The sequence below is a fragment of the Kitasatospora sp. NPDC029312 genome (assembly GCF_055569215.1).
The window spans coordinates 184332-241366 of the sequence record NZ_JBVHXY010000005.1; the positions used below are offsets into that span (position 1 = coordinate 184332).

General features: G+C 72.1%; 49 protein-coding genes and 1 tRNA gene (1 of these 50 only partly in view). 31 read left to right on the forward strand and 19 right to left on the reverse strand.

What is annotated here, in order from left to right; translation table 11 throughout:
• The 20 genes from ACZ4WV_RS06935 to ACZ4WV_RS07030 all read left to right on the forward strand — a co-directional run.
• On the forward strand, positions 1-528 hold the 3' end of the coding sequence (locus tag ACZ4WV_RS06935) for a sensor histidine kinase (RefSeq protein ID WP_465743568.1). It extends 693 nt beyond the left edge of the window; 528 of the gene's 1221 nt are visible here — the last part of the coding sequence; its start codon lies off the left edge, out of view; its stop codon occupies positions 526-528.
• Positions 525-1232, forward strand: a complete 708-nt coding sequence (locus ACZ4WV_RS06940) for a response regulator transcription factor (protein ID WP_465743570.1) — start codon at positions 525-527, stop codon at positions 1230-1232. Before ACZ4WV_RS06935 ends, ACZ4WV_RS06940 begins: the two co-directional genes overlap by 4 nt.
• 563 nt (positions 1233-1795) lie before the next feature.
• Positions 1796-2155, forward strand: coding sequence for an NADH-quinone oxidoreductase subunit A (locus ACZ4WV_RS06945; RefSeq protein ID WP_030060100.1), 360 nt, complete (start codon positions 1796-1798; stop codon positions 2153-2155).
• A gap of 116 nt (positions 2156-2271) precedes the next feature.
• Positions 2272-2826, forward strand: coding sequence for a NuoB/complex I 20 kDa subunit family protein (locus ACZ4WV_RS06950; RefSeq protein WP_465743572.1), 555 nt, complete (start codon positions 2272-2274; stop codon positions 2824-2826).
• Positions 2823-3596 carry an NADH-quinone oxidoreductase subunit C gene (locus ACZ4WV_RS06955; protein ID WP_465743574.1) on the forward strand — a complete coding sequence of 258 codons (774 nt, stop codon included), beginning with the start codon at positions 2823-2825 and terminating at the stop codon, positions 3594-3596. The genes ACZ4WV_RS06950 and ACZ4WV_RS06955 overlap by 4 nt, the downstream gene beginning before the upstream one ends.
• Positions 3596-4948: an NADH-quinone oxidoreductase subunit D gene (locus tag ACZ4WV_RS06960; protein WP_465743576.1), complete on the forward strand. Its 1353-nt coding sequence runs from the start codon at positions 3596-3598 to the stop codon at positions 4946-4948. The genes ACZ4WV_RS06955 and ACZ4WV_RS06960 overlap by 1 nt, the downstream gene beginning before the upstream one ends.
• Positions 4945-5700: an NADH-quinone oxidoreductase subunit NuoE gene (gene nuoE, locus ACZ4WV_RS06965; RefSeq protein WP_465743578.1), complete on the forward strand. Its 756-nt coding sequence runs from the start codon at positions 4945-4947 to the stop codon at positions 5698-5700. The genes ACZ4WV_RS06960 and nuoE overlap by 4 nt, the downstream gene beginning before the upstream one ends.
• A complete protein-coding gene (gene nuoF / locus ACZ4WV_RS06970; protein ID WP_465743580.1) occupies positions 5700-7061 on the forward strand; it encodes an NADH-quinone oxidoreductase subunit NuoF in 1362 nt (453 codons plus the stop codon). Before nuoE ends, nuoF begins: the two co-directional genes overlap by 1 nt.
• Entirely contained in the window at positions 7058-9571 is a 2514-nt protein-coding gene (locus ACZ4WV_RS06975) for an NADH-quinone oxidoreductase subunit G (protein ID WP_465743582.1), read from the forward strand. Before nuoF ends, ACZ4WV_RS06975 begins: the two co-directional genes overlap by 4 nt.
• Complete coding sequence (nuoH, locus tag ACZ4WV_RS06980; protein WP_465743584.1) at positions 9568-10911, forward strand: NADH-quinone oxidoreductase subunit NuoH; 1344 nt, start codon at positions 9568-9570, stop codon at positions 10909-10911. The genes ACZ4WV_RS06975 and nuoH overlap by 4 nt, the downstream gene beginning before the upstream one ends.
• A gap of 6 nt (positions 10912-10917) precedes the next feature.
• Positions 10918-11520, forward strand: coding sequence for an NADH-quinone oxidoreductase subunit NuoI (nuoI, locus tag ACZ4WV_RS06985; RefSeq protein ID WP_465743586.1), 603 nt, complete (start codon positions 10918-10920; stop codon positions 11518-11520).
• Positions 11517-12476 carry an NADH-quinone oxidoreductase subunit J gene (locus tag ACZ4WV_RS06990; RefSeq protein ID WP_465743588.1) on the forward strand — a complete coding sequence of 320 codons (960 nt, stop codon included), beginning with the start codon at positions 11517-11519 and terminating at the stop codon, positions 12474-12476. The genes nuoI and ACZ4WV_RS06990 overlap by 4 nt, the downstream gene beginning before the upstream one ends.
• A complete protein-coding gene (nuoK, locus tag ACZ4WV_RS06995) occupies positions 12473-12772 on the forward strand; it encodes an NADH-quinone oxidoreductase subunit NuoK (protein ID WP_188309222.1) in 300 nt (99 codons plus the stop codon). Before ACZ4WV_RS06990 ends, nuoK begins: the two co-directional genes overlap by 4 nt.
• A gap of 13 nt (positions 12773-12785) precedes the next feature.
• On the forward strand, positions 12786-14681 hold the full coding sequence (gene nuoL / locus ACZ4WV_RS07000) for an NADH-quinone oxidoreductase subunit L (protein WP_465743590.1): 1896 nt from the start codon (positions 12786-12788) through the stop codon (positions 14679-14681).
• Positions 14682-14715: 34 nt separating this feature from the next.
• A complete protein-coding gene (locus ACZ4WV_RS07005; protein ID WP_465743592.1) occupies positions 14716-16350 on the forward strand; it encodes an NADH-quinone oxidoreductase subunit M in 1635 nt (544 codons plus the stop codon).
• Entirely contained in the window at positions 16347-17981 is a 1635-nt protein-coding gene (gene nuoN / locus ACZ4WV_RS07010; RefSeq protein WP_465743594.1) for an NADH-quinone oxidoreductase subunit NuoN, read from the forward strand. The genes ACZ4WV_RS07005 and nuoN overlap by 4 nt, the downstream gene beginning before the upstream one ends.
• A gap of 253 nt (positions 17982-18234) precedes the next feature.
• Positions 18235-19245, forward strand: a complete 1011-nt coding sequence (locus tag ACZ4WV_RS07015) for a polyprenyl synthetase family protein (protein WP_465743596.1) — start codon at positions 18235-18237, stop codon at positions 19243-19245.
• A gap of 103 nt (positions 19246-19348) precedes the next feature.
• Positions 19349-20011 (forward strand): response regulator, encoded by a 663-nt coding sequence (locus ACZ4WV_RS07020; protein ID WP_465743598.1) that lies wholly within the window; start codon positions 19349-19351, stop codon positions 20009-20011.
• A gap of 273 nt (positions 20012-20284) precedes the next feature.
• Positions 20285-22282 carry a 2-oxoacid:acceptor oxidoreductase subunit alpha gene (locus tag ACZ4WV_RS07025; protein WP_465743600.1) on the forward strand — a complete coding sequence of 666 codons (1998 nt, stop codon included), beginning with the start codon at positions 20285-20287 and terminating at the stop codon, positions 22280-22282.
• Positions 22279-23334 carry a 2-oxoacid:ferredoxin oxidoreductase subunit beta gene (locus ACZ4WV_RS07030; protein WP_465743602.1) on the forward strand — a complete coding sequence of 352 codons (1056 nt, stop codon included), beginning with the start codon at positions 22279-22281 and terminating at the stop codon, positions 23332-23334. The genes ACZ4WV_RS07025 and ACZ4WV_RS07030 overlap by 4 nt, the downstream gene beginning before the upstream one ends.
• Before the next feature lie 105 nt (positions 23335-23439).
• On the opposite strand, the gene ACZ4WV_RS07035 is transcribed toward ACZ4WV_RS07030, so the two are convergent.
• The 3 genes from ACZ4WV_RS07035 to ACZ4WV_RS07045 all read right to left on the reverse strand — a co-directional run bounded on the left by ACZ4WV_RS07035 (position 23440) and on the right by ACZ4WV_RS07045 (position 25950).
• A complete protein-coding gene (locus ACZ4WV_RS07035) occupies positions 23440-23820 on the reverse strand; it encodes a VOC family protein (RefSeq protein ID WP_465743604.1) in 381 nt (126 codons plus the stop codon).
• Between the two features lie 140 nt (positions 23821-23960).
• Positions 23961-25607: an LCP family protein gene (locus ACZ4WV_RS07040; protein ID WP_465743606.1), complete on the reverse strand. Its 1647-nt coding sequence runs from the start codon at positions 25605-25607 to the stop codon at positions 23961-23963.
• Positions 25600-25950, reverse strand: coding sequence for a DUF6542 domain-containing protein (locus tag ACZ4WV_RS07045; protein WP_465743608.1), 351 nt, complete (start codon positions 25948-25950; stop codon positions 25600-25602). Before ACZ4WV_RS07045 ends, ACZ4WV_RS07040 begins: the two co-directional genes overlap by 8 nt.
• Positions 25951-26367: 417 nt before the next feature.
• Here ACZ4WV_RS07045 and ACZ4WV_RS07050 point away from each other — a divergent pair, with 417 nt between their 5' ends.
• Positions 26368-26997: a TetR/AcrR family transcriptional regulator gene (locus ACZ4WV_RS07050; protein WP_465743610.1), complete on the forward strand. Its 630-nt coding sequence runs from the start codon at positions 26368-26370 to the stop codon at positions 26995-26997.
• A gap of 88 nt (positions 26998-27085) precedes the next feature.
• On the opposite strand, the gene ACZ4WV_RS07055 is transcribed toward ACZ4WV_RS07050, so the two are convergent.
• The gene (locus tag ACZ4WV_RS07055; RefSeq protein WP_465743612.1) at positions 27086-27784 is read right to left on the reverse strand and encodes a hypothetical protein; all 699 of its coding nucleotides are present in this window, start codon (positions 27782-27784) and stop codon (positions 27086-27088) included.
• Positions 27785-28043: 259 nt separating this feature from the next.
• Positions 28044-28742: a DsbA family oxidoreductase gene (locus ACZ4WV_RS07060; RefSeq protein WP_465743614.1), complete on the reverse strand. Its 699-nt coding sequence runs from the start codon at positions 28740-28742 to the stop codon at positions 28044-28046.
• Positions 28743-28928: 186 nt separating this feature from the next.
• Here ACZ4WV_RS07060 and ACZ4WV_RS07065 point away from each other — a divergent pair, with 186 nt between their 5' ends.
• The gene (locus tag ACZ4WV_RS07065; RefSeq protein WP_465743615.1) at positions 28929-29237 is read left to right on the forward strand and encodes a hypothetical protein; all 309 of its coding nucleotides are present in this window, start codon (positions 28929-28931) and stop codon (positions 29235-29237) included.
• Positions 29238-29375: 138 nt separating this feature from the next.
• Here the strand turns inward: ACZ4WV_RS07065 and ACZ4WV_RS07070 are convergent, their stop codons facing one another.
• Positions 29376-30095: a chitinase gene (locus ACZ4WV_RS07070; RefSeq protein ID WP_465743617.1), complete on the reverse strand. Its 720-nt coding sequence runs from the start codon at positions 30093-30095 to the stop codon at positions 29376-29378.
• 249 nt (positions 30096-30344) lie between these two features.
• Here ACZ4WV_RS07070 and ACZ4WV_RS07075 point away from each other — a divergent pair, with 249 nt between their 5' ends.
• Positions 30345-32282 carry a hypothetical protein gene (locus ACZ4WV_RS07075; protein WP_465743619.1) on the forward strand — a complete coding sequence of 646 codons (1938 nt, stop codon included), beginning with the start codon at positions 30345-30347 and terminating at the stop codon, positions 32280-32282.
• A 25-nt stretch (positions 32283-32307) separates the two neighbouring features.
• Here the strand turns inward: ACZ4WV_RS07075 and ACZ4WV_RS07080 are convergent, their stop codons facing one another.
• Positions 32308-32499 (reverse strand): DUF6011 domain-containing protein, encoded by a 192-nt coding sequence (locus tag ACZ4WV_RS07080; RefSeq protein ID WP_465743621.1) that lies wholly within the window; start codon positions 32497-32499, stop codon positions 32308-32310.
• 130 nt (positions 32500-32629) lie between these two features.
• Between ACZ4WV_RS07080 and ACZ4WV_RS07085 the strand changes: the two genes are divergently transcribed.
• A complete protein-coding gene (locus tag ACZ4WV_RS07085) occupies positions 32630-33397 on the forward strand; it encodes a TetR/AcrR family transcriptional regulator (RefSeq protein ID WP_465743623.1) in 768 nt (255 codons plus the stop codon).
• A 357-nt stretch (positions 33398-33754) separates the two neighbouring features.
• Positions 33755-34726, forward strand: coding sequence for an EamA family transporter RarD (gene rarD, locus ACZ4WV_RS07090; protein ID WP_465743625.1), 972 nt, complete (start codon positions 33755-33757; stop codon positions 34724-34726).
• A gap of 41 nt (positions 34727-34767) precedes the next feature.
• On the opposite strand, the gene ACZ4WV_RS07095 is transcribed toward rarD, so the two are convergent.
• From ACZ4WV_RS07095 to ACZ4WV_RS07105, 3 genes are read right to left on the reverse strand one after another with little or no spacing between them, the layout of a single operon-like run.
• Complete coding sequence (locus ACZ4WV_RS07095) at positions 34768-35640, reverse strand: ABC transporter permease (RefSeq protein ID WP_465743627.1); 873 nt, start codon at positions 35638-35640, stop codon at positions 34768-34770.
• A complete protein-coding gene (locus ACZ4WV_RS07100; RefSeq protein ID WP_465743629.1) occupies positions 35627-36736 on the reverse strand; it encodes an ABC transporter ATP-binding protein in 1110 nt (369 codons plus the stop codon). The genes ACZ4WV_RS07095 and ACZ4WV_RS07100 overlap by 14 nt, the downstream gene beginning before the upstream one ends.
• A 3-nt stretch (positions 36737-36739) precedes the next feature.
• Entirely contained in the window at positions 36740-37999 is a 1260-nt protein-coding gene (locus ACZ4WV_RS07105) for a LolA family protein (protein ID WP_465743631.1), read from the reverse strand.
• A 179-nt stretch (positions 38000-38178) separates the two neighbouring features.
• Here ACZ4WV_RS07105 and ACZ4WV_RS07110 point away from each other — a divergent pair, with 179 nt between their 5' ends.
• The gene (locus tag ACZ4WV_RS07110; protein ID WP_465743633.1) at positions 38179-40815 is read left to right on the forward strand and encodes a bifunctional FO biosynthesis protein CofGH; all 2637 of its coding nucleotides are present in this window, start codon (positions 38179-38181) and stop codon (positions 40813-40815) included.
• Positions 40816-40988: 173 nt separating this feature from the next.
• Positions 40989-42104 (forward strand): ADP-ribosylglycohydrolase family protein, encoded by a 1116-nt coding sequence (locus ACZ4WV_RS07115; RefSeq protein ID WP_465743635.1) that lies wholly within the window; start codon positions 40989-40991, stop codon positions 42102-42104.
• A gap of 95 nt (positions 42105-42199) precedes the next feature.
• On the opposite strand, the gene ACZ4WV_RS07120 is transcribed toward ACZ4WV_RS07115, so the two are convergent.
• The 3 genes from ACZ4WV_RS07120 to ACZ4WV_RS07130 form a co-directional block, all read right to left on the reverse strand.
• Positions 42200-42409, reverse strand: coding sequence for a DUF397 domain-containing protein (locus tag ACZ4WV_RS07120; RefSeq protein ID WP_465743637.1), 210 nt, complete (start codon positions 42407-42409; stop codon positions 42200-42202).
• A complete protein-coding gene (locus tag ACZ4WV_RS07125) occupies positions 42406-43269 on the reverse strand; it encodes a helix-turn-helix domain-containing protein (RefSeq protein WP_465743638.1) in 864 nt (287 codons plus the stop codon). Before ACZ4WV_RS07125 ends, ACZ4WV_RS07120 begins: the two co-directional genes overlap by 4 nt.
• A gap of 531 nt (positions 43270-43800) precedes the next feature.
• Positions 43801-44541, reverse strand: a complete 741-nt coding sequence (locus tag ACZ4WV_RS07130) for a GOLPH3/VPS74 family protein (RefSeq protein WP_465743640.1) — start codon at positions 44539-44541, stop codon at positions 43801-43803.
• A gap of 297 nt (positions 44542-44838) precedes the next feature.
• Between ACZ4WV_RS07130 and ACZ4WV_RS07135 the strand changes: the two genes are divergently transcribed.
• Complete coding sequence (locus tag ACZ4WV_RS07135) at positions 44839-47382, forward strand: serine hydrolase (RefSeq protein WP_465743642.1); 2544 nt, start codon at positions 44839-44841, stop codon at positions 47380-47382.
• A 72-nt stretch (positions 47383-47454) separates the two neighbouring features.
• Here ACZ4WV_RS07135 and ACZ4WV_RS07140 read toward each other — a convergent pair whose 3' ends face one another.
• Positions 47455-49014 (reverse strand): glycosyltransferase family 39 protein, encoded by a 1560-nt coding sequence (locus ACZ4WV_RS07140; RefSeq protein ID WP_465743644.1) that lies wholly within the window; start codon positions 49012-49014, stop codon positions 47455-47457.
• 172 nt (positions 49015-49186) lie between these two features.
• Between ACZ4WV_RS07140 and ACZ4WV_RS07145 the strand changes: the two genes are divergently transcribed.
• Positions 49187-49259, forward strand: a tRNA-Arg gene (locus ACZ4WV_RS07145).
• Positions 49260-49347: 88 nt separating this feature from the next.
• On the opposite strand, the gene ACZ4WV_RS07150 is transcribed toward ACZ4WV_RS07145, so the two are convergent.
• Positions 49348-50190: a phosphatase PAP2 family protein gene (locus ACZ4WV_RS07150; protein WP_465743646.1), complete on the reverse strand. Its 843-nt coding sequence runs from the start codon at positions 50188-50190 to the stop codon at positions 49348-49350.
• A gap of 434 nt (positions 50191-50624) precedes the next feature.
• Here ACZ4WV_RS07150 and ACZ4WV_RS07155 point away from each other — a divergent pair, with 434 nt between their 5' ends.
• A complete protein-coding gene (locus ACZ4WV_RS07155; RefSeq protein ID WP_465743648.1) occupies positions 50625-51596 on the forward strand; it encodes a sigma-70 family RNA polymerase sigma factor in 972 nt (323 codons plus the stop codon).
• A gap of 93 nt (positions 51597-51689) precedes the next feature.
• Positions 51690-52049: a hypothetical protein gene (locus ACZ4WV_RS07160; protein WP_465743650.1), complete on the forward strand. Its 360-nt coding sequence runs from the start codon at positions 51690-51692 to the stop codon at positions 52047-52049.
• Between the two features lie 43 nt (positions 52050-52092).
• Here the strand turns inward: ACZ4WV_RS07160 and mscL are convergent, their stop codons facing one another.
• From mscL to ACZ4WV_RS07180, 4 genes are all read right to left on the reverse strand, one after another.
• Entirely contained in the window at positions 52093-52509 is a 417-nt protein-coding gene (mscL, locus tag ACZ4WV_RS07165) for a large conductance mechanosensitive channel protein MscL (RefSeq protein ID WP_465743652.1), read from the reverse strand.
• A gap of 597 nt (positions 52510-53106) precedes the next feature.
• Positions 53107-53427 (reverse strand): FmdB family zinc ribbon protein, encoded by a 321-nt coding sequence (locus ACZ4WV_RS07170; protein ID WP_465743654.1) that lies wholly within the window; start codon positions 53425-53427, stop codon positions 53107-53109.
• Between the two features lie 125 nt (positions 53428-53552).
• On the reverse strand, positions 53553-54857 hold the full coding sequence (locus ACZ4WV_RS07175; RefSeq protein ID WP_465743700.1) for an MFS transporter: 1305 nt from the start codon (positions 54855-54857) through the stop codon (positions 53553-53555).
• Between the two features lie 467 nt (positions 54858-55324).
• Positions 55325-56809 (reverse strand): potassium/proton antiporter, encoded by a 1485-nt coding sequence (locus ACZ4WV_RS07180; protein WP_465743656.1) that lies wholly within the window; start codon positions 56807-56809, stop codon positions 55325-55327.
• Positions 56810-57035 lie beyond the last annotated feature (226 nt).

Below are 57035 nucleotides of genomic sequence, written 5' to 3' on the forward strand. Positions count from 1 at the left end.
GCCGAGCAGTTCACCGCTACCGGCGGCGCCGAGGTGCGGGTGGAGCTGCCCGAGGGGCCGGTGCCGCGCGAGGTGGAGAGCACTGTCCACCGGATCGTGGTCGAGTCTCTGACCAACGTCCGGCGGCACGCGCCGACCGCGCGGACGGTCGAGGTCCGGGCCCGCCGCAACGGCGGACGGCTGGAGTTGACCGTGACCAACGACGGCGGGGCACCGGTCCCGGGCGGGCGTCCGCGTCGGAGCGGAGGGAGCGGGCTTTCAGGGTTGGCGGCCCGGGCGGAGGCTCTCGGCGGCTCGCTGGAAGCCGGTCCGTACCGGCGCGAGGGCTGGCGGGTCACGACGATGCTGCCGTTGAACGCGGCTGCCGGCGCGCCGGCTCGATCGCAGAAGCCGATGCCGGTCACCGCAGGCGCAGGCGCAGGCGCAGCCACAGGCACAGGAGCGGGAGCGGGAGCAGGAACACGGGCGGGCGCAGGCGTGGGCCCAGCGGCAGGTGACGGCACAGGGGCAGGGGAGACACAGGAATGAGCAGCAGTACGGGGCCGGTCCGGGTCTTGATCGCGGACGACCAGGCAGACGTGCGTAGCGCATTCCGGATGATCCTGGACGCCCAGCCGGACATCACGGTGGTGGCCGAGGTGGCGGACGGCGATGCGGCGGTGGCCGAGGCCAGGAGGCTGCGGCCGGACGTGGTGCTCGCGGACATCCGGATGCCGAAGCTCGACGGTCTGGAGGTCACCCGGCAGCTGGCCGGCCAGCATAAGGTGGTCGTGGTGACCACCTTCAACCTGGATGAGTACGTGCACGCGGCGCTGCGGTACGGGGCGGCGGGATTCCTGCTGAAGCGCTCGGGGCCGGTGCTGCTGATCGAGGCGGTCCGGGCGGCGATGGCCGGGGACGCGTTGATCAGCCCGCAGGTCACCGTGCGGCTGCTGCGGCACATGGCGCTTCCGGGAGCGGAGCAGAACGTGGTGCCGAAGCAGGGGGCGGGCTCCGGTGCGGGTGCCACGGGCCCGCTGATAGCCGGGCCGGTGGAGGAATTGACCGCGAGGGAGCGGGAGATCGCCGAGCAGGTGGCGGACGGTGCGACCAACGCCGAGATCGGCGCCGGGCTGTTCATCTCACCGGGGACGGTGAAGAACCACCTCGCCAGCATCCAGCGCAAGCTCGGCGCCCGTAACCGGGTGGGCATCGCGGCCTGGGTATGGGAGCAGGCGGCCGGCAACCGGTAAGCGGCAACCAGCAACCCGCGCCGACCCCCGGGAGGCCACGGGCGGCGCCCCCGAGGGACGGGGCGGTGGAGCGGCAGCGCGAAGAGAGGAGGGGCAGGGGGCGGGCCACCCCCGCAGCAGCAACCTCCGCCCTCCCACCCCCTTGTGAACGAAGGGTCAAGCGCACGTTCCGCCCCCCGCCACCCCTGCGGGTGAGCCGCCATAACACGTCAACATGGCGCCCGGAAATTTGCCTTCCGTCGCGCGTAGTTGATATAGGAACGCGCCGCTGACCAGCCACTTCACTGGTGATTGGGACTGCTTGTGACCATTTGACTCCTTTGCGTTGACAACTCTGGGCATGTTCACATTCGCCACCAATCGCAGAGTGTCGTAGATCACAAAGTTCCCGTTGAACTGCGTGTCGCAGATCACAAGCCGACGGGCATAGGATGCGCTCACTCCAGGGTTTGTGAACTGCCTCACATGGGGCGGATCCCGGGAACTGGAGGGCGGGTTCACCGGAGCGTGACCCGTCGGTTCCGATCTGCAGTCAAGCACGACTGGACGGAGGGAGCGGGGCAATGAATGCCTACGCGCCGATCCTCGTACTCGGTGCCATCGCGGCGGCGTTCGCGGTCGGCTCCGTCGTGATGGCCTCACTCACCGGCCCCAAGCGCTACAACCGGGCCAAGCTGGAGGCGTACGAGTGCGGCATCGAGCCGACCCCGCAGCCCGTGGGCGGCGGTCGGTTCCCGATCAAGTACTACCTGACGGCGATGCTCTTCATCGTCTTCGACATCGAGATCGTCTTCCTCTACCCCTGGGCGGTGACCTTCGACGCCCTGGGGATCTTCGGGTTGGTCGAGATGCTCCTGTTCATCGCCACCGTCTTCGTCGCGTACGCCTACGTGTGGCGCCGCGGCGGCCTGGAGTGGGACTGAGCGCGGGGTGGTCGTTCCGTTCCACCCGTCGACCGGCGCGCGACCGCTTGTGAACGAGCGGACAAGCCGGAACCGGTCGACGTACCAGAGCACTTGAGGGCATTGAGAGGGATCTGATGGGAATCGAGGAGAAGCTGCCGAGCGGCTTTCTGCTCACGACCGTGGAGACGGCCGCCGGCTGGGTGCGCAAGTCGTCACTCTTCCCGGCCACCTTCGGTCTGGCCTGCTGCGCGATCGAGATGATGACCACCGGCGCCAGCCGCTACGACCTGGCCCGGTTCGGCATGGAGGTCTTCCGGGGCTCCCCCCGGCAGGCCGATCTGATGATCGTCGCGGGTCGGGTGAGTCAGAAGATGGCCCCGGTGTTGCGCCAGGTGTACGACCAGATGGCCAACCCCAAGTGGGTCATCTCGATGGGCGTCTGCGCCTCCTCCGGCGGGATGTTCAACAACTACGCGATCGTCCAGGGCGTCGACCACATCGTCCCGGTGGACATCTACCTGCCCGGCTGCCCGCCCCGCCCGGAGATGCTGATGGACGCCATCCTGAAGCTGCACGACAAGATCCAGCACGAGCCGCTGGGCGTGAACAGGCGCCGGGCCGAGGAACTCGGCGAGGCCCTCGCCCTCAAGGCCACCCCGCTCAGCGAGATGAGGGGGCAGCTGCGATGAACGAGCAGGCACCCGAGTCCCGCCCCCAGCAGCCGGACCCCCAGCAGCCGGAGCGCGAGCAGCCGGTCCCCGAGCTGCCCGTCCCCGGGCAGCCCGTCCGCGAGATCCCGGTCGAGGTGGTCGGCCGCCGCCAGGGCATGTTCGGCAGCCAGGACAGCGGCGACACCTCCGGCTTCGGCGGCCTGATTGCCCCGATCGCCCTGCCCGGGCCCAGCGAACGCCCGTACGGCGGTTGGTTCGACGAGGTCGCCGACGAGCTGGAGGGCGCCCTGGAGGAACAGGGCCTGGACCCGGCCGAGGTGATCGAGAAGACCGTCGTCGACCGCGGCGAGCTCACCTTCCACATCGAGCGCGAGCACCTGCTGAAGACCGTCCGCACCCTGCGCGACGACCCGGCGCTGCGCTTCGAACTGTGCCTCGGTGTCAGCGGCGTGCACTACCCCGGTGACCAGGGCCGCGAGCTGCACGCGGTCTACCACCTGCGCTCGATCACCCACGGCCGGCTGATCCGGCTGGAGGTCACCGCCCCGGACGCGGACCCGCGGATCCCCTCCGTGGTGAGCGTCTACCCCACCAACGACTGGCACGAGCGCGAGACCTACGACTTCTTCGGGCTGGTCTTCGAGGGCCACCCGGCGCTCACCCGGATCATGATGCCGGACGACTGGCTGGGCCACCCGCAGCGCAAGGACTACCCGCTCGGCGGCATCCCCGTCGAGTACAAGGGCGCCCAGATCCCGGCACCCGACCAGCGGAGGTCGTACAGCTGATGAGCACCCGGCACTACGAACAGACTCCCGGCGGGGCCGAGGAGGCGCAGGCCCGCGACACCACCGAAGGCCGGGTCTTCACCGTCACCGGTGGCGACTGGGGCGAGGTGGTCGAGGCGGTCGGCCGGGCCGACGACGAACGCATCATCGTCAACATGGGCCCCCAGCACCCGTCCACCCACGGCGTGCTCCGGCTGATCCTGGAGATCGACGGCGAGACGGTGAAGGAGGCCCGCTGCGGCATCGGCTACCTCCACACCGGCATCGAGAAGAACCTGGAGTTCCGCAACTGGGTCCAGGGCACCACCTTCGTGACCCGCATGGACTACCTGACCCCGCTGTTCAACGAGACCGCCTACTGCCTGGGCGTCGAGAAGCTGCTCGGCATCACCGGCGACATCCCGGAGCGGGCCAACGTCATCCGCGTGATGATGATGGAGCTCAACCGGATCTCCTCGCACCTGGTCTGCCTGGCCACCGGTGGCATGGAGATCGGCTCCACCACGCTGATGACCTACGGCTTCCGGGACCGCGAACTGTTCCTGGACGTCTTCGAGCTGGTCACCGGCCTGCGCATGAACCACGCGTACGTGCGCCCCGGCGGCCTCGCCCAGGACCTGCCACCCGGCGCCGTCGACCAGATCCGCGAGGCGGTCAAGGTCTTCCGCTCCCGGATGCACGAGTACGACAAGCTCGCCACCGACAACCCGGTGTTCAAGGCCCGGCTGGTCGACGTCGGCCACCTGGACCTGGCCGGCTGCCTGGCCCTCGGCGCCACCGGCCCGGTCCTGCGCGCCACCGGCCTGCCGCACGACCTGCGCAAGAGCGACCCGTACTGCGGCTACCAGGACTACGAGTTCGAGGTCGCCACGGCGGACAGCGCCGACTCCTACGGCCGCTTCCTGATCCGGCTGGCGGAGATGAGGCAGTCGCTGCGGATCGTCGAGCAGTGCCTCGACCGGCTGCGCCCGGGCCCGGTCATGGTGGGCGACAAGAAGATCGCCTGGCCCGCCCAACTAGCCGTCGGCCCTGACGGCATCGGCAACTCGCTCGACCACATCCGCAAGATCATGGGCACCTCGATGGAGGCCCTGATCCACCACTTCAAGCTGGTCACCGAGGGCTTCCGGGTCCCGGTCGGCCAGGCGTACGCGGCGGTCGAGTCGTCCAAGGGCGAGCTGGGCGTGCACGTGGTCAGCGACGGCGGGACGCGCCCGTACCGGGTCCACTTCCGGGATCCGTCGTTCACCAATCTGCAGTCGATGGCGGCGATGTGCGAGGGCGGCCAGGTGGCCGACGTGATCGTCGCGGTGGCCGGGATCGACCCGGTGATGGGAGGCGTGGACCGGTGACCAACGTCGAACTCGGCCTGCCGGCGCTGCCGGCCCCGCCGTACCCCGAGGAGGTGCACGCCCGGCTGGCCGCCGACGCCGCCGAGCTGATCGGCCGCTACCCGCAGTCCCGCTCGGCACTGCTGCCGCTGCTGCACCTGGTGCAGGCCGAGGAGGGCTTCGTCAGCCCGACCGGGATCCGGTTCTGCGCCGAGCAGTTGGAGCTCACCACCGCCGAGGTCACCGCCGTCGCCACCTTCTACACCATGTACCGGCGGCGCCCGGCCGGGACGTACCACGTCGGGGTCTGCACCAACACCCTGTGCGCGGTGCTCGGCGGCGACCAGATCTTCGCCGAGCTCCAGCAGCACCTGGGGATCGGGAACAACGAGACCACCGAGGACGGCAAGGTCTCGATCGAGCACATCGAGTGCAACGCCGCCTGCGACTACGCGCCCGTGGTGATGGTCAACTGGGAGTTCTTCGACGACCAGACCCCGGAGAGCGCCAAGAAGCTGGTCGACGACCTGCGGGCCGGCCGCGAGGTGCGGCCCACCCGGGGCGCCCGGCTGTGCGGCTTCAAGGAGACCGCCCGGATCCTGGCCGGCTTCCCCGACGAGCGCCCCGGCGCCAACGACGAGTCCGGCGCCGGCGGCGCCCCCTCGCTGGCCGGCCTGCGGCTCTCCCGGGGCGAGGCGCTGCCCGGCACCGGCGGCACCAAGGTCGTCTCCCCCCGCCACGAGGAGCCCGGACAGGAAGGGACCGAAGCGTGATGACCTCTGCCGAGCCGGCCGAGAAGCTGCTCACCCCCGTCCTGTCGGCCTGCTGGGACGACAGCCGGCCCTGGACGCTCGCCACCTACCGGCGCCACCAGGGCTACGAGGGGCTCAAGGCCGCCCTGGCCATGCCACCGGACGACGTGATCGCCCTGGTCAAGGACGCCGGGCTGCGCGGCCGCGGCGGCGCCGGCTTCCCCACCGGGATGAAGTGGCAGTTCATCCCGCAGAACGACGGCAAGCCGCACTACCTGGTGGTGAACGCGGACGAGTCCGAGCCGGGCACCTGCAAGGACATCCCGCTGCTGTTCGCCAACCCGCACGCGCTGATCGAGGGCATGATCATCGCGTCCTACGCGATCCGCTGCGACCACGCCTTCATCTACCTGCGCGGCGAGGTCGTCCCGGTGCTGCGCCGGCTGCACGCGGCCGTCGCCGAGGCGTACGAGGCCGGGCTGCTGGGCCGGAACATCCTCGGCTCCGGCGTGGACCTCGACATCACCGTGCACGCCGGCGCCGGCGCCTACATCTGCGGTGAGGAGACGGCCCTGCTGGACTCGCTGGAGGGCCGGCGCGGCCAGCCGAGGCTGCGGCCGCCGTTCCCGGCGATCGCCGGCCTGTACGCCTGCCCGACGGTGGTGAACAACGTCGAGTCGATCGCCTCCGTGCCGCCGATCCTGGCCCGGGGCAAGGAGTGGTTCAGGAGCCTGGGCACCGAGAAGTCCCCCGGCTTCACCCTCTACTCGCTCTCCGGCCACGTCACCAACCCCGGCCAGTACGAGGCCCCGCTCGGCGTGACCCTGCGCCAGCTGCTGGAGCTCAGCGGCGGCGTCCGCTCGGGGCACCGGCTGAAGTTCTGGACGCCGGGCGGCTCCTCCACCCCGATGTTCACCGACGAGCACCTCGACGTCCCGCTGGACTACGAGGGCGTCGGCGCGGCGGGCTCAATGCTCGGCACCAAGGCGCTGCAGGTCTTCGACGAGACCACCTGCGTGGTGCGGGCGGTCACCCGCTGGACGGAGTTCTACGCCCACGAGTCCTGCGGCAAGTGCACCCCCTGCCGCGAGGGCACCTACTGGCTGGTCCAGCTGCTCAAGCGGATCGAGGCGGGCGAGGGCGTCGAGGGGGATCTGGAGAAGCTCCTCGACATCGCCGACAACATCAACGGCAAGTCCTTCTGCGCGCTGGGCGACGGCGCGGCCAGTCCGATCGTCTCCTCGCTCCAGCACTTCCGCGCCGAGTACGAGCAGCACCTCGCCGAGCGCCGCTGCCCGTTCGACCCGGCCGCCTCCACCGTCTGGGCCGACGGCCCCCGCCCCGGCCACCAGTCCGCCACCGAAAGGGAGGTGCACGCGTGACGATCACAGAGCCAACCGCCTCCACGGCAGAGAAGCCCGCGGTCGAACTGGTCACGCTCACCATCGACGGCGTCGAAGTGCAGGTGCCCAAGGGCACCCTGGTGATCCGGGCCGCCGAGACCATCGGCACCCAGATCCCGCGCTTCTGCGACCACCCGTTGCTGGATCCGGCCGGCGCCTGCCGGCAGTGCATCGTCGAGATCGAGGGCCAGCGCAAACCCGTCGCCTCCTGCACCATCCCGGTTGCCGAGGGCATGGTGGTGCGCACCCAGCTCAGCTCGCCGGTGGCCGAGAAGGCCCAGCGCGGCGTGATGGAGCTGCTGCTGATCAACCACCCACTGGACTGCCCGGTCTGCGACAAGGGCGGCGAGTGCCCGCTGCAGAACCAGGCGATGTCCACCGGCGGCGCGGACTCCCGCTTCGAGGGCATGAAGCGTACCTTCGAGAAGCCGGTGCCGATCAGCAGCCAGGTGCTGCTGGACCGGGAGCGCTGCGTGCTGTGCGCGCGCTGCACCCGCTTCTCCCAGCAGATCGCCGGGGACCCGTTCATCGACCTGGTGGAGCGCGGCGCGCTGCAGCAGGTCGGCACCGGGGAGGGGGACGACTTCGAGTCGTACTTCTCCGGGAACACCATCCAGATCTGTCCGGTCGGTGCGCTGACCTCGGCGGCTTATCGTTTCCGCTCCCGCCCCTTCGACCTGGTCTCCTCGCCGAGCGTGTGCGAGCACTGCTCGTCCGGCTGCGCCCAGCGCACCGACCACCGGCGCGGCAAGGTGCTGCGCCGGCTGGCCGGCGAGGACCCGGCGGTCAACGAGGAGTGGAACTGCGACAAGGGCCGGTTCGCCTTCCGCTACGCCCAGCAGCGGGACCGGCTGACCACCCCGCTGGTGCGGGTGGACGGCGAACTGGTGCCCGCCTCCTGGCCGGAGGCGCTGGCCCGGGCGGCCGAAGGGCTGCGCGGAGCCCGTACCGGCGTGCTGGCCGGCGGCCGGGTGACGGTCGAGGACGCGTACGCCTACGCCAAGTTCGCCCGGGTGGTGCTCGGCACCAACGACGTGGACTTCCGGGCCCGCCCGCACAGCGGCGAGGAGGCGGACTTCCTGGCCGCCGCCGTCGCCGGGCGCGGAGTGGACGTGTCCGGCGACGGCGTCACGTACGAGCGGCTGGAGCAGGCCCCGGCCGTGCTGCTGGCGGGTCTCGAGCCGGAGGAGGAGTCGCCGATCGTCTTCCTGCGGCTGCGCAAGGCCGCCCGCGCCCGCGGGCTGAAGGTCTACTCGGTGGCGGCCTTCGCCTCCCGGGGCCTGGCCAAGCTGCGCGGCGTGCTGCTGCCGGCCGCCCCCGGCACCGAGCCGGAGTGGTTCGCGGCGCTGGCCGCGGACGAGCCGCTGGACGACGAGACCGGGCAGGCGGCCGAACTGCTGCGCCGCCCCGGCGCGGTGATCCTCGCGGGCGAGCGGCTGGCGGCCGTGCCGGGCGCGCTGACGGCGCTGCTGCGGCTGGCGCACACGACCGGGGCCGCACTGGCCTGGGTGCCGCGCCGGGCGGGTGAGCGCGGCGCGGTGGAGGCCGGCGCGCTGCCGTGCCTGCTGCCCGGCGGCCGTCCGGTGGCCGCCCCGGCGGCCCGGGCGGAGGCGGCCGCGGTCTGGGGGGTGGCGGAGCTGCCCTCCCGGCCCGGCCGGGACACCGGTCAGATCCTGGCCTCGGCCGCCCAGGGCGACCTGGACGCGCTGCTGGTCGGCGGGGTGGACCCGGACGACCTGCCCGATCCGGCGCTGGCCGACGAGGCGCTGGCGGCGGTGCGGTTCGTGGTGTCGCTGGAACTGCGGCCCTCCGCGGTGACGGCGCGGGCGGACGTGGTGCTGCCGGTGGCGGCCGTGGCGGAGAAGGCGGGCACCTTCCTGGACTGGGAGGGCCGGGTGCGGATGTTCGAGGCCGCGCTCAAGCCCGACCAGCAGATGGGCCGGCACCTCCCGTCCGACCTGCGGGCACTGACCATGCTCGCGGACGCGCTGGGCCACCGGCTGGGCCTGCCGGACGTCCGCGCGGCCCGGCTGGAGCTCGACCGCTTCGAGCCCTGGCGGGGCGACCGCGCGGCCGACCCGGCGGCGCACCCGGGCGTGCTGCCCCGCCCGGCCACCGGCCAGGCGGTGCTGGCGGGTTGGCGCCAGCTGCTGGACAACGGGGTGCTGCAGCAGGGCGATCCGCACCTGGCGGGCACCCGGCACCGGGCGGTGGCCCGGATCTCGACGGCCACCGCGAAGGAGATCGACGCCGAGGCGTCGCCCGCGCTGCGGGTGACCGGTCCGGCCGGCTCGGTGATCCTCCCGCTGGAGGTCACCGACTCGCTCCCGGACCGCACGGTCTGGATCCCGCTCAACTCCACACCGGGCGGAGCCCACCGCACGCTCGGCACCACCGTCGGCCACCTGGTCACGATCGCCGCGGCCACGCCGGAACCGGCCGCCGTCGAGGACAAGGACCGGGCCGGCCGCGAAGGGGAGGACCGATGACTCCGCAGCCGTACGAGACGCTCCACTTCTTCGGCCAGGACCCGTGGTGGCTGGTCCTGCTGAAGGCGGTGTTCTGCTTCGCCTTCCTGGTCGTGACGGTGCTGATCACGATCGTCTGGGAGCGCAAGGTGGTGGCCTGGATGCAGCTGCGCATCGGGCCGAACCGGCACGGCCCGTGGGGCCTGCTGCAGTCGCTGGCGGACGGCGTGAAGCTGGCGCTGAAGGAAGACCTGGTGGTCAAGGGCTCGGACAAGGTGGTCTACATCCTGGCCCCGATCGTCTGCGCCATCCCCGCGTTCATGGCCTTCGCGGTGATCCCGTTCGGCCCGGCCGGCAACGAGGTGTCGATCTTCGGCACCCGGACGCCGCTGCAGCTGACCGACTTCCCGGTGGCGCTGCTGTACATCCTGGCGACGGCCTCGGTCGGCATCTACGGGATCGTGCTGGCCGGTTGGTCCTCCGGCTCGACGTACCCGCTGCTCGGCGGGCTGCGCTCCTCCGCGCAGATGATCAGCTACGAGATCGCGATGGGCCTGTCCTTCGCGGCGGTGTTCGTCTACTCGGGTTCGATGTCGACCTCCGAGATCGTGGCGCACCAGCAGCCGACCTGGTTCGCGGCGCTGCTGCCGGTCTCGTTCATCGTCTACGTCATCGCGATGGTCGGTGAGACCAACCGGGCGCCGTTCGACCTCCCGGAGGCCGAGGGCGAGCTGGTCGGCGGCTTCAACACCGAGTACTCGTCGCTGAAGTTCGCGATGTTCATGCTGGCCGAGTACATCAACATGGTGACCGTCTCGGCGGTGGCTTCGACGCTGTTCCTGGGCGGCTGGCGGGCCCCCTGGCCGGTGTCGACCTTCTGGGCGGGCGCCAACCACGGCTGGTGGCCGATGCTGTGGATCACGTTGAAGATCCAGCTGCTGGTCTTCTTCTTCATCTGGCTGCGCGGCACGCTGCCCCGGTTCCGCTACGACCAGTTCATGAAGCTGGGCTGGAAGGTGCTGATCCCGGTCTCGCTGGTCTGGCTGGTGCTGATCGCGAGCGTGCGGGCGCTGCGCAACGAGGGCTACGGCTTCGGCGAGGTGGTGCTCTACGTGGGTGCGCCGGTCGGCGTGATCCTGCTGCTGGCGCTGGCACGGGACTTCCTGAGGAAGCCGCCGCAGGCCGCCGGGACGTCCGAGGACGAGGCCGCGCCGAAGGGTGAGTTCGACCCGATGGCGGGCGGGTACCCGGTGCCGCCGCTGCCCGGCCAGGAGCTCCCGCCGGTGCCGCGCAGGCCCAAGCGCACCCCGAAGCAACTGCAGGACGCCCTCAACGGGGCCGACCATTCCGAAGGGAGCTGATCCGCGATGTCGTCCGACCAGACGGGCAGGGACGAGCGGGCCGACCGGCCGTCGGTCCTCGGCCCGGCCGCAGGCTTCGGCGTGACCTTCAAGGCCATGTTCAGGAAGCGGCTCACCGAGCAGTACCCGGAGCAGAAGAAGCCCACCGCTCCGCGCTTCCACGGCCGTCACCAGCTGAACCGGCACCCGGACGGGCTGGAGAAGTGCGTCGGCTGCGAGCTGTGCGCGTGGGCCTGCCCGGCCGACGCGATCTACGTGGAGGGCGCGGACAACCGGGACGAGGAGCGCTACTCGCCCGGCGAGCGCTACGGCGCGGTATACCAGATCAACTACGCCCGCTGCATCCTGTGCGGGCTGTGCATCGAGGCCTGCCCGACCCGCGCGCTGACCATGACCAACGAGTACGAGCTGGCCGACTCCTCCCGCCGGGACCTGATCTTCACCAAGGAGCAGCTGCTGGTCGGCCTGTCCGAGGGCATGGTCGACACCCCGCACGCGATCTTCCCGGGCGCCGACGAGGGCGCGTACTACCGGGGCGAGGTCACCGCGGCGGCGCCCGGGACGGTCCAGCAGGAGCGCACCGGCCGGGAGAAGGAGGTGCAGCAATGACGACGCACCTCGCGGCCGCGGCCGGGACGACCTCCACCGGCGAGGCCGTCCAGTTCTGGGTGCTCGCGGTGATCGCCGTCGGCGGCGCGCTCGGCATGCTGCTGATGCGCAAGGCCGTGCACAGCGCGCTCTGCCTGGCGGCCACCATGATGGCGCTGGCGGTCTGTTACATGGCCCAGGGCGCGGTGTTCCTGGGCGTGGTGCAGATCGTCGTGTACACCGGCGCGATCATGATGCTGTTCCTGTTCGTGGTGATGCTGGTCGGCGTGACCAGCGAGGACTCGCTGAAGGAGCACTTGAAGGGCCAGCGGTTCGCCGCGGTGCTCTGCGGGCTGGGCTTCGGCGTGCTGCTGATCGCCGCGATCGCCAACGCGAAGCTGAACCACTTCACCGGCCTGGCCGAGGCGAACGCCGAGGGCAACGTGCCGGGCCTGGCCCGGCTGATCTTCACCCGCTACGTCTGGGCCTTCGAGGTCACCGGCGCGCTGTTGATCACCGCGGCGATCGGCGCGATGGTGCTGACCCACCGGGAGCACGTGAAGCCCCCGAAGACCCAGCGCGAGCTGGCGGAGCAGCGGGTCAGGGACAACATCCAGCTGCCGCCGCTGCCGGCTCCGGGCGTGTACGCCCGGCACAACGCGGTGGACGTTCCGGCGCTGCTGCCGGACGGCACCGTCGCCGAGGACTCGGTGATGTCGACGCTGCGCGAGCGCGGGCAGATCCGGGACGTCAGCCAGGACATGCTGAAGCGGATGGCGGAGCTGGAGAACGCCACCTCGGACTGGTTGGGCCGGCCGTCCTCGGAGCGGCCGGCGGTGACCGGACCGCGCAGGTCGCTGGAGCCCGCGGCCGCCAACCACGGCACCAAGGCCGCCAACGGAACCAAGCCCGCCAACGGCACCGGGCCCGCCAACGGCACGCAGACCGGCGGCGGCGAAGAGGAGGGCGCGCAGTGAACCCGGTCAACTACCTGTATCTGTCGGCCCTGTTGTTCACCATCGGCGCGTCCGGGGTGCTGATCCGGCGCAACGCGATCGTGCTGTTTATGTGCGTCGAGCTGATGCTGAACGCCTCGAACCTCGCGCTGGTGACGTTCTCCCGGCTGCACGGGACCCTGGACGGCCAGATCATCGCGTTCTTCACGATGGTGGTCGCGGCGGCCGAGGTCGTGGTCGGCCTCGCCATCATCGTCTCCATCTTCCGGACCAGGCACTCCGCTTCGGTCGACGACAGCAATCTGATGAAGCTGTAGGCGGAGGGCCTCGGTGAACTCTCTCATTCCGCTGCTGGTGGCGGCTCCACTGGCCGGCGCCGCCCTGCTGCTGCTCGGCGGCCGGGCGCTGGACCGGTTCGGCCACTGGCTGGCCACCGCACTCGCCGCACTCTCGTTCGGCTTCGGCCTGGCCCTGTTCTCGGACATGCTCGGCCGGGACACCGAACACCGGGCGGTGACCCGGCACCTGTTCAGCTGGATCCCGGTGAACGGCTTCCAGGCCGACATCTCCTTCCGGCTCGACCAGTTGTCGATGACCTTCGTCCTGCTGATCACCGGTGTCGGCACCCTGATCCACCTGTACTCGGTGGGCTACATGGCGCACGACGAGCGCCGGCGCCGCTTCTTCGCGTACCTGAACCTGTTCCTCGCCGCCATGCTGCTGCTGGTGGTGGCCGACAACTACCTGCTGCTGTACTTCGGTTGGGAGGGCGTGGGCCTGGCCTCGTACCTGCTGATCGGCTTCTGGCAGCACAAGCCGAGCGCGGCGACGGCGGCGAAGAAGGCCTTCATCGTCAACCGGGTCGGCGACATGGGCCTGTCGATCGCGATCATGCTGATGTTCGCCGAGTTCGGCTCCTTCGCCTTCGACCCGGTCTTCGGCGGGGTGCAGCAGGCGAGCGAGGGCAAGCTCACCGCGATCGGCCTGATGCTGCTGCTCGCGGCCTGCGGCAAGTCGGCCCAGGTGCCACTGCAGTCCTGGCTCGGGGACGCCATGGAGGGCCCGACCCCGGTCTCGGCCCTGATCCACGCGGCCACCATGGTGACCGCCGGCGTCTACCTGATCACCCGCTCCTCGGCGATCTTCGACCTGGCGCCGGACGCGCGGACCGCCGTGGTGGTGGTCGGCGCGGTCACGCTGCTGTTCGGTGCGATCGTCGGTTGCGCAAAGGACGACATCAAGAAGGCGCTGGCCGGCTCGACCATGTCGCAGATCGGCTACATGGTGCTGGCGGCCGGGCTCGGGCCGATCGGCTACGCCTTCGCGATCATGCACCTGGTGACCCACGGCTTCTTCAAGGCCGGGCTGTTCCTCGGCGCCGGATCGGTCATGCACGGCATGGACGACGAGGTGAACATGCGCCACTACGGCGGCCTGCGCAAGTACATGCCGGTCACCTTCGTCACCTTCGGCCTGGGCTACCTCGCGATCATCGGCTTCCCGGGCCTGTCCGGCTTCTTCTCCAAGGACCGGATCATCGAGGCCGCCTTCGCCAAGGGCGGCACCGAGGGCTGGGTCCTCGGCCTGTGCGCGCTGGTCGGCGCGGCGGTCACCGCGTTCTACATGACCCGGGTGATGCTGCTGACCTTCTTCGGGGAGAAGCGCTGGCAGCCGGACGACAAGGGCGACCTCCCGCACCCGCACGAGTCGCCGAAGACCATGACGATCCCGATGATCCTGCTGGCCGTCGGCTCGGTGTTCGCCGGCGCGCTCTTCGATATCAACGACTCCTTCCTGAAGTGGCTGGAGCCGGTCACCGGGCACAGCGAGGGCAACTCGCCGCTCACCGCGTGGACCGTCACCGGGCTGACCACCGTCTGCATGCTGGCCGGCGTCGGTCTGTCGTACCTGATGTACGGTCGCTCGCCCGTCCCGGTCGTCCCGCCGGTCGGCTCCCCGCTCACCCGGGCCGCCCGCCGGGACCTGCTGCAGGACGACTTCAACCACGCCGTGCTGGTGCGGCCGGGCTCGGCGCTGACCGCCACGCTGGTCTACTTCGACAGCCGCGGCCTGGACGGCGTCGTCAACGGCCTGGCCGCCGTCATCGGGGGTCTGTCCAGCAGGCTGCGGAGGGTCCAGACCGGTTTCGTCCGCTCGTACGCGCTCTCCATGTTCGGCGGCACGCTGGTGCTGGTCGCCTCGACTCTCCTGATGAGGTCCATGTGATGACTCGTCCTGAAACGCACGGGGAGGTCCGGCCATGAGCGCCCTGCTGACCGTCACCTGTGCCGTCCCGGCGGCCGGTGCGGTGCTGACCGCCGCCCTGCCCGCCGGGTCGACCGAGGCCCGGCGCAAGACCACCAAGGCCGTCGCCCTGGGCGTGTCGGCCGTCACCCTGGCACTGGCCGCCGTGGTGGCGACCCGCTTCGATCCGCACGGCGCCCGCTTCCAGCTGACCGAGTCGTACAGCTGGATCCGCTCGTTCGGGATCGGGTTCTCGCTCGGCGTGGACGGCATCGGCGCCGTACTCGCCCTGCTGACCGCCGTCCTGGTGCCGGTGGTGATGCTGGCCTCCTGGCACGACGCCGATCCCGGCCCGGCGGCCCCCGGCGGCACGGTCGACCCCGACACCTTCGAGGGGCGCCGCCGGACCCAGGGCTTCTTCGCCCTGGTCCTGGCGGTGGAGGCGATGGTGATCGTCTCCTTCTACGCCACCGACGTCTTCCTGTTCTACGTGTTCTTCGAAGCCATGCTGATCCCGATGTACTTCCTGATCGGCGGCTTCGGCGACCGGGCCGGCGGCCCCGAGTCGGCGCGCCAGCGCTCCTACGCGGCCGTCAAGTTCCTGCTGTACAACCTCCTCGGCGGCCTGGTGATGCTGGCCGCGGTGATCGGCCTGTACGTGCTCGCGCAGGACCAGGGGTTCGGCACCTTCGACCTGCCGACGCTCACCCGGGCGGTCGCCGACGGCAGGCTGCAGCTGACCGGCACCGCCGAGAAGGCGCTGTTCCTCGGCTTCTTCTTCGCCTTCGCCGTGAAGGCCCCGCTGTGGCCGCTGCACACCTGGCTGCCGAACGCGATGGGCGAGGCCACCGCCGGCACGGCCGTACTGATCACCGCCGTGGTGGACAAGGTCGGCACCTTCGCGATGCTGCGGTTCTGCCTGGGGCTGTTCCCGGACGCCTCGAAGACCTTCGCCCCGGCGATCGTGGTCCTCTCGCTGATCGGGATCATCTACGGCGCGCTGCTGGCGGTCGGCCAGAAGGACATCAAGCGGCTGATCGCCTACGCCTCGATCTCGCACTTCGGCTTCATCATCATGGGCATCTTCGCCCTGACCAGCCAGGGCCAGAGCGGCGCGACCCTCTACATGGTCAACCACGGCCTCTCCACCGCCGCGTGGCTGCTGGTGGCCGGCTTCCTGATCTCCCGCCGCGGCTCCCGGCTGATCGCCGACTACGGCGGGGTGCAGAAGATCGCCCCGGTGCTCGCCGGGACGTTCCTGATCGGCAGCCTGGCCACCCTGTCGCTGCCGGGGCTGGCCCCCTTCGTCAGCGAATTCCTGGTGCTGGTGGGCACCTTCACCCGCTACCCGGCGATCGGCGTCATCGCGACCCTCGGCATCGTGCTGGCCGCGCTGTACGCCCTGCTGCTGTACCAGCGCACCATGACCGGCCCGGTGAAGGACGGGGTGCGGACCATGCCGGACCTCAAGGTCCGGGAACTCGCCGTGGTGGCGCCGCTGGTGGCGCTGACGATCCTGCTCGGCGTCTACCCCAAGCCGCTCACCGACCTGGTCAACCCCTCGGTGAACGCGACGCTCTCGCAGGTCCACCGGACCGACCCGGCGCCGGCCCACCCGGTCGCCGCCACCTCAGGAGGTGAGCAGAAGTGAGCTCCACCGCAGTGCTCGCCGCCGCCGGCAACACCCCCGGCATCCCGGCGCCGCACATCGAGTACGGCCAACTCTCCCCGATGCTGGTGGTGTTCGGCGCCGCCGTGGCCGGCATCCTGGTCGAGGCCTTCGTGCCCCGGCGGCTGCGGCACTGGACCCAGGTCTCGCTCGCCCTGGTCGCCCTGATCGGCGCGTTCGTCGCCGTGGTGGTGCTGGCCGCGCAGGGCCACGGCGCGCCCCGGATCGACCTGCTGGCCATGGAGTCGGTCGCCCTGGACGGCCCGGCGCTGTTCCTCCAGGGCGTGATCCTGCTGGTCGCCGTGGTCGCGGTGCTCACCTACGCCGAGCGCAAGCTGGAGCCCAAGGCCGGCGGCCTGCCCGCCGACGCCTTCGCCGCCCAGGCCGCCGCCACCCCCGGCGGCGAGCAGGAGCGCTCCGCGATCCGGGCCGGCTTCACCACCAGCGAGGTCTTCCCGCTCACCATGTTCGCCGTCGGCGGCATGCTGCTCTTCCCCGCCGCCAACGACCTGCTGACGATGTTCGTGGCGCTGGAGGTCTTCTCCCTCCCGCTCTACCTGCTGTGCGCCCTGGCCCGCCGCCGCCGGCTGCTCTCCCAGGAGGCGGCGGTCAAGTACTTCCTGCTGGGCGCCTTCGCCTCGGCCTTCTTCCTGTTCGGCACCGCGCTGCTGTACGGCTACGCGGGCAGCGTGAAGCTCGGCGACATCGCGGACGTCATCTCCGGCAAGGCGATGACCACCCCGGCGCAGCTGAGCACCACCCAGAGCGACGCGCTGCTGCTGACGGGCCTGGCGATGCTGGCGGTCGGCCTGCTGTTCAAGGTCGGCGCGGTGCCCTTCCACTCCTGGATCCCGGACGTCTACCAGGGCGCGCCGACCCCGGTGACCGGCTTCATGGCGGCGGCCACCAAGGTCGCGGCCTTCGGAGCGTTCCTGCGGCTGTTCTACGTGGCCTTCCCCGGGCTGCGGCTCGACTGGCGGCCGGTGCTGTGGGGGGTGGCGATCCTCACCATGGTGGTGGGCGCGGTGCTGGCGGTGACCCAGCAGGACGTCAAGCGGCTGCTGGCGTACTCCTCTATCGCGCACGCCGGGTTCATCCTGACCGGCGTGATCGCCGTCAACAAGCAGGGCCTGTCCTCGGTGCTGTTCTACCTGGCGGCGTACTCCTTCGTGACCCTCGGCGCCTTCGCCGTGGTCACCCTGGTGCGCGACTCCAAGGGCGAGGCGACCCACCTGTCCAGCTGGGCCGGGCTGGGGCGGCGCTCGCCGCTGGTGGCGGCGGTGTTCGCGCTGTTCCTGCTGGCGTTCGCCGGGATCCCGCTGACCTCCGGCTTCACCGGGAAGTTCGCGGTGTTCCAGGCGGCGGCGGCCGGCGGGGCGACTCCGCTGGTGGTCGTCGGTGTGCTGAGCTCGGCGGTGGCCGCGTTCTTCTACATCCGGGTGATCGTGCTGATGTTCTTCTCCGACCCGAAGCCGGGCGGCCCGACGGTGGCCATCCCGAGCGCCTTCACGGCGACCGCGATCGGGGCGGGGGTGCTGGTGACGCTGGTTCTCGGGGTGCTGCCGCAGTACTTCCTGGACCTCGCGTCCAAGGCCTCGCTGTTTGCGTACTGACCGTCACCGGTCGGTTGGCTGGAGATCGGTCCGGAAGTCCGGGCCGGTCTCCAGCCCTTTATTTCCGGACGAATTCGCCCCCACCGCCGCAATGCCCGGACAGCCCTCCTGACCAGGGCTTCCGGCCCGATCATGACAGGATCCGCACGCCCGTGCAGTGATCCACTCACGACCGGATACCCTGCCTGTATGGCCAGCGGCGGCACTCAGGGACCAGGCCGCTAGATCGACCAGGGACAGAGGAGTGGTCTTCGTGACCGTCGTGGAACCCTTCGGGCTCAGCGTGCAGGACCGCGACCTGACCCGGGACGTCCAGGCCGGACTGGACGCGGTGGAAGCGGCCCTCGGCGAGGCCGTCAAGAGCGACGTCCCCTTCATCACCGTCACCGCCAGTCACCTCCTGGAGGCCGGCGGCAAGCGCTTCCGCCCCCTGCTCCTCCTGCTGGCCGCCCAGTTCGGCGACCCGGGCGCGCCCGGCGTGGTGCCCGCCGCGGTGGTCGTCGAGCTGACCCACCTGGCCACGCTCTACCACGACGACGTCATGGACGAGGCCCCGGTGCGCCGCGGTGCCGAGAGCGCCAACTCCCGCTGGGACAACTCGGTCGCCATCCTCACCGGCGACTTCCTCTTCTCCCGCGCCTCCCAGGTCCTGGCCGACCTCGGCCCGGAGGCGGTGCGGATGCAGGCCGAGGCCTTCGAACGGCTGGTCACCGGCCAGATCCTGGAGACCCGCGGCCCCGGCCCGGAGGCCGACCCGCTGCTGCACTACCTGGACGTGCTGGAGGGCAAGACCGGTTCGCTGATCGCCGTCGCCTGCCGGATAGGAGCGCAGATGGCCGGCGCCGAGCCCTGGCTGGTGGAGACCCTCGGCGAGTTCGGCGAGCGGATCGGCATCGCCTTCCAGCTGGCCGACGACGTGCTCGACATCGCCAGCGACGGCGACGAGTCCGGCAAGACCCCCGGCACCGACCTGCGCGAGGGCGTGCCCACCCTGCCGACCCTGCTGCTCGAGCAGATGCCCGCCGACCCGGCCGACCCGGACGACGTCCGGCTGCGCGAGCTGCTCACCCAGGACCTCGCCGACGACGAGCTGCACGCCGAGGCGCTGCGCCTGCTGCGCCGCCACCCCGCGCTGGAGCGCGCCCGCCGGGAGACCCTGCGGCACGCCGAGCAGGCCCGGGCGCTGCTCGCCCCGCTGCCGGACTGCGCGGCCAAGGCGGCCCTGGAGGGACTCTGCGACGCGGTGGCGATCCGCACCATGTGACCGGGCCCCGGCCCGGGCGGGCGATCCGGCCCTTGGTCGCCGGCTGCGTGCGCCGATGGGGGAGACTGACTGCCGTCAGCTCACGCCTGCCCGGAAGGTCACCATGCGTCGCGTCGTCATCGCCGAGGACTCCGTACTGCTGCGGGAGGGCCTGACCCGGCTGCTCACCGACCGGGGCCTGGAGGTCGTGGCGGGCGTGGGCGACGGCGAGGCCCTGGTCAGGGCCGTCCACGAGCTGGCGGCGGCCGACGCCCTGCCGGACGTGGTGGTCTCCGACGTGCGGATGCCCCCGAACCACACCGACGAGGGCCTGCGCGCCTGCGTGGAGCTGCGCGGCCGCTATCCGCAGCTGGGGGTGCTGGTGCTGTCGCAGTTCGTGGAGGAGCGGTACGCCTCCGAGCTGCTCGCCGGATCCACCCGGGGCGTCGGTTACCTGCTGAAGGACCGGGTCGCCGAGGTGCGCGAGTTCGCCGACGCGGTGGTCCGGGTCGCCGAGGGCGGCACGGTGCTGGACCCGGAGGTGGTGCAGCAGCTGCTCAGCCGCAGCCGCAAGGGCGACGTTCTGGCCAAACTCACCCCGCGCGAGCGCGAGGTGCTCGCCCTGATGGCGGAGGGCCGCACCAACGCGGCGGTGGCCAAGCAGCTGGTGGTCTCCGACGGCGCCGTGGAGAAGCACGTCAGCAACATCTTCCTCAAGCTGGGCCTGGCCCAGAGCCCCGAGGACCACCGCCGGGTGCTCGCGGTGCTGACCTACCTGAACTCCTAGCGCGGGCCTCGACCCGTTCCGCCAGTCCCGTCCAGTCCCGTCCAGTCCCGTCCAGTCCCGGCCGGTGTCGGCCGGTGTCGGCCGCCGGTGGGCGGAATGATCTCCGGCGGCCGTGCGTTGTCCAGGTGAGCGGCACGGAGGCGGGAGGCTGCAACTTCCTGCCGGAGTTCCGGCCGCGCTCGAGGCCGCACGCATAGGATGCGAGCGGTGCACCAGGCGGACGGGGCACGGGGCCGCGCCCGCGGTGGTGCGCCCACGAGGAGGTCCGCGGCAGTGACCAGTCAGGTCGATCAGTCAGAGGCAATGGGCGGATCGGGCGGCGACGAGGGTCGTACCGGTGAGGGTGTCGGACGCCCCGACGCAAACGGGCCGAACGGTCCGCGCGTCCCGGGTGGCCCGCCGTCCAGGCGCACCAAGCCCATTCGCAGACTCGACCGGGTGATCATCCGTTTCGCGGGCGACTCCGGTGACGGCATGCAGCTCACCGGGGACCGGTTCACCTCGGAGACGGCGAGCTTCGGCAACGACCTCTCCACCTTGCCGAACTTCCCGGCCGAGATCCGGGCCCCCGCCGGGACGCTGCCCGGCGTCTCGTCCTTCCAGCTGCACTTCGCCGACCATGACATCCTCACCCCGGGCGACGCCCCGAACGTACTGGTGGCGATGAACCCGGCGGCCCTGAAGGCGAACCTGCCGGACCTGCCGCGCGGCGCGGAGATCATCGTCAACACCGACGAGTTCACCAAGCGGGCGCTGGCCAAGGTCGGCTACGCGGCGGACCCGCTCGGCGACGGCTCGCTGGAGGGCTTCCACCTGCACAAGGTGCCGCTCACCACGCTGACCCTGGAGGCGCTCAAGGACAGCGGACTGGCCCGCAAGGACGCCGAGCGGGCGAAGAACATGTTCGCCCTCGGCCTGCTGTCCTGGATGTATCACCGGCCCACCCACGGCACCGAGACCTTCCTGCGCAGCAAGTTCGCCAAGAAGCCGGAGATCGCCGAGGCCAACATCAGCGCCTTCCGGGCGGGCTGGAACTTCGGTGAGACCACCGAGTCCTTCGCGGTCTCCTACGAGGTGCCGCCGGCCAAGCTCCCGGCCGGGCGCTACCGGAACATCTCCGGCAACCTCGCCCTCTCCTACGGGCTGATCGCCGCCGCCCAGCGCTCCGGACTGCCGCTCTACCTGGGCTCGTATCCGATCACCCCGGCCTCGGACATCCTGCACGAGCTGTCCAAGCACAAGAACTTCGGCGTGCGCACCTTCCAGGCCGAGGACGAGATCGCCGGCATCGGCGCGGCGCTCGGCGCCGCCTTCGGCGGTGCGCTCGGCGTGACCACCACCTCCGGGCCCGGCGTCGCGCTCAAGTCGGAGACCATCGGCCTGGCCGTCTCGCTCGAACTCCCACTGCTGGTCGTGGACATCCAGCGCGGCGGCCCGTCCACCGGGTTGCCGACCAAGACCGAGCAGGCCGACCTGATGCAGGCCATGTTCGGCCGCAACGGCGAGGCCCCGGTGCCGATCGTCGCCCCGGCCACGCCCGCCGAGTGCTTCGAGGCGGCGCTGGAGGCGGCCCGGATCGCGGTGACCTACCGGACCCCGGTGTTCCTGCTCTCCGACGGCTACCTGGCCAACGGCTCGGAGCCCTGGCGGATCCCCGCCGTCGACGAACTGCCGCAGATCGACCCGCGGTTCGCCACCGGCCCGAACCGTGAGGACGGCGCCTTCTGGCCGTACCTGCGGGACCCGCACACCCTCGCCCGGCCCTGGGCGGTGCCCGGCACCGCCGGTCTGGAGCACCGGATCGGCGGCATCGAGAAGCAGGACGGCACCGGCAACATCTCCTACGACCCGGCCAACCACGACTTCATGGTCCGCACCCGGCAGGCGAAGGTCGACGGCATCTCGGTCAAGCCGGTGGAGGTCGACGACCCGACCGGCGACGCCCGGGTCCTGGTCCTGGGCTGGGGCTCGACCTACGGCCCGATCACCGCGGCGGTGCGCCGGGTGCGCGCGGACGGCGGTGAGATCGCCCAGGCGCACCTGCGCAACCTCAACCCCTTCCCGGCCAACCTCGGCTCGGTGCTGCGCAGTTACGAGAAGGTCATCGTGCCGGAGATGAACCTCGGACAGCTCGCGCTGCTGCTGCGGGCGAAGTACCTGGTGGACGCCGAGTCCTACAACCAGGTGCGCGGACTGCCGTTCAAGGCGGCGCAGTTGGCGGACGTGCTGTGGGCGGCGATCGGCACCCTGGACGAGGAGGACCACCGATGAGCGAGAACGGCTTCCCGTCCCTGGAGCTGGTGCCCAAGGCCGAAGGGCCGCAGAGCGCCCGGGACTTCAAGACCGATCAGGAGGTGCGCTGGTGCCCCGGCTGCGGGGACTACGCGATCCTGGCGGCGGTGCAGTCCTTCATGCCGGAGCTCGGCATCAAGCGCGAGAACACCGTGTTCGTCTCCGGCATCGGCTGCTCCTCCCGCTTCCCGTACTACATGAACACCTACGGCGTGCACTCGATCCACGGCCGGGCGCCGGCGATCGCGACCGGGCTGGCCTCCGCCCGGCGGGACCTGAGCGTGTGGGTGGTCACCGGTGACGGCGACGCGCTGTCGATCGGCGGCAACCACCTGATCCACGCGCTGCGCCGGAACGTCAACCTGAAGATCCTGCTCTTCAACAACCGGATCTACGGCCTCACCAAGGGCCAGTACTCGCCCACCAGCGAGGTCGGCAAGATCACCAAGTCCACGCCGATGGGCTCGCTGGACGCTCCGTTCAACCCGCTGTCGCTGGCCCTCGGCGCGGAGGCCACCTTCGTGGCGCGCACCATCGACTCGGACCGCCAGCACCTGCAGTCGGTGCTGCGGGCGGCGGCGCAGCACGAGGGCACGGCGCTGGTGGAGATCTACCAGAACTGCAACATCTTCAACGACGGCGCCTTCGAGGTGCTGAAGGAGCCCGGCACGCGCGACGAGGCGCTGATCCGGCTGGAGCACGGCCGGCCGATCCGCTTCGGTGCGGACGCGGCCAACGGCGTCTTCCGGGCGCCGGACGGCGAACTGTTCACCGCCGCGGTCACGGCGGACAACGAGGCGGCACTGCTGGTGCACGACGCCCACGCGACGAGCCCGGCCACCGCCTTCGCCCTCTCCCGGATCGCCGACGCGGACACTCTGCACCACACGCCGATCGGTGTGCTGCGGGATGTCGCGCGGCCGGTCTACGACGAGCTGATGGCGGACCAACTGGCCACCGCCGCGGCCGACCGGGGACCGGGCGACCTGGCGACGCTGCTGGCAAGCAACGACACCTGGAGGGTGGACTGACCGCCCCGCCGACGAGTCGGCGCCCCCGTCCGAGGACCGGACGGGGGCGCCGTTTCACGTGGGTGGTCACCGCTGCGGGGCGTTCACGGCTTCGCGCCCCCGTGCTCACTGCTTCGCCCATTCGACCAGCTCGACCGGCACCCCGTTCGGGTCGGTGACCTGGAACAGCTTCTCGCCCCACGGCTCCTCGCGCAGCGGCAGGGTGATCTCGACCCCCTCACCGCGCAGCCGCCGCTCCTCGGCGGCGATGTCCTCGACGACGAACGCCAGGGTCACCCCGTCGGCGGTCCGGTGCCGCTGCTCCTCGGGCAGGACTTCCAGTCCGCGCCGCAGGAAGACGACGTTCACGCCGCCGCCAGGGTGGCCGAGCGAGACGAAGCCGTCGGCGGCCATCTGCTCGGTGTAGCCGAAGTGCCGCTGGAGGAAGGCGGCGGAGGCGGTGACGTCCTCGACGGTCAGGGAGACGGCGGTGCTGGTGATCTGCATGGGCGGAGCCCTCTCGTCAGTGCGCTCGATTACCCCGTACGACGTACACTGTACATCGTACGGAGATCGCGCCAGGTGCGAGCGGGCATCCGCGGCGGTGCCCCGCCCGGGTGGCGGGGCACCGGCTCGGCGAGGAAGCGTCAGAAGACGCAGGGGATGCCGCCGTCGGATTCGGCGTCGACACCGGGGCCCTGCACGGGGAGGTTGGCGGCCGGGTCGCCGGCGGCGGGGGCGGTGGGCGTGGTCGGCTTGTCGGTGGTGACTCCGGTGAAGGAGCTGCCGAGGGTGACCACCACGTGGTCGGCGCCGACCGAGGCGGACTCGGTGGCGGTGACGCCGTACCGGGCGGCGATGCGGTCGGCGGCGTCCTTGGCGCCCTTGCCGTAGGTCACGGTGGTGGTCTTCGGCTTGGTGGCCGCCGGGCCGGTCCGACCGGCCTTGAATCCCAGGTCGGTCAGGGCCTTGGCCTCGGCGGTGGAGGAGACCCCGGCGGCGCTGGAGGCGTTGAAGACGTCCACGGTGGTCGTCGTCGCGGTGGTCGACGTGGCGGCGGCCGTGGGGGTCTGGGCGGGCTCCGTGCCGGGGGTGTCGCCGGGGGCCGGGGCGGGGGCGGCCGCGTCGGCGTAGCCGAACAGCTGCTTGACCACCTTCTGGATCTTGGCGGGGGTGACCAGGTTGACGTCCTGGCCGTTGCGGGTGGCGAAGCCGTCGAAGGTGAGGGTGTTGAACTCGACGTTCCCGCCGGTCAGGGCCGGGGCCTGCTGGGCGAAGTCGAGGACGTTCCACTCGTTGTCGATGACCAGGTCCTTCTGGACGACGCCGAACAGGCTGTTGAGCTTGCCGATGTCGCTGACGACGCCGTCCTGCTTGAGCTTGTGCACGACGGAGGAGATGAAGGCCTGCTGGCGGTGGGTGCGGGCGAAGTCCCCGGTGTTGCCCTTGCCGTCGTCCAGGTTGTGGCGCTGGCGGACGAAGGCGAGCGCCTGGGAGGCGTTGAGCTTGTTGATGCCCTTGTGGAAGTCGGCGCCGGAGCCCTGGCCCTCCATGGCCGGGTCCTTGGTGTCGTGGGTCAGGCAGACCTCGATCGGCTCGACGGCCTTGGCGATGTCGTAGAAGCCCATCAGGTTGACCTCGGCGATGTGGTCCACCGGCTGGTCGAGGAACTTCTGCACGGTCCGGATGGTGGCGGCCCGCCCGGCGTCGCGGCCGCCCTTCTCCAGGTCGGCGCTTTTGAGGCCCTTGGCCTGCAGGACCGGGTTCGCCTTCTCCTTGGCGATCCCGTAGGCCTCCTTGATCTTGTGCATGCCCTGTTGGGTGCCGTCCCCGTTGTAGGTCATCACGTAGTCGTCGCGCGGTATGGAGACCGCCTGCACCTTGCCGCCGCCGGCCGGTATGTGCAGCAGGATCAGCGAGTTGGTGTTGTAGCCGCCGACGTCGGAGCTGTGGCCGGCGTGCAGTTCGTCCTGGACGAACTCGGGCGGCAGGTCCGTGCCGTCCATGTTCTTGCGGCTGTCCAGGCCGATCAGCAGCAGGTTGACCGAGTTGTCCAGGTGCTTGGGCGCGTCCTTCTTGGTCTCGGTGATCGCGTTGGAGGTGGTCATTCCGTCCGTCAGGGAGGTGTACTCGTACCAGACCACGCCGCTCGCGGCGAACACCGCGAAGCCGACCGTGCAGGCCACCACCCGGGCCGCGATCAGCGCCGGGGAGCCACGGCGGGCGGGGGCCGCCCCGGCGGCTCTGCGGGTGGCCGCCCGACCGTCGTCCGGCTGGGTGGGCTGCTCAGGCATGCTGCCTCCTCCGCTCCGCGGCCGCCCGGACCGCGATCACCAGCAGGGCCGCGGCGACGGCCTGTGCCATCACGGGGAAGTCGTTCACCACCCACTTCGCCGAGCCGGTGGCCAGTCCGCTGCCCCGGTACTTCGCGCTGTCGGCCGCCAGTTCCGCCACGGCCGTGACGCCCAGTACCACCGGTGGGGAGGCCGCGAGCACCCACCACCAGCCCCGGTGGGTGCTGAGCCCGGCGGCCAGGCCCGTCCCGACCACCGCGCACACCGCGAAGGCGGCGCCCATCCCGGGCCCGGACAGTTCGTCGACCACCGCGCCGACCAGCGGGAGTCCGACGGCTGCCACGGCGGGGAGGGTCGGTCCGCCGGAGAAGGGGCGGCGGGGGCGGGCGGGCCCTTCGGCCGTCCGCCGTCGTGCGCCCTGGTCGGGCGACCGTCCTCGTTGCCCCGCCACGTACTCACCCCCGGTGTTCCCGTGATCGACGCGCCACGTCGGCGCCTGCGCCGGCTCGCTGTGGAAAAGCGGTGGTGGCGCTGCCAGTTACGGGACGCTGGTGTCCGGCCGGCCGGTTCCCGCGCCCGGTGCGCCGGGCCGGTCGAGGCCGGTCGGTTTCCTGATCCGCTCTACAACGGTGTAGAGATCGTACGCAGCATAGGGCACACCTGTTCGGCGGCAAGCCCCGTTCATGGCCGGGCCCGCATACACTACACCGAGCAGTTTTCGAGAGGGTCGGCGGGTGCGCCGAAGGAGAAGGAGACGGTCGTGGCGAGCACGGACGGAGCGGGACGGCCGGAGAAGCGCAGGGCGATCACCCGGGCCGCGACGACGGTGTTCGGACGTGAGGGGTACGTCCGCGCCAGCATGGACGCGATCGCGGCGGAGGCCGGGGTGTCCAAGCGGACGGTCTACAACCACTTCGCCGACAAGGAGACCCTCTTCCTGACCGTGGCGCTCCAGGACGCCGCCGAATCAGCCGCAGCACTCCGCGAGTTGACGGCCAAGCACCTGGTCCGCGTGGTGGACGTGCGGCGGAGCCTGGCGGACTTCGCGGTCGCGCGGGCGCTCACCGTGCTCTCGGCCGGGGCGCACGGGGCGCTCGGCCGGGCGATCCGCGCCGAGGTGGCCAACATTCCGGCGGACGTCCTGGAGGCCTGGCTGGAGGCCGGTCCGGTGGCCTCGCAGCGGGACCTCGCGGAGCACTTCGCGGCGCTCGCTGGGCGCGGCCTGCTGACCGTGAGTGAACCGGCCCTGGCGGCCGAGCAGTTCACGCTGCTGACCTTCCACGGCGTCGCGGAGCGCTCCTTCTGGGGCGCCCTGCCGGTCGCCGAGGAGGAGATCCGCCGGATCGCCGGGGAGGGCGTGGACGCGTTCCTCAGGCTCTACGGCGGCTGACGGCGCCGGCGCCCGGCGCGCGGTGCCGGGTGCTCGGCGTTCGACGTGCGGAGAGGGGCGGCGCCTGGCGCCGCCCCCGACCCACGGGTCACTTCCAGTTGATGCCCTTGCCCAGGGTGTACGGGTCGGCCCAGTACTCGGCGCCCGCCACCTTGGTCGCCTGCGGCGCCAGGGCCAGCACGCAGGAGGTGAGGGACTGGCCGTTGGTGAAGCCCTTGGGGAACGACGGGTGCGGGCACTTGTCGAAGGTGCCGATGAGCATCACCTCGCTGGCCTCCGAGCCGTCCGGCAGCGTGCCCTTCATCTGGGTCAGGCTGGAGAACGACAGGTCGGTGCTGCCGACGTTGGTGACCTTGAAGCGGACGTAGTACGGCACCATGCCCGCCGCCTTGTCGCCCAGCTTGAGCGGGGCGAGGTCGGCCGGGTCGCCCTTGTCGATCGAGGTGACGGCGAGCGAGACGGTGCCCTTGGTGCTGCCCGAGCTGAACGGGATGGTGACGGCGTCGCCGATCTTCACGGTGGTGCCGGGCGCCGGGGTGGAGCCGGCCGGTGCCGGGGCCGCCGTGCCGGTGGACGCGCCGGTCGGGGCGGCGGTGATCCCGCCGGTCGGAGCCGCCGGCGAGCCGGTGGGTGCGGCGGACGACGTGGCGGGCGCCTGGCTGGCGGGCGGGGTCGTCGCGGTGTCCGACGACGCGGCGTCGTCGTTGCAGGCGGTCAGGGTGAGCGCGCCGGCGGCGGCCAGGCCGACCAGGGCCAGGGCGCGGCGACTGCTGCTGATGGGCTTCATGTGACGTCCCCCGTTATTGCGGGCCACCGTGCCGGCGGCCCTCCTGAGGGATGTTCATAGCGTGGCGCGGAGGCTGGGCGCCAGTTTTTCGGCCCGTCCTGACGGCGTCGTGACGAGTCTCACGCGGCTTCGTGACAAGGGATGCCGAGTCGTGATCGGCCGTTCTCGAACGGGTCGACACCCGGGCGGAAGGGGTGCGGCGTTGTTCCGGCCTCCTGCCGCGTGGGCGCGGAGCTGTGGGTGCGGAGCAGGAAGTCGGTCAGGTCGACTTCCCGCTCCGCACCTCTCGGTTCCCGGGCCGGAGCGGCATCAGCGGCACGGTGACCCGGCTCTCCCAGGCCTGCTCCAGCGCTCGCACGAACGTCTCCGCGGGCTGGGCGCCGGACACGCCGAGCCGCCGGTCGAGGACGAAGAACGGCACGCCCGTCGCCCCCATCGCGCCGGCCGTCGCCTCGTCGTCGCGCACCGCCTGCGCGCACGCCTCCGGATCGGCCAGCACGGCCGCGGCCGCCTCGCCGTCCAGGCCCGCCTCGACGGCCAGCTCGACCAGCCGGCCGTCCTCGAACGCGGAGCGCTCCTCGGCGAAGTTGGCCCGGTACAGCGCGTCCAGCAGCTCCGCCTGCCGGCCGTGCTCCGCGGCGAAGTGCAGCAGGCGGTGCACGTCGAAGGAGTTCGCCGCGTCGCGCCCGCCGGCCAGGTACGGCAGCCCCTCGCCGTGCGCGTTCTCCGCGATCCGGGCCTCCGCCGCCTCGGCCTGCTCCAGGCTCATCCCGTACTTGGCGGCCAGCAGCGGGATGACCGGCCGGGCCTCGCGCGGCGCATGCGGGTCCAGCTCGAAGGAGCGGTGGACGACCTCCACCTCGTCGCGGTGCGGGAAGGCCGCCAAGGCCTTCTCGAACCGGGCCTTGCCGATGTAGCACCACGGGCAGTTGATGTCGCTCCACACTTCGACGCGCACGGCGCGGCACTCCTTCCAGCCTTGCGCGGCCCTTCCGCGCGAACACCTACCGGAACGCGGCCGTCCGCATGAATATTTCTTGTCCTGAAATATTCAGGTGCGGTAGGCGCGACCCAGCCGGGAGGATGGCCGGTGAAATGGCCGTCGTGTCCGTCCGTCTCCGAGGTCCGCTGTGGGGGAGTCGCCGTGTCGCTGTCCTTCGAGTTCGTCCGCCGCCTGGACGGCCTGGTCTACCGCTTCCGCCAGGACGGCGTGTTCAACGGCAGGCCGTCATTCAAGCGGGTGGACCTGGACGTGTGGTGCCGCCGGCTGCCCGAGCGCGGCTGGTGCACCGTCGGCGCCGACGGTATCGGCAACGGCTGGCCGCTGCTCGGGCAGACCGGGGAGGAGGAGTTCCCGCCCCTCGGCCCCTGGCGCAGTTGGAAGGCCGGCAAGTCCTACCTCTATGACGTCCGCCGCACTGACGAGCCGACCGAGGCCTCGCCGGAGGGCTGAGCGGAGGCGACCAGCCGCCGCAGGGCGGCGTGGCCGGGCGGCGGTCGGCGTGCAGCCCCACCGCCGGGGAGCGGGAAGTCGGTCCGGCCGACTTCCGGCTCCGGCGTGCTCCTGGCGCCCGGCGTCGGCGGGGAGCCGTCAGCAGGAGAGGTTGCCGCCGCCCACGCTCGTGCCGAGCACGCCCACGAACTTCCTGAACAGGTTGATCCGGTCGTTGCGCTGATCCGGGTTCTTGCCGTCGCACTCCAGGGCGCCGTTGATGCTGCGGATGGTCTCGCCAAAGCCCCGGTTGTTGACGATGGCGTCGTGTCCGGTCATCGTCCCGGCACCCTTCTGGCTGTTCCAGAACCAGAGGCCGGTCTTCCAGGCGACGGCCGGGTCCCTCTCCACCCGGTACGGGTCGTGCAACAGGTCGATGTGCAGGGCGTCGCCGGCGGCCTTGTAGTTGAAGTTCCAGCTGAGCTGCAGCGGCCCGCGGCCGTAGTAGGCGGAGCGCCCGGCCGGGCAGCCGTACGGCTGGGAGGTGTCGCAGTAGTGCGGGTAGTTGGCGGTGTTCTGCTCGACGACGTACCTGAGACCGCCGGTCTCGTGGCTGACGTTGGCGAGGAAGGCCGCGGCCTCGCGCTTGCGGGTGGCGGTGTCGCCGGTGGTGGTGAAGCCGGGGTAGGCGCTCAGGGCGTCGGTCAGGCCCTTGTACGTGTAGAAGGGGTTCCGGTTCGGGAACATCTGGTTGAACTGGGCCTGGCTGACCACGAATGACCCGGCCGCGGCCGCCTGGGTGGCCGTCGGCCCGGCCAGGGCGACGGTGCTGAGAACGGCGGCCGCGGCGGCCGTGGACAGGGCGCGGGAAAGCTTCATCGTTCCTCAACTTTGTTGTCAGGGATGGAGTTTCACCGACGTGCTTCGCTCTCGAAGCACCGGGGCCATCGTGGTCGGAGGTGGCCCGGCCCTGAACGCTTCCCAGGTCTAAACCACTCGTTAGGGTGATATCCGATCGAAGCGCCGGGGCGTCGTCCGCTGCAGGCTGATCATCCGGCCGTCACGCCCACCGGATAGCCTCGTCCGCGCACGGGGAACGAGCGGACACGGCGCGACCGGGGGCAGGGCATGGCGCACACTGACGGCGAGAGCGACGAGCGCCTGGCGGCCGAGGGGGAGGTGGCCCTCGCCCGGCTCGCGATCGACTCCGGAGACCTCGTGCACGCCGCCGAACACCTCTCCGACGCCATCGTCGCCGATCCCCAACTGCCCGAACTCCACGAGGCGCTGGCCGAACTGTGTGCGCGCGCGGGCGGCCCGGCCGCGGCACGCGAGCTGTTCCCGCTGGGCGGTGAGGTCTACCTGGGCGCCGTCGTCTGCCGCGCCCACGTGGAGGCCGCGGCCGGAGGCTGGGACACCGCCGTCGGCCTGCTCGCCTCGGCGATCCAGTACGAGCCGGCCCGCCCCTGGGCGCACACCGCCTGGCTCGCCCGCGAGGACCTGCCCGCCCTGGTCGATCCGGACGCCGTCGCCCAGGCGGTGGCCCGCGCGGCCGGCGCCCTGCCCGACCCGCTGCCCGACGAACTCGCCGACGCCGTCCGGCCCTTCGACGACTTCGTGCGGGCCGTGCTGGCCCGCCACGACGAGCACGCCCTGCTGCTGGCGCTGGCCTCCGGCCTGACCCGCCGCCTCGGTGCCACCGCCCGGGCCGTCGAACTCGCCCGGCGCGCCCACCGGTTGGCCCCCGGCCACCTGCCCGCCGTGATGCTCGGCAACGCCCTGCGCTCCGACGGGCAGCCCGAGGCGGCGATCGCCGTCTGGGAGGCCGAACTCGCTCGGGATGCACCGGACGGGGACAACTCCGCCGGCTACCTCGCCGTCGACGTCGCCGAGCTGTACGGCGCCCTCGGCCGCCCCGCCGACGGCCTGCCCTGGCTGGACCGGGTGCTCGCCACCGCCCCCGCCCACCCCAAGGCCGCCCCGGCCCGGTACGGCCTGCGCCACGCCGTGGACGGGGACCCGGCGCACCTGCTCGACCTGGCCGACCACCACCGCGCCCACCCCGACCACGTGTACGCCCTGGAGCTGCTGGAGCGGCTCAGCCACCGCCGGCCCTGGCTCGGCATGGTCTCCGGCGCCACCGAGGCCACGGTCAACGTCCTCCACCAAGTGCTCGGCGCCGAGGGCACCGGCCGCGACACCGAGATCGAGTGCACCGTCTCCGCCGTCGAGCCGCCCAGCTCGGTGCTGGCCGTCCAGCTCGCGCTGCCGCGCGCCACCGTCACGTACCGGTCGGTGGGCGAGCCCGACCCCCGACTGCCGCTGACCGAACCCACCACCCGGATCTGGTCCTGGGACGGCACCGACCCGAGCCCGGCCGTCGCCCCGCCCGCCGGGTCGAGCGCCGAACTCGTCCGGGCCACCGCCGAGTTCGTCTGGCCGACCGTCCCCGCTGCCTACGACCACGCCGTCCGGCTGGCCGGGCTGCCACTGGGCGAACTGCTCGGCGTGCTGGTCCACCCGCCGCTGCCCCGGGAGGACGACCTCGGCCGCGCGCTGCTCGCCCACCAGCCCGAACTGTGGGTGCGCGCCGTCCAGGCCTTCGCCTGCCTCGGCATCGCCCACCACCGCACCGACCAGCCGTGGGAAGGCTCCGAGCGCCGCCGCGTGCTGCGCGACCTGCTGCTCGGGCCGGAGGACTGGGCGGTCGAGGCGGCCGGCTTCGCCCTGGTCGCGATCGGCTGGACGCACCCCGGGACCCGGGCCGACATCGCCGGGCTGCTGCACCGGCGGCTGGAGCACAGCGCCCGCGCCCGCCGTACCCGCGTGGTGACGATCCTTCGCTCGCTCGCCGCCCTGGTGCTCGCCGCGCCGTGGACGGACCCGGCCGACCGCGACCTCGCCCGCCGCCTGCTGGCGGAGGAGGACGGCCGGGACGCCGGCGAGCGCGAGGCCGAGGAGGAGCCGGCCCCGGCGGCGGAGGCGGTGGAACCGACCGATCCGCAGCGACCCCGGCCCCGAGCCGGCCTGATCCGCCGGCTCTTCGGCCGCGCCCAGGACAGCTGAGGCACGCCCCCGGCCAGGCCCGTCGTCACACCCCCGGCAACGGCTCCTGCTCCACCTCGAACCGCGCCACCCGCTCCGCCGGGTCGCGGCACTCCGGACCCAGCCGCAGCATCCGCGACTCCGGGTCGTGCAGCGGCCGGTGGCAGCGGCGGCAGGTGACCCGGGACCGGAGGGCCTGCGCGGTGTCCGTACCGGGGAGCGGCTCAGGGCTGGTCATGGGGAGACGGTAGCCGCCCGGAAGGGGAAACGGGCCTCGCCGTGTGGCAGCTCCGCCGCGCACCCGCGCCGCCGCGTACCCCGTCAGCCGCGGACGGACCGTCGGGAGCGGACGTGAAAGGATCCGCTCCATGGCCACGGACCGCAGCAGCGCAGGAGACCCGGCGCGCACCCTCGCCCTGCTCTGGGGCCTGACCGCCGAGGAGAAGCCCGGCCGGCGCGGCCCGAAGCAGACCCGCTCGACCCGCGAGATCGCCGCCGCGGCGATCGCCCTGGCCGACACCGAGGGCGTGGACGCCGTCACCATGCGCAGGGTCGCCCAGGAGCTGGGGCTCTCCCCGATGGCGCTCTACACCTACGTCCCCGGCAAGGCCGAACTGCTCGACCTGATGCTGGACACCGTCTACGCCACGATGCCCCGCAGCACCCCGGCCGACGACGGCTGGCGGGCCAGGGTCACCGCCGTCGCCGACGACAACCGGGCGCTGTTCGCCGCCCACCCCTGGGTCGCCGCCGTCTCCACCAGCCGCCCGCCGCTCGGCCCCGGTCTGATGGCCAAGTACGAGTACGAGCTGCGCGCCTTCGAGGGCACCGGCCTGCCGGACGTCGAACTGGACGCGGCGCTGACCCACCTGCTCGGCTTCGTGCAGACCTGCGCCCGGATGGCCGCCGACGAGCGCGCCGCCCAGCAGGACAGCGCGCTGACCGACGAGCAGTGGTGGCAGGCCAACGCAGAGCTGCTCGCCCGGGTCTTCGACCCCGAGCGCTACCCGGTCGCCGCCCGCGTCGGCGCTGCCGCCGGGCAGGCCCACGGCGGCGCGTACAGCCCGGAGCACGCGTACGCCTTCGGGCTCGGCCGGGTGCTGGACGGGCTGGCCGCGCTGATCGAGGCGCGGTAGCTCAGGAAGCGCCGGAGCGACGAACCCGGCAGCCGGGTGTCCCCGCGCGCTGCCGTGATCGACACGGTCCAGGCCGCCGGCGTCGCACCCGCTACCCGGCCGGCCGGCTGGTCGACCGCCCGAGCGCCCGACCGTTCGGCCACCCGACCGTTCCGCCGACCGGATCCGCCCGCGCGGCGCCGGGCGCCTGCACCGGGGGAGAAGGGGCCTGAGACACCGGCTTGGCCAGTGGAAACGCCGACCAGGTCCAGCATGCAAGCAATGTCATGACCAAAATCCGGAAACGGAGATGACAGGTCACCCTCCCGCCCGCTACCGTCACCTCGATACATCGCGCGCGCGGGAGGGCACTCGGCCATGCCACAGACAACCCAGCAGGACAGCGGCCGAGGCCTCTGGTACGGCATGGCGGCCTACGGCATCTGGGGGCTCTTCCCCCTGTTCTGGCCGCTGCTGGAGCCCGGCGCCGCCGACGACATCCTGGCCAACCGGATGGTCTGGTCCCTGGTCGCCGTGGTCCTGATGCTGGTCGCCCAGCGGCACTGGAGCTGGATACGCCCGCTGCTGCGCCAGCCGCGCCGGCTCGCCATGCTGGCCGGCGCGGCCGTGGTGATCTCCGTCAACTGGGGCGTCTACATCTGGGCCGTCAACAACGACCACGTCGTCGAGACCAGCCTCGGCTACTTCATCAACCCGCTGGTCACCATCGCCTTCGGCGTCCTGGTGCTCAAGGAGCGGCTGCGCGGCGTCCAGTGGACGGCCGTCGGCATCGGCGCCGCCGCCGTCGCGGTGCTGACCGTCGCGTACGGGCGGCTGCCCTGGATCGCGCTCGTCCTGGCGCTCTCCTTCGCCACCTACGGCCTGCTGAAGAAGCAGGTCGGGCTGAGCGGGCTGGAGAGCCTGGCCGCGGAGAGCGCCTTCATGTTCCCCTTCGCCCTCGGCTACCTGGTCTACCTGGAGCTCAGCGGCCACGGCACCTTCGGGCACACGGTGCCGGGCTCGTACGGCTGGGGGCACTCCGCCCTGCTGATGCTCAGCGGCGTGATCACCGCGATCCCGTTGCTGTTCTTCGGCGCGGCGGCGGTGCGGGTGCCGCTGACCGTGCTCGGGCTGCTGCAGTACCTCGCGCCGGTGTTCCAGTTCCTGATCGGCGTCGCGGTCTTCCACGAGTCGATGCCGCCCGCTCGCTGGGCCGGGTTCGCCCTGGTCTGGGCCGCGCTCGCGCTGCTCACCTGGGACGCGCTGCGCCAGGTGCGGGCAGATCGCGCCGGGCGGGCCGCGCTCCGTCCGCAGCCCGCCCCGGCGGAGCCGGAAACCGTCACGCGCTGACGACGCCGCTCACGTGCTCACACCCCTCATGCCGGTGCCGTTCACGCGTTGACGTCCCGGCTGGTGAACCGCGACCAGGCCGCCGAGCCGAACACGGCGACGTACGCGGCCTGCAGCCCGAGGTCCTTCAGTACGCCGTCCCAGTACATCGGTTCGCGCAACAGGTCGGAGAAGCTCATCCAGTAATGGGTGAAGAGGAACGGCCGGATCGCGTCCAGCTGCGGGAAGGAGTCCAGGATCTGCACGGTGATCACCAGGCCGACGGTCGCGGCCATCGCCGCGATGCCGCTGCCGGTGAGGGTCGAGACGAACAGCCCGATCGCCACCAGCCCGGCCAGGGAGACCGCGACCACCGCGGCCACCAGCACCGCCCGCAGCAGCGCGTCGGCGAAGCCGATGGTGTCCCCGGAGATCAGCGTCACCTCGCCGAGCGGGAACAGCGCGGCGCCGGTGGCCAGCGCCGCCACCGCGACCGCCGCCGTCGCGGCCAGGCAGAACACCAGCCCGGCGGTGAACTTGGCGGCCAGCAGCCTGGTCCGCCCGGCCGGGGCGACCAGCAGGTAGCGCAGCGTCCCGGTGGCGGCCTCGCCCGCGACGGAGTCCCCGGCCACCACGCCGACCGTCATCGGCAGGAAGACCGGCAGGGCCACGGCCAGCGCCGTGAACACCAGGAACAGGCCGTTCTGGGTCGTCTGCGCGATGAAGCTCGGTCCGCCGCCGCCCCCGTGCGGGCTGTCGGTGTTGAGCTTGACGATCACGCCGATCAGGATCGGCAGCACCGCCAGGATGCCCAGCAGCACCTTGGTGCGCAGCCGGCGGAAGGTCAGATGCAGCTCGTTGCGGAACAGCGCCAGGAACCCGGCCGCGGTCTGCGGCCGACGGCCTGCCACCGTCACCGCCTCAGCCTGCGACATCGAAGCCCTCCCCGGTCAGCGCCACGAAGGCGTCCTCCAACGTGCCCCGCTCCAACCCGAATCCGTGCACCCGCACCCCGGCCTCGACCAGGGCCGCGCACAGCTTGGGCAGCACCTCGTCGCCCTGCGGGCCCAACTCGCCGTCCACCCGGCCCTCGCCGGGCACCAGTGAACCCACCTGGTGCCCGGCCAGCACCTCGACGGCCCGCGCCACGTCCGGAGTGCGGACCACCAGCCGGCCCTGGGCCCGGGCGGCAAGCTCGGCGACGGTGCCCTGCACCAGCAGCCGGCCCCGGGACATCACCGCGGCGTGGGTGCAGACCTGCTCGATCTCGTCCAGCAGGTGCGAGGAGAGGAAGACCGTGGTGCCCTCCGCCGCGACCTCCCGCACCAGCGCCCGGATCTCCCGCATGCCCTGCGGGTCGAGGCCGTTGGTCGGCTCGTCCAGCACCAGCAGCTCGCGCGGCTGCAGGAGCGCGGAGGCCAGGCCCAGGCGCTGCTTCATCCCCAGGGAGTAGGCGCGGGCCTTCTTCCCCGCCGCGGCGCTCAGACCGACCCGCTCCAGCGCGGCGTCCACCCGCTGCCGGCGGGTGCGCGGGTCGGCGGTCGGGTCTGCGGAGTCGAAGCGGACCAGGTTGTCCCGGCCGGACAGGAAGCCGTACAGCGCCGGGCCCTCGATCAGCGCGCCCACCCGGGGCAGCACGGTGCCGACGGACCGAGGCATCGACTCGCCGAGCACGGTGGCCACGCCGGAGGTGGGGGTGATCAGGCCCATCAGCATCCGGATGGTGGTGGTCTTGCCGGAGCCGTTAGGGCCGAGGAAGCCGAACACCGAGCCGCGCGGCACGGTCAGGTCCAGGCCGTCCACAGCGAGCTGGCCGCCGCGGAAGCGCTTGGTCAGACCGCGGGTCCTGATCACGTCGCCGGCGGAGTCGACGGCGGCGGAGGCAGCGGAAGCGGAAGGCGTGGGAGCGGCGGAAGGAGCAGGAGCAGCGGAAGGAGCAGGAGGAGCGGAAGGAGCGGGGGCCGGGCGCGGTGCGGCGCCCGTACCCCCGCCCGACTCCGTAACGTCCCCCGTTACGGGAGTCCCGGTCATCCGTCAGTTCACCCCGGCGGCGTGCTGGAGGACCGGCAGGGTCACCGCGCCGGCGAAGACCCGGCCGTCGTCGGTGAGCAGGACGTTGACGACCTTGGTGCTGATCAGCGTTCCACCGCCGACGGGCTTGCCGAGCGACTTGGCCAGCGCCTGCGGGTTGAGCGACTGGCCGTGGCCCTTGCCCTGGCCGCCGTCGCTCTTGGGTCCACCGGCGGGCGCCCCGACCGCGCTGGGCAGCCGGGTCGAGACCACGGCCGTCCAGCCCTCGCCGATCACGTTCACGCCGCCGTGGTCACCGGCGGCCCCGGCCTTCGGAGCCCCGGCCCCGGTCTCGTGGCCCTTGGCCGCCTCGTCCGCCTTCCGCTCCGTCACCTTGGCGCCCTTGGGCACCGTGAACTCGAAGGTCTTGGCGGCGGGCGCGGCGAAGGACACGTCGGTGAAGTGCACGTCCAGGACGGTGGAGCCGTCGGTGGACTTCACCACCACCGCGAGCGGTACGCCGTTGTCGGCGGCCACCGAGATCCGCACCTCGGCGACGGTCGAGCCGGACTGGGTCGGCTTGACGCTCAGCTGGTACGCGTTCTGCCCGGCCACCTTGGCCGTCCCGGCCACGGTGACGGCGGTGGTGCCGGCGCTCGCGGTCAGGAACTGCCGGGCGGCCTCCTGCGGAGTGGTCGGCACCCCGGTCATCGGTGCCCCGGTCAGCGGTGCCCCGGGCTGGTGCCCGGCCGCCGGACGCCCGGTCAGGTGCAGGGCGCTGTTGGTCGAGCTGTCCCAGGCCCAGCTCTGGTCACCGTTGTGGACCAGGCTGTAGCCCGCCATGTCCTCCATCAGGTCGACCCGCTGGCGGTCCGGCCCGTCCACCGCGACCCGCAGGGTCTGGTCCCCGCCGAGCAGGCCGAGCAGCTTGGCCTCGGGGTCGGCCGAGGACCCGCCGCCCCGGCCACCGCCGTGCCCGGCCGCCGCGGCGAGCCCGCCGGCCCCGCTCAGCAACTGGCCGGGCAGCCCGAGGTCGGTGGAGACCGACACCGTCCCGGACAGCGCCTGGGCGTCCGACCCGAGCGCCTTGGCCACCAGCTGCTCCGCCGAGAGGGCGGGCAGGTCGGGCGGGGAGTCGGCGGCCAGCGCGGGCACCAGCCCGATCCCGGTCGCGATCACCGCGGCCACGGCGAGCGGCACCCCGGCCCGTGCCAGGGCGCGCCGCCGCGAACGGAACGGCACCCCACCCTCCTGCTGCTCCCCCGCCGCCGTCTCATCGATCATGACGTCCTCAACCCCTCCACGAATCCGGATTGGCACTGCCCCTCCATTAGAGGTCGACGGCGGTGCCCCGTCATCGCCCTGGAGGGGCAGATCGGGGTGAACCTGGTGGGTATTCCGACCCTGAGACGGCCTCAGGGTCGGCTCCTCCGAACGTACGACACCTGGCGTAGGGTCGCGCCATGGACGGAACCGCCGTGGACGCAAGCAACACCCCGACCGCGAACGCGATGCGGCGCGCCCTGCGCCGCGCCCGTGACGGCGTCGCGCTGGACGTGACCGAGGCCGCCGTACTGCTCCAGGCCAGAGGCGAGGACCTGCGCGACCTGTGCGCCGGCGCCGCCCGGCTGCGCGACGCCGGGCTGGAGGCGGCCGGCCGTCCCGGCGTCATCACCTACTCCAAGAGCGTCTTCATCCCGCTCACCCGGCTCTGCCGCGACAAGTGCCACTACTGCACCTTCGCCACCGTCCCCGGCAAGCTGCGCCGGGCCGCTCGCGGCACGGTGGGGGCACCTCCCGGGCGAAGCCTGGGGGCGTTCATGTCCCCGGACGAGGTGCTGGAGGTCGCCCGGCGCGGGGCCGAACTCGGCTGCAAAGAAGCTCTGATCACACTCGGCGACAAGCCCGAGGACCGCTGGCCCGAGGCCCGCGAGTGGCTGGACGCGCACGGCTACGACGACACCGTCGCCTACGTCCGGGCGATGTCGATCCGGATCCTGGAGGAGACCGGCCTGCTGCCGCACCTCAACCCCGGGGTGCTGAGCTGGACGGACTTCCAGCGGCTCAAGCCGGTCTCCGCGTCGATGGGCATGATGCTGGAGACCACCGCCACCCGGCTGTGGAGCGAGCCCGGCGGCCCGCACCACGGCTCCCCGGACAAGGAACCGGCCGTGCGGCTGCGGGTGCTGGAGGACGCCGGCCGCAGCTCCGTCCCGTTCACCAGCGGCCTGCTGATCGGCATCGGAGAGACCTACGAGGAGCGCGCCGAGTCGCTGTTCGCGCTGCGCAAGGTCTCCCGGGCGTACCACGGCATCCAGGAACTGATCCTGCAGAACTTCCGCGCCAAGCCGGACACCGCGATGCGCGGCATGCCGGACGCCGAACTGGACGAGCTGGTCGCCACGGTGGCGGTGGCCCGGCACCTGCTGGGCCCGACCGCGTGCCTCCAGGCGCCGCCGAACCTGGTGGACGGCGAGTACGAGCGGCTGATCGCGGCCGGCATCGACGACTGGGGCGGCGTCTCCCCGCTCACCCCGGACCACGTCAACCCCGAGCGGCCCTGGCCGCAGATCGACATGTTGGCCGAGCGTTCGGCCGCGGCCGGCTTCGAGCTGCGCGAACGCCTCGCCGTCTACCCCGAGTACGTGCTGCGCGGCGAACCCTGGCTGGACCCGCGGGTGCTGCCGCACGTGCGCGCCCTGGCCGACCCAGCCACCGGACTGGCGAACCCGGACGCGGAGGTCCGCGGCCTGCCCTGGCAGGAGCCCGAGGACCTCCCGGAGGCGTACGGGCGCACCGACCTGCACACCGCCATCGACACCGAGGGCCGCACCGGCGACCGCCGGGCCGACTTCGAGGACGTGTACGGCGACTGGGAGGCGCTGCGCGAACAGGTGCTCGCGAAGGGCGCGCCCGAGCGCCTCGCGGGCGACCTGCGCGAGGCCCTGGCGGTGGCCGCCGACGACCCGACCCGGCTCACCGACGACCACGCGCTGGCCCTGTTCCACGCGGACGGCCCGGCCCTGGACGCGCTGTGCCGGATCGCCGACGACGTCCGGCGGGCGGCAGTGGGGGACGAGGTCACCTACTGCGTCACCCGGAACATCAACTTCACCAACGTCTGCTACACGGGCTGCCGCTTCTGCGCCTTCGCTCAGCGCCGCACCGACGCCGACGCCTACACCCTCTCCCTGGCGCAGGTCGCCGAACGGGCCGCCCAGGCCTGGGAGGTGGGCGCCACCGAGGTGTGCATGCAGGGCGGCATCCACCCGGACCTGCCCGGCACCGCCTACTTCGAGATCGCCCGCGCGGTGAAGGAGCGGGTGCCCGGCATCCACGTGCACGCCTTCTCGCCGATGGAGGTGGCCAACGGGGCCACCCGGACCGGCCTTTCGATCCGCGACTGGCTGCAGCGCGCGAAGGAGTCGGGCCTGGACACCATCCCGGGCACCGCCGCCGAGATCCTGGACGATGACGTCCGCTGGGTGCTCACCAAGGGCAAGCTGCCGGCCGCGACCTGGGTGGAGGTGGTCACCACCGCGCACGAGCTGGGCATCCGCTCGTCCTCCACGATGATGTACGGGCACGTGGACACCCCGGAGCACTGGCTCGGCCACCTGCGGCTGCTCGCCGACATCCAGCGGCGCTCCCTGGAGAACGGCAGCGGCGGCTTCACCGAGTTCGTCACCCTGCCGTTCGTGCACACGAACGCCCCGGTCTACCTGGCCGGCATCGCCCGGCCCGGCCCGACCGCCCGGGACAACCGCGCGGTGGTCGCCATGGCCCGGCTGCTGCTGCACCCGCTCATCCCCAACATCCAGACCAGCTGGGTCAAGCTGGGCGCGGAGGGCGCGGCCGAGATGCTCCGCTCGGGCGCCAACGACCTCGGCGGCACGCTGATGGAGGAGACCATCTCGCGGATGGCCGGGTCGGCGTACGGCAGCTACAAGTCGGTGCGCGACCTCCAGGCGATCGCCGAGGCGGCGGGCCGCCCGCACCGCCAGCGCACCACCCTGTACGGCGAGGTGCCGGCCGAGCGGCGGGCGGCGGCGCTGGCCTCGGACGGCCACCTGCCGGAGCTGCTGCCCGTCCTGGACTGACGCCGGTCACGGGTCCCGGCCGCCGTCGCGACGGCGGTGGCCGGGGTGGGGAACCGAAGTGCGAGGGACGCCGTCGTTCCGCTCGCGTCTTCGAATACAGTGCCAGGGCGCGCGCCGCGGCCGTGCGTCGCGCGGACCCCACCCCCGACCCCGACGAAAGGCGCCCCGTCGTGATGCCCCTGTGGTCACGCGCCCAGCAGCAGGACTTCCGCAGCCGGGTGCGCGGCTGCCTGCTCGGCGGTGCCATCGGTGACGCGCTCGGCGCCGGCGTCGAGTTCGAGTCGCTGGAGAAGATCAGAGCCCACCACGGCCCCCGGGGCGTCACCGGCTACGTCCCCGCGTACGGGCGCACCGGCGCCGTCACCGACGACACCCAGCTCAGCCTGTTCACCGTGGACGGCCTGATACGGGCCCACATCCGGCGTGACACCGGCAGCTGGCACCCGCCCACCGACCTCCACCTGGCCTACCTGCGCTGGGCCGCCACCCAGCGCGACTGGGGCCCGGACGAGCGCCGCCCCGACCTCGGCTGGCTCGGCCGTGAGGAGTGGCTGTACGCCCAGCGCGCCCCCGGCCAGGGCTGCCTGACCGGCCTGAGCGGCCCGGACGGCGAGCGGCTCGGCACCGTGGAGCGGCCCAAGAACCCGCACTCCAAGGGCTGCGGCACGGTGGTGCGGGCGGCGCCGTTCGGACTGCTCACCACCTGGGAGCCGGGCCTGGTGTTCCAGCTCGCGGTGGAGTGCTCGGTGCTCACCCACGGCCATCCGACCGGCTACCTGGCGGCGGGCGCCTTCGCCGTGATCGTCCAGTCGGTGGCCCGCGGCGGCACCCTGGAGGAGGGAGTCCACCTCGCGCTGGCGCTGCTCTCCGAACGGCAGGCGCACGAGGAGACCACGGCCGCGCTGCGGGCCGCGCTGGACGCCGTCCGGGGCGGCGAGCCGTCCGCCGAGCGGGTCGAGGCGCTGGGGGAGGGCTGGGTCGCCGAGGAGGCGCTGGCGATCGCGGTCTACTGCGCACTGGTGGCCCACGACGTGCGCTCGGGACTGCTGCTGGCCGTCAACCACTCCGGGGACAGCGACTCCACCGGCGCGATCTGCGGCAACCTGCTCGGGGTGCTGCACGGCGACACCGCGCTGCCGCCGGGCCTGGTGGCCGGGCTGGAGGGCCGCGGCGCGATCCTCGAACTCGCCGACGACTTCGCGCTGGAGCTGATGCACGGGACGGAACTGCACGACCGGCGCACCCCGGAGGGTCTGAACTGGTCGGTCCGGTACCCGGTGGCACACTGAACGAACGGTCCGGGAACGGCGGTCGCCCGCAGCACAGGCCGCCGACAGGGGCGACGGACTGCGCCACGGGCGACACCTCCGAGCGCGGAACCCGGTCAGACCTCGCCGAAGGCGCCCGCCGCCGTGGCGGCGGCGAACGCGTTCCAGGCTTCGGTGGAGAAGTGCAGCTGCGGGCCGAGCGGATCCTTGGAGTCCCGGACCGCGACCGCCCCGGCGTCCGGTCCGGCGATCTCGACGCAGGCGCCCTGACCGCCGCTGTAGCTGCTCTTGCGCCAAGGGGTTCCGTGCTCGGAGGCGTTGCTCATTCGTGGTATTCCTTTTCGATGTCGGCTATCAGCGACCGGGTCTCCGCCACACCGAGTGCGGCCGCTCTCAGGTAGTCGTAGAGACCGGTATAGCGGCGCACGTCGGCTTCCTTCTCGAGGTAGAGATCGCTCGTCACACCTTCGAAGTAGACAACCGTGGAATCGGCTGACTCCGGGAACTCCAGCAGGGAGAATGTCCCGGTCATGCCGGGGTGGGCTCCGTGTGAGAACGGGATCACCTGGATGGTGATGTTCGGACGCATGCTGAGCTCCAGCATGTGCTGCAACTGCCGGGCCATGACCTCGCGGCTGCCGACCTCGCGGCGCAGCGCCGCCTCGTCTATGACGGTCCACAGGCTGCCGAGCTGGTTCTCGCCGTGGATGCGCTCCTGGCGCTTCATCCGGACCTGCACCCGGCGCTGCACCGCGATCGCGTCGGTGTCCGGCTGGGTGCCCTCGACCACGGCCTGGGCGTACTGCTCGGTCTGCAGCAGCCCCGGGATGAAGGAGGACTCGTAGGCGCGGATCGAGGAGGCCTCGGCCTCCAGGCCGATGTAGACGCTGTACGGAGTCGGCATGTCGTTGAAGTCGTGCCACCAGCCGCGCTGGCGGGACTCCTTGGCCATCTCCATCAGGCTGGTGCGCATCTGCTCGTCGGACACGTTGTAGACGTCGCAGAGGTCCCGAACGTCGCGCTGGCTGATGCTGCGACGGCCGTTCTCCAGTCGGCTGATCTTCGACTGGGAGACCATCAGCCGGCCGGCCACCTCCTCCGCCGTCATCCCGAGGCCCTCGCGGAGTTTGCGCAGCTCCGAGCCGAGGCGCCGGCGGCGCACGGTGGGATTGATGTTCGCGGACACGTCGACCTCCGGCCGGACCTCTGGTGATCGTTGGAACGGCAGTCCTCGGAACACTTCGGACATTGGGACCAACCCCCCTGACTTGGAGCAGCATGACACCTTGGGCCAGGCCGGCGCCGGGGAATCACAGCAGCGCAGTAGAACAGACCATCGGAAAAGCGCTTCTGTGAGACAGCGAGTGCCCCCAGGTGGTAGTGCGGCTCGACGATTCGAACCGGACCTTGCCGAAGGCCTATGCCGGGCCCCCGGGAACGGCAGAGGGGCGGTCGCCGGGCGACTTGCGTCGCGGGGCGACCGCCCCTCGGTGCTTCTGGTGGTGCCTTCTGGTTCCTTCTGGTGCGTTTTCCTTCTGGTGCGTCCCGGCGCCTCGGCGCGGCTCCGGCTGCGGTGCACCGCGGGCGACGTGCCGTCAGCGGCTGCCCGGATCAACGCCCACCGGGACCAGCGGTCGCTCCCGGAGCGACGACCGTGCCGACGGCCCTCCTGGCGGCCGGACCGACGGCCCCGGCCGGGACCGGTGGTCGACCCGGATCAGCGGACCGCGACCCGAGGGGCGGCGACCCGCCCGCCCGGGGCCCGGCTCGCAACGCGGGCCCCGGAGCGCCCGGCGGCGGTCCCGGCTCCCTGGGAAGAACGGTTCTGCTGCGCCGGCAGGCCGTTCTGCACGTCCATCACGGCGTGCGCGACCATCCCGCCGAGCGGGTCGTACCGGATCAGATCGCGCAGTCGCGACCGCGAGGACCGGCCCTCGTTGCCCGGGTACAGGTGCTTGCCCAGCCCCACCGAGTGGGCCAGCGCGGCCAGCGCGGCCGTCCGCGGGTCCGGCGGCACGCCGGTGCGGATCGCGGCGTCCAACCGCTGCTTGATCGCGGCGTTGGTGCAGTCGTCGGACGCCTGGTACCTGGTCGTCGGCAGCACCCCGCACACCTGGCCCGGCACGGCGGTGACCATGCCGCAGCGCTCCAGGTGCGCCAGGTACGTCTGCCGCAACCCCAGTCGGGGCCCGCCGATCCAGTGCGCCGCGCGGACCGGGCTGCCGCGTCGGCGCAGCAGCTCCAGTGCGTGGTCAAGGGTCGGGTCGCCGGTCGGCCGTGCGAGCACGACGGCGATCCGGTCTCCCTCCGGTACGATCCGTCCGGCCAGGGACAGCTCGACGAGCTGCGCCCCGGCGAGTCCGAGGTCGAGGGTCTGCGGCTGCGCCGTGGTGCCCGTGGTCGGGTCCAAAGCGAGCAGCAAGAGTTCCTCGGGAACAGTTCTGCGGCTCTTGCCCATCCAAGCCTCCCCGCGTGGATGAGAGACAGGGTGACGCCTCTCACACGGGCTTGTCGAGTACGCCTCCGAATCGTGACCTTGCGGTGAAGGCGCGGAACCGGCGGGCGCAGCCCCGGCGTCTGACCGTTGAACAGGCCGCGGTGCGGCCGTGCGGCGGCAATACGCGCCGGTCGGGCGGGGTGTGCGCGGCCGCTCGCCCGCATGTGGCGGAGACTGTACAGGTACACGGGGCGGGGCGTCGGCTTCCCGAAATCGGGTCTGCCGGTGCCCCGCCGGGCGTTGAGGAGGCTGGGATACGTGGGCGAGTCCCCCGACAGGGTGCTGAGGGACGGCGAGCGGGAGCAGGACGGCGAACGCGAGCGGACCGGGGCGAAGGCCGACACGGCCGAGGGCGCCGACGGCGGGTCGACCGGTCGGACGGCTGCCGGGGCGTCAGCCCTGGGCGCCGCCAAGGCGCCTACGGGGACCACCGCCGAGTCCCCGACCGAGTCCCCGGCCGAGGCGTCCGCCGAGCCCTCCTCCGACGTGCCCGCCGAGGAGCCGGCCGCGGGGTCCAAGGGTGGCTCGACCGTGCAGATCCGTGTCCGTGATGTGGACAGTCGGACGACGATGCTGCGGCTGCCGGTGGACGACAAGACCACCGCGCTGCGGCTGCCCGAGGGCCTGCTGAAGGCCGTGGACGACAAGTCTCCCGAGGACAAGGCCGAGAAGGAGGAGCCGACTGCGACGGCCGACGCGGCGAAGGGGACGGTTGAGCGCACGTCCGGCGCCGACCCGCGTCTCGCCATGCGGACGGGTGCTTCGGCGGCCGCCAAGGGCGCGCGGCCGTCCGGCAAGGCCGCCGCCGAGCCCTCCGGCAAGGGCGCTGTCGAGGCGTCCGAGAAGGGCGCCGAGAGGGTCGCCGACAAGAGGGCCGAGAAGGCTGAGGAGGCGGCGGAGCGGCCCGCCGTGAAGGACGGTTCCGGGCCCGACACGCCGGAGAAGGGGAAGCCCGCGGCCGACCCCACGAAGTCCCGCGACACGACGGAGCGGGTGAAGCCGGCGGAGAAGGCCGACACGCCCGAACCCGTGGGATCCGGGGAGGCCGCCGAGTCCGCGGACACCGACGGGGCCGACGGGGCTGACGGGGCCTACGACCCGACCAAAACCATGCTGCTCACCAAGCCGTCGGTGCCGACCGGCAAGCCCGGCAAGCCCGGCAAGCCCGGCAAGCCCGTCGAGACCGGCAAGTCCGTCGAGACCGGCCAGGGCGACAAGGACGGCAAGAACGGCAAGAACGAGAAGGACGGCAAAAGCGACCAGGCCGGGAAGCCGGGGAAGCCCACGCCTCCGGGCACCCCCGCCACCCCCGCCGCTCCGGCCGCTCCGGCCGCCGGCACCGTACCCGAGCCCGTCCCCGCGCCGGCGCCCAAGCCAGTCGCCAAGCCCGTCCCCGATCCCGGCCCGGCGCCCAGGCCGCTGCCCGAGCCCGACCCCCGGCCGGCGCCGCCCGTCCTGCCGCCGCCCGTCCTGCCGCCGCCCGTCCCGCCGCTGCCCGGCCCCGAGCCGCTGCCCTCGCCCGAGAACACGGCCGAGGCGATGGAAGTCCTCGCCTCCCTCAACGCCCGTCCGGTCTCCCCGCTGCGCCGCGCCCTCAAGCGGATCACCATCTGGACGGTCTTCCTGGCCGTGGTGCTCGGTGCGCTCGTGGTGGCCCAGCTGCTGCGCCCGCTGCCGGACACGAAGGTGAAGATGTCGGCTGCGGGCAGCTTCAGCTTCTCCGGCGACCCGCTGGACCTCGCCTGGCCGGCCAAGGGCCAGTCCGCCGCCGAGGTGCTCGGCGTCGGCAGCCTCGGCAGTTCGGGCCAGGAGACCCCGGCCCCGATCGCCAGCGTCACCAAGGTGATGAATGCCTATCTGATCCTGCAGAAGTTCCCGCTGAAGAAGGGGGAGAGCGGCCCGAAGATCACCGTCGACAAGCAGGCCGCGCAGGAGTCCGGCAACAGCGACGAATCCCGGGTGACGCTCACCGAGGGCCAGGTGCTTACCGAGTACCAGGCGCTGGAGCTGCTGATGCTGCCGTCGGCCAACAACGTGGCCCGGCTGCTGGCCCGCTACCACTCCGGCTCGGAGGAAGCGTTCGTCAAGCTGATGAACGACACGGCGGCCAAGTTCGGCATGACCAACACCGTCTACGCCGACCCGGCGGGCTTCAGCTCGGACACCAAGTCCACCGCGAAGGACCAGCTGAAGCTGGCCGAGCAGGTCATGCAGGACGAGGTCTTCCGGCAGATCGTCTCCACTCCGGACACCACCTTCAACAACACGAAGATCCTCAACACCAACAACCTGATCAACCCGAAGACCGGCGTCATCGGCGTCAAGACCGGCTCCAGCACCCCGGCCGGCGGCTGCCTGATGTGGGCCGCGTACAAGGAGATCGGCGGTGTGAAGCGGCTGATCCTCGGTGTCACCCTGGGCCAGCAGGCCACCTCCGCCAAGGACGGGGACGGCATCCTGCCGACCGTGCTGAAGGTCAGCGCCAAGCAGATCCAGGCCGCCCAGAACGGGCTGACCGGTCAGACCGTGGTGAAGAAGGGCGACGTCGTCGGCTCGGTGGACGACGGGCTCGGCGGCACCGCCCCGGTCGTCGCGACCAAGGACCTGGTGGTGGCCGGATTCCCCGGCGTCAGCGGCACCGTCACCCTGGACCCGGCCAAGCTCGGTCACCACGAGAAGGCCGGCAAGGAGGTCGGCACGCTGCGGGTGGGATCGGGCGGCGACAAGGTGGAGGTGCCGGTGGCCCTCCAGTCCGACCTGGACCCGCCGTCCATCCAGTCCCGGCTGCTGCGCATGCTGTGAGCGCCGCCGGATGACGGGCGCGAAGGGGGAGCCGGTTCCGTACCGGCTCCCCCTTCGGCGTGAGCGGGGGCCTCAGTTCGTGCGGTCGAGCAGCGCGAGGGTGAACCCGCCGAGCGGCACCACCGCGTCCGGCTCGCCGTACCGCGCCCTGAGCGCCCGCGCCTGTTCCTGCGCCACGGCGGCCAGCGGATCCGCGGTGTCCCCGAGGACGAGCAGCCAGATCCGGGGCACGTCCCCCAGACAGGCCGCGGGCTGCGGGCAGGGCTCGGGGGTCAGCTCCTCGGCGTCGTCGGCGCTGCGCGCGACGAACACCGGGAACGGCCGGACGCTCCGGGGCAGGTAGTAGCTGACGCCCGGCCAGACCATCGCCCAGGACTGGTCGCCCATCGGGGCGGCCAGCCCGTCCCCGGGGCGGTACCCGGCGACGATCTCCGAGGCCGCCTCCCGGAACGGCTCCTCCGAGCCGGTGTGCGAGCCCACGTACCGCACCTCGGGCTGCGCGGGCAGCGCCGCCACGGCCGGCCCGGCGAGCAGACCCACCGCCAGCAGCCCGCCGGTGACGACCGCCATCCGAGGCGGAACGATTCTCCTCGGCGGCCACGGCGCCCATGGCGCCCCGGCCCGGGCCGCCACGGCGCGGTACACCGCCGCGACACCGCCGCCGGCGAGCACCGCCCAGGCGGGCACCGTGAACAGCAGGTAGCGGTCGAGGAAGTACGAGGTGGCGCTCTGCGACACCAGCCAGACGCCCACCACCGGGAGCACCGCCAGCAGCAGCGGCTGGCAGGCCCGCAGCCGTCGGCCCGGCAGCAGCAGCGCGAGCAGCCCCAGCAGGGCGAAGGCCCGGGCCACCCACACCGTGCCGAACAGGTGGCCGCCGAAGCCGACCAGATCGCTGAGGGAGGGGCTCTCCACCCAGCCGAGCTGCCGGTCGGACTGCCGACTGCCGAGCAGTGCCACCGGAAGCAACGGCAACGCCGCCACGGCGACGGCGACCGGGTACTGCCAGAGGACCCGCCGGTCCGCCCCGGCCCGGCCGCGCCACAGATGCAGCAGCACCACGACGATCTGCCCGAGGACCGTGCTCCACGAGACCAGGTGCCAGGCCCCGGCCAGCGCCATCGCCGTGCAATACGGCGCCCAGCGCCGCGGGCCCGGCCGCTCCAGCGCCCGCAGCAGGAAGTAGGTGGCGGCCGCGATCGAGCAGGTCGCCAGCGCGTAGGCGCGCGCCTCCTGGGCGTAGTGGGACACCTGAGGCGGCACCGTGAACAGCAGTCCCGCCCCGACGGCGGCCAGCCGGTCACCGAACAGCCGCTCGGCGGCCAGCGCCACGAACGCGGCCGCCCCCGCCATCGCGAGCACGGACGGTATCCGCAGCGCCACCGGCGAGTCGCCGAGCATCGTCGTCCAGCCGTGCATCAGCAGGTAGTACGCGCCGTTGCTGGCATCGACGTGCCGGAGCAGCCCCAGCAGGTTCCCCAGCGAGCGGGTGGACACCGTCCAGGTCGCGATCTCGTCCCGCCAGAGCTCGGGCGTCCCCAGCCGGTACGAGCCGACGGCCAGCATCACCACCGCGGGCCAGAGCCACACCGGCCCCAGCAGCCGAACGGCCGGGCGCACAGCTGCTGTCATCAGGGCCTTCGTCTCCTTCGGGCGGCACCGGGCGATGGGAACACTTGTCGCAGGCTACTTGACCTGCCCTGACACCCCGTCGGCAGCTCACCCCCGGCGTCACCCCCGGCCACCACCCCCAGCCGACGCCCGATCCGGTACGCTGTGAACGGCCTGGTCACAGACCGGCCCCGCCTCAGTAGCTCAGGGGATAGAGCACGGCTCTCCTAAAGCCGGTGTCGCAGGTTCGATTCCTGTCTGGGGCACAGCGCAGCACCGCAGCTCACAGGCCCCCGTCCGAGTCGGACGCGGGGCCTGCGGCGTTGCTGCCGGGGGCGTCCGCTGACGAACTCGTCAGCGGGCGGGTTCGTCAGCGGACGGGTTCGTCCGGGCGGGTTCGTCCGGGCGGTTGACGGGGTCGCCCAGCTCCGCGTCCTCGGCGCGCGGCGGCCGGACGTAGGGCACGATGACCCGCTGGACGCGGGGCCTAGTGAGCCAGTTGACCCGCCGTACGTCCCGGGCCAGGGCGCCCGGCCGCCAGAGCTCGATCACGGCGGTCACCACGCCCAGGACGACACCGGCGGCCAACCAGCCGGCCAGGACGTCGCTGGGCCAGTGCACCCCGAGGGCGACGCGCGTCCAGCCGATGGTGAGGACCGTGCCCGCGGCCACCGCGCAGGCGGCGGTTCGGCCGCGGCGGTGGACCCGGTGCCAGACCAGGCCGACCAGGACGGCGCAGGTGATCGCCGAGGACATCGCGTGCCCCGAGGGGAACGCCGGACCGGCGGCGTGCGAGACCGGGTCGCTGAAGGCGGGGCGTTGGCGGTCGACGGCCAGCTTCAGCGCCCACTGGACACCCCAGCCGACCAGGGCGTGGGCGGCCACCCAGCCGGCCAGCACCCGGGCGCCGATCAACAGCAGCCAGACGGCCGAGACCCCGAGAAGAGCACGCATGGTGACGGGCCCGCCGATGTCGGAGAGGGTCTGCACCGAGGCGGTCCAGATCCGGTGTTCCCGTGCGTAGATGTGGAGTTCGCTGATCCAGTCCTGGTCGAACTGGTGCAGAGGGTGCCAGTGGTGCGTCACCAACGCCGCCAGGAGGCCGAACAGCGCGGCACAACCCAGCGCGAGCGCGGCGTCCCGGAGGAGGCCGCGATGACGCGCAGTAGCGAAGGTCGAGCTGTTGGTCAGGTGCATGCCTGACACCTTCCCAGCGCCCCACGCCGATCGGGAGCTGGAGCGATAGCGATTTGGCATCTTTTGTGAGGAGGACCTGCGTGCGCCGGGGTGTGAGCGCGGGCGGAGAGCCGCGGCGCGCGGGAACGTGCGCGCTCGCTCCCCGGTTCAACGGGTAGGCGACGGTTGCGTGGAGGGTCGGTGAAGAAGCGACCGGTTTCGAAGGGCTGGGTAGTCGCAAGTGGGCGCGGATCGTGTTCAGTTGGTCGCTGAGCGTCAGGTTCGAGTGAAAACCGGCAGGATACTGCATCGCCGGGAAGAATCTGAGTGACTTGGGAATGTTGTCCGGATTCTGTTCGTTGGATCGTTACGTGTGAGCCCCGCAGGGCCCGCACTTCTTGCCCCCGCGGGGCAGGGCAGGCAGACCTCGGCAACACCAGTCAAAGGGAGCAAGCATGGCCACCCGTGCCGTCGTTCGCGACAGGGCCGACCGGAGTCGCGCGGCCCGCCCGACCAACCTCGAGGCCGACCGCGACCTGGTCGGCATGTACCTCGACGAGATCGCCAGGACGCCCCTGCTCGACGCCGCCGAGGAGGTCGAGCTCTCGCTGCGGATCGAGGCCGGCGTGTACGCCCAGCACCTGCTGGATGAGGACAGACTCCCGGACGGCGTCACGCGCGAGGAGCTGGAGGCGATAGCCGAGGACGCGGAACGCGCCAAGGATGTCTTCATCCGCTCCAACCTCCGCCTGGTGGTCGCGGTCGCACGCCGCTACCCGCGCAGTGGCCTCCCGCTGCTGGACCTCATCCAGGAGGGCAACGCCGGGCTGGTGCGCGCCGTCGAGAAGTTCGACTACGCCAAGGGCTTCAAGTTCTCCACCTACGCCACCTGGTGGATCCGGCAGGCGATCACCCGCTCCATCGCCGACCAGTCCCGGACGATCCGGCTCCCCGTGCACCTGGTCGAGGAGCTCGGCCGGATCCGGCGGGTGCAGCGGGAGAAGTCCAAGGAGCTGGGCCGCGAGGCCGAGCCGGCCGAGATCGCGGCCGAGCTGGACACCACCGAGGCCCGCATCAAGGACGTGCTGGACTGGGCGCGTGACCCGGTCAGCCTGAACATGTCGGTCGACGACGAGGGCGAGACCCAGTTCGGCGACCTGGTGGAGGACACCGGAGCGACGTCCCCCGAGGACGCCGTGATGGTCATGCTCCGCCGTGAGGAGCTGGACGACCTGATCGGGCGGCTGGACGACCGCACGGCCTCGATCATCCGCTCCCGCTACGGCATGGAGGACGGCCGCGAGCGCACCCTCACCGAGGTGGGCAAGCAGCACGGCCTCACCCGCGAGCGGATCCGTCAGATCGAGAAGCACGCCCTGGCCGAGCTGAAGAAGATCGCCGACCACGCGGGCTTCGAAGCCGCCTGACGTACCTGTCACGGCGGCTGTACACGGCCGAGCCTGGCTTTGCCCCTTCCGGGCCCGAGTGCGGAGCGCTTCGCACCCGGGCCCGGGGCCGCCATGGGGCTCTTACCCTGGAAGGACGGGATGGCCCGGCTGATCAGGGGAGTGGGAGTGGTGGACAAGGTGAGCGAGCAGGAACGCGGCCGGCAGGACCGGAGCAGCCGGGAGCAGGACCGGCAGGAGCCGAACGGCCAGGAGCCGAACGGCCAGGAACAGAACGACCAGGAACAGGGCCGGGAGCCGGAGGACCGGCGGGCGGCCGCCAAGGCTCGGCTCGTCTTCCGTGACCCCTTCGACCAGCAGTCCCGGGACGACACCGACGCCGGCTGGGGCGAGCGCCCCGGGGCGGGTGGGGAGAGCGGTGGACGGGGCCTGGACTGGTACCTGAGCCAGCGCCCCCCGCACCACGGGGAGTGAGGCGGTATACACCGACGCGCCGCAGGACTGGTGCAGCGCCGGACTAACGTGCCGTGACCAGCGCGTCTCGGATCTCGGTCAGCAGTTGGACCTCCTTGGCCTCGACCTCCGCCGCCTCCTCGGCGGCGGTCTTGCGCCGGGCCGCCATCCTGTTCATCGGCACGATCAGGGCGAAGTAGACGACGGCCGCCGTGATCAGGAACTGTAGGGCGGCACTGAGCACAGATCCCCACAGGATGAGGATTCCGGACGTGACCTCACCGGTGGAGCTCACCTCGCAGGGCCCCTTGAGGCAGGAACTGTAGGACGCCAGGTCCTTCGTCCCGAACACGCCCACGATCGGATTGATCACGCCCTTGACGAAGGCGTTGACGATGTTGGTGAAGGCCGCGCCGATGACCACGGCGACGGCGAGTTCGACGACATTTCCACGCAGCAGGAATTCCTTGAAGCCCTTCATGCCGCCTCGAACGACGAAGTCGTTCCCAGGTCACGGGTGGTCCCCCGGAGTCCCGGACTGACAACCCTGGTGGCCTACTGGGCCCTGCGACGGGGGCGGCCCGGCCCGGCCGGGGCCGAACGCGAGCGCTGCCGCCACCGCGAGCAGTACCAGCGCGGGCACGCCCGCCCGCCGCCGGACGGCCCGGCGCCAGCGGTACCACCCGCCGCAGCCGCGCCGGATCGGCGGGAAGCTCGGCAGCTCCCGCCGAGGCGGCACGGTGGGGGCGGGCAGCGGAACGTACGGGCTCGTGGGCGTCATCGACGTCACCTCCGGACTCGATCGGTCGGTCTCTGGTGACCCACACGATGCGCGTCCCGGGCACTGCCGGAAAGTCCCTTCCCTCAGCCTGTGGATAACCCGCCCCTGTGGACAACTTCGTACACTCGCGCGAGTGAGACCGACCTCGCCGCGCTGACGAGAGACGTCCTGCGCTGACGAAAGGCGCGCAATCGGGGAGATGCGTGCGGCCGTGGAACGGCGCAAGGCCCGCCGCCCCGCGTGAAGCGGGGCCGACGGGCCTTGCGCGAAGCTACCGAACGCTGCCGGGCGCCGAGGTCAGCTCGCGGCCGGAGCCGGGCTGCTGGAGGCGGTCGAGGAGCTCGACGAGCCGGAGGAGCCGGAAGAGGACGACGAGCTCGAATCCGACGAGGACGTCGAGGAGCCGGAGGTCGCACCGCCCCCCACCGAGCTGCTGGAGGACGAACGGCTGTCGGTCCGGTAGAAGCCCGAGCCCTTGAACACGACGCCCACGGCCGAGAAGACCTTGCGCAGCCGTCCCTGGCATTCGGGGCACGTGGTCAGCGCCTCGTCGGTGAACTTCTGCACCGCCTCCAGGCCGTTGCCGCACTCGGTGCACTGGTACTGGTACGTGGGCACTTGTCTTCCTCCTGGCACTCTCGCCTGATGAGTGCTAACGATGGTCAATGATGCGGCATTCCGCTGGATCAGTCCAGCGACTCCGGTGTGACATGAGCCGGTGCCGGGCGCCGCCGACCGTCCGTTCAGCCCTTCGCCGCGCCGACCAGCTGCGTCGCGCCGCCGCGCTCGGTGGACCCGGCCACCACGCGGCCCGCCCCGCCCGGCGTCACCAGCAGGCGCCGCATGGACACCAGTGCCAGCAACCCCAGCCCGGCGCCGATCACCGGCACCAGGAACCCGACCGAGGGGCCGTGGCCGTCGATCAGCTTGCCCGCGGCCATCGAGCCGACCGCCAGCCCCAGCCCGATCGCGCCGGTCAGCCAGGTGAAGGCCTCCGTCTTGGCGCCGTCCGCGACCAGCGTCTCGACCAGGGTGTAGCCGCTGATCAGGGTCGGCGCGATGGCCAGGCCGCAGACCAGACCCGCGACGGTCAGGGCGATCAGGTTGGGCATCGCCCACAGCACCGAGCAGCCGAGCACCAGCAGCGTGTAGCTCATGACCATCCGCTGCTGGACCGGCCGCCGCCAGGCGATCACGCCGTACAGCACGCCGGCCAGCATCGAGCCGCCCGCGAAGATCCCGTAGACCGTGCCGCCGGCGTCGTGGTGGCCGACCGAGTCGGCGAAGGCGTTCACCGACACCTGCATGCCGCCGAACACCGCGCCGACCCCGAGGAAGGCGCCGACCAGCAGCCGGACGCCGGGCGAGGCGAGCGCCGAGGCACGCCGCACGCCGGGCTGGGGCAGGATCCGGGCCGGGGCGGTGCGCCGCTGGGCGGCGAAGGCGAGGCCGCCGACCAGGGTCAGCGAGGCCTCGGCGACCAGTGCGGCCGCCGGGCTGACGAAGGCGGCGATGTTGGCGGCCAGGATCGGGCCGATCACGAAGGTGAACTCGTCCGTCACGGACTCGAAGGCGAACGCGGTGCTCACCTTGGCCGCGGCGGTCGGGGAGGCGCCCTCCCCGGTGAACTTGGCGACCCAGCGGGCCCGGACCATCGCACCGATCTGCGGCACGCTCGCCCCGGCGGGGACGGCGGCCAGGTACAGGCTCCAGGCCGGCGCGTGGCCGAGCGCCAGGGCGATCAGCAGGGCGACCGAGGCCGCGTGCACCAGCACCGTCGGGACCAGCACCGAGGCCTGGCCGTACCGGTCGGCCAGTCGCCCGGTCTGCGGTCCGATCAGGGCCTGGGAGACCGCGGCGACGGCGGTGACCGTACCGGCGGTGCCGTACGAGCCGTGGGTCTGGGTGACGAGCAGCAGGATGCCCATGCTGAGCATCGCGTACGGCAGTCGCGCGACGAGGGCGGGGGACAGGAACGTCCAGGCGCCGGGAGTGCGCAGCAGCTCCCCGTACCCGACCCGGGCGGGCGCGTCGGCGGCGGTGTCCACGGTGTCGGCCGCGGTCCGGGGAGTGCTCTCCGCGGCGGTGTCGACCGTTCGGCGGGCCGTCACGGTCGGTCCTTCCTGCTGCCTGGTAGCGCGGCAGGGCATGGGGTGGCCCCGACGGCGCCGAGAGTCGTCCTCTCGCGCGTCGACCGAGGTAGATACCGGGTCGGCCGGGCCTGGTGGGCCGGGGGCCGGACCGCGGCCGCCGAGCGGTCGCGCCAACTCTGCGTCAGGCAGATGCTGGGGTGGTCTAGCGGTGGTTATACGGCGTAGTCGAACCAGCATACAGTTACGCGCGTAGACTCCGCCAGCCCAAACCCTCCGACCCGTGCCGGTCTGCGCCCTCACGCCGCACCGCTCGCGCCGGGCCGCACCGCTCGCGCCGCGCCGGGCCGCACCGCTCGCGCCGCGCCGGGCCGCACCGCTCGCGCCGCGCCGGACCACCCGAGCCGAGGCCGAGCCCGTCGGGCTCAGCGCCCGTACAGCCAGCCCGCCAGCTTGCCGCCCCTGTCCACGGCCCGCAGCCGCCGCTCCGCGGCCTCGCCGACCTCGTCCGTGGTGACCACCAGCAGCTCGTCCCCGCCGCGCAGCACCGTCGCCTTGTCCGGCACGAAGGAGTTGCCCTCCCGCACCACCAGGGTGACCGCCGCCCCCTTGGGCAGCCGCAGCTCGCCGATCTCCACGCCGGACATCCGCGAGGTCGGCGAGAGCGCGACCGACAGCAGGTGCCCGTGCAGCTTCTCCAGCGGCGCGGACTCGATGCCGAGGTCCTGGCCCATCGCACCCTCGCCGATCCGGAGCCGTTTGGCCACCCAGGGCAGGGTCGGCCCCTGGAGCAGGGTGAAGACGACGACCAGGATGAAGACGATGTTGAACACGTCCTCGGCCTTGTGGGCGCCGGAGACCACCGGGATGGTGGCCAGCACGATGGGCACCGCCCCGCGCAGCCCGGCCCAGCTCAGCAGCGCCTGCTCGGCGGCCGGCACCTTGAACGGGGTCATGGTGAGCACCACGGAGAGCGGCCGGGCGAGGAAGACCAGCACCCCGCCGACCACCAGCGCGGGCACCACGGCGTCCCCCATGCTCTCCGGGGCGGAGAGCAGCCCGAGCAGCACGAACATGCCGATCTGCCCGATCCAGGCCAGCCCGTCGGCGAAGCCGCGCACGGCCGGTCCGTGCGGCAGCTTGGAGTTGCCGAGGATCACCGCGCAGACGTAGACGGCGAGGAAGCCGGAGCCGTGCAGCAGCGCGCCGCCGGCGTAGGCGAGCACGGTCAGGGCCATCACGGCGATCGGGTACAGGCCGGAGGAGGGCAGCGCGACGTGCTTGACCCCGTACGCACCGAGCTTGCCGACGGCGAGGCCGATCGCGGCGCCGATGGCCAGCTCGGCGAGGATCGTGCCGATCATGACGTACCAGGGGTCCAGCTCGCCGGCGGTGGCGAAGGCGACCACCAGGATGACCACCGGGGCGTCGTTGAAGCCGGATTCGGCCTCCAGCAGGCCGGTGAGCCGGTGCGGCAGCGGCACCGTCCGCAGTACGGAGAAGACGGCGGCGGCGTCGGTGGAGGAGACGATCGCGCCGAGCAGCAGTGACGTCCGCCAGTCCAGGCCGACCAGCCAGTGCGCGCCCGCCGCGGTGACGAACACGCTGACCCCGACGCCGACCGTGGCGAGCGCGGTGGCCGCCGGCATCATCGGCCTGACTTCGCGCCAGCTGGTCTTGAGGCCGCCCTCGGCCAGGATCACCACGAGCGCCGCGTAGCCGAGCACCTGGGTGAGTTCGGCGTTGTTGAAGGTGACGCCGATTCCGTTCTGGCCCAGCGCGACGCCGATCCCGAGGTAGATCAGCAGACTCGGCAGCCCTGAGCGGGTCGAGAACCGCACGGCGACCACCGCGACGAGGAGGATCACGGAGGCTTCGAGGAGGAGCTGGTTCAGATGGGCGACGTTCACGCAGTGGCACCTCGGGCAGGCATGGGCGGGCGGGGTGTCTGGTGGTGCTGGGGTGTTCGATGAGTACGGAGAGGGGTGCGCGGAGCACCTGACCGCTAAGAAGCCGTCAATGCTCCTGTTGCGGATCGTTACTCAGTCTAACATTTTGCCATATCTTTAGCTTGGTCCCCCGTTCACGGCACTCCGCCGACTCGGCCTAATGTGGTGCCCTGTCACGGCCCCAGGC

Bases quoted from the DNA above. Each gene is read 5' to 3' on its own strand.
- ACZ4WV_RS06940 (WP_465743570.1), top strand. From the start codon at position 525: ATGAGCAGCAGTACGGGGCCGGTCCGGGTCTTGATCGCGGACGACCAG.
- ACZ4WV_RS06945 (WP_030060100.1), top strand. From the start codon at position 1,796: ATGAATGCCTACGCGCCGATCCTCGTACTCGGTGCCATCGCGGCGGCG.
- ACZ4WV_RS06950 (WP_465743572.1), top strand. From the start codon at position 2,272: ATGGGAATCGAGGAGAAGCTGCCGAGCGGCTTTCTGCTCACGACCGTG.
- ACZ4WV_RS06955 (WP_465743574.1), top strand. From the start codon at position 2,823: ATGAACGAGCAGGCACCCGAGTCCCGCCCCCAGCAGCCGGACCCCCAG.
- ACZ4WV_RS06960 (WP_465743576.1), top strand. From the start codon at position 3,596: ATGAGCACCCGGCACTACGAACAGACTCCCGGCGGGGCCGAGGAGGCG.
- nuoF (WP_465743580.1), top strand. From the start codon at position 5,700: ATGACCTCTGCCGAGCCGGCCGAGAAGCTGCTCACCCCCGTCCTGTCG.
- nuoH (WP_465743584.1), top strand. From the start codon at position 9,568: ATGACTCCGCAGCCGTACGAGACGCTCCACTTCTTCGGCCAGGACCCG.
- nuoI (WP_465743586.1), top strand. From the start codon at position 10,918: ATGTCGTCCGACCAGACGGGCAGGGACGAGCGGGCCGACCGGCCGTCG.
- ACZ4WV_RS06990 (WP_465743588.1), top strand. From the start codon at position 11,517: ATGACGACGCACCTCGCGGCCGCGGCCGGGACGACCTCCACCGGCGAG.
- ACZ4WV_RS07005 (WP_465743592.1), top strand. From the start codon at position 14,716: ATGAGCGCCCTGCTGACCGTCACCTGTGCCGTCCCGGCGGCCGGTGCG.
- ACZ4WV_RS07020 (WP_465743598.1), top strand. From the start codon at position 19,349: ATGCGTCGCGTCGTCATCGCCGAGGACTCCGTACTGCTGCGGGAGGGC.
- ACZ4WV_RS07030 (WP_465743602.1), top strand. From the start codon at position 22,279: ATGAGCGAGAACGGCTTCCCGTCCCTGGAGCTGGTGCCCAAGGCCGAA.
- ACZ4WV_RS07035 (WP_465743604.1), bottom strand. From the start codon at position 23,820: ATGCAGATCACCAGCACCGCCGTCTCCCTGACCGTCGAGGACGTCACC.
- ACZ4WV_RS07040 (WP_465743606.1), bottom strand. From the start codon at position 25,607: ATGCCTGAGCAGCCCACCCAGCCGGACGACGGTCGGGCGGCCACCCGC.
- ACZ4WV_RS07055 (WP_465743612.1), bottom strand. From the start codon at position 27,784: ATGAAGCCCATCAGCAGCAGTCGCCGCGCCCTGGCCCTGGTCGGCCTG.
- ACZ4WV_RS07070 (WP_465743617.1), bottom strand. From the start codon at position 30,095: ATGAAGCTTTCCCGCGCCCTGTCCACGGCCGCCGCGGCCGCCGTTCTC.
- ACZ4WV_RS07075 (WP_465743619.1), top strand. From the start codon at position 30,345: ATGGCGCACACTGACGGCGAGAGCGACGAGCGCCTGGCGGCCGAGGGG.
- ACZ4WV_RS07080 (WP_465743621.1), bottom strand. From the start codon at position 32,499: ATGACCAGCCCTGAGCCGCTCCCCGGTACGGACACCGCGCAGGCCCTC.
- ACZ4WV_RS07085 (WP_465743623.1), top strand. From the start codon at position 32,630: ATGGCCACGGACCGCAGCAGCGCAGGAGACCCGGCGCGCACCCTCGCC.
- rarD (WP_465743625.1), top strand. From the start codon at position 33,755: ATGCCACAGACAACCCAGCAGGACAGCGGCCGAGGCCTCTGGTACGGC.
- ACZ4WV_RS07095 (WP_465743627.1), bottom strand. From the start codon at position 35,640: ATGTCGCAGGCTGAGGCGGTGACGGTGGCAGGCCGTCGGCCGCAGACC.
- ACZ4WV_RS07100 (WP_465743629.1), bottom strand. From the start codon at position 36,736: ATGACCGGGACTCCCGTAACGGGGGACGTTACGGAGTCGGGCGGGGGT.
- ACZ4WV_RS07105 (WP_465743631.1), bottom strand. From the start codon at position 37,999: ATGATCGATGAGACGGCGGCGGGGGAGCAGCAGGAGGGTGGGGTGCCG.
- ACZ4WV_RS07110 (WP_465743633.1), top strand. From the start codon at position 38,179: ATGGACGGAACCGCCGTGGACGCAAGCAACACCCCGACCGCGAACGCG.
- ACZ4WV_RS07115 (WP_465743635.1), top strand. From the start codon at position 40,989: ATGCCCCTGTGGTCACGCGCCCAGCAGCAGGACTTCCGCAGCCGGGTG.
- ACZ4WV_RS07120 (WP_465743637.1), bottom strand. From the start codon at position 42,409: ATGAGCAACGCCTCCGAGCACGGAACCCCTTGGCGCAAGAGCAGCTAC.
- ACZ4WV_RS07130 (WP_465743640.1), bottom strand. From the start codon at position 44,541: ATGGGCAAGAGCCGCAGAACTGTTCCCGAGGAACTCTTGCTGCTCGCT.
- ACZ4WV_RS07140 (WP_465743644.1), bottom strand. From the start codon at position 49,014: ATGACAGCAGCTGTGCGCCCGGCCGTTCGGCTGCTGGGGCCGGTGTGG.
- ACZ4WV_RS07150 (WP_465743646.1), bottom strand. From the start codon at position 50,190: ATGCACCTGACCAACAGCTCGACCTTCGCTACTGCGCGTCATCGCGGC.
- ACZ4WV_RS07155 (WP_465743648.1), top strand. From the start codon at position 50,625: ATGGCCACCCGTGCCGTCGTTCGCGACAGGGCCGACCGGAGTCGCGCG.
- ACZ4WV_RS07160 (WP_465743650.1), top strand. From the start codon at position 51,690: ATGGGGCTCTTACCCTGGAAGGACGGGATGGCCCGGCTGATCAGGGGA.
- mscL (WP_465743652.1), bottom strand. From the start codon at position 52,509: ATGAAGGGCTTCAAGGAATTCCTGCTGCGTGGAAATGTCGTCGAACTC.